Source organism: Alphaproteobacteria bacterium LSUCC0719, from assembly GCA_040839025.1.
In the GTDB taxonomy this organism is placed as follows: Bacteria; Pseudomonadota; Alphaproteobacteria; order Puniceispirillales; family Puniceispirillaceae; genus UBA8309.
In genome coordinates this window covers 863825-921495 of sequence record JBFPJN010000001.1, presented here as the reverse complement: position 1 = coordinate 921495, position 57671 = coordinate 863825, and the positions used below count along the sequence as shown (strand labels likewise).

Annotated in this window: 55 protein-coding genes and 1 tRNA gene (2 of these 56 running past the window's edge); 34 read left to right on the top strand and 22 right to left on the bottom strand. The window is 58.2% G+C overall.

Translation table 11 applies throughout. From position 1 onward, the window contains the following. Window positions 1-329: the 3' portion of a VOC family protein gene (locus AB3X55_04400; GenBank protein MEX0502814.1), read on the top strand. The gene continues 94 nt to the left of window position 1, outside the view; the window shows 329 of its 423 coding nt (coding positions 95-423); its start codon lies beyond the left edge, outside the window; it ends in the stop codon at window positions 327-329. 3 nt (window positions 330-332) lie between these two features. Next, window positions 333-959 carry a LysE/ArgO family amino acid transporter gene (locus AB3X55_04395; GenBank protein MEX0502813.1) on the top strand — a complete coding sequence of 209 codons (627 nt, stop codon included), beginning with the start codon at window positions 333-335 and terminating at the stop codon, window positions 957-959. 43 nt (window positions 960-1002) lie between these two features. On the opposite strand, the gene AB3X55_04390 is transcribed toward AB3X55_04395, so the two are convergent. From AB3X55_04390 to AB3X55_04380, 3 genes are all read right to left on the bottom strand, one after another. Next, window positions 1003-1218 (bottom strand): DUF3126 family protein, encoded by a 216-nt coding sequence (locus AB3X55_04390; GenBank protein ID MEX0502812.1) that lies wholly within the window; start codon window positions 1216-1218, stop codon window positions 1003-1005. Between the two features lie 82 nt (window positions 1219-1300). Then, entirely contained in the window at window positions 1301-1582 is a 282-nt protein-coding gene (locus AB3X55_04385; protein MEX0502811.1) for a hypothetical protein, read from the bottom strand. 211 nt (window positions 1583-1793) lie between these two features. After that, on the bottom strand, window positions 1794-2123 hold the full coding sequence (locus AB3X55_04380) for a DUF2794 domain-containing protein (protein ID MEX0502810.1): 330 nt from the start codon (window positions 2121-2123) through the stop codon (window positions 1794-1796). 228 nt (window positions 2124-2351) lie between these two features. Between AB3X55_04380 and AB3X55_04375 the strand changes: the two genes are divergently transcribed. From AB3X55_04375 to der, 3 genes are all read left to right on the top strand, one after another. Then, the gene (locus AB3X55_04375; GenBank protein MEX0502809.1) at window positions 2352-2978 is read left to right on the top strand and encodes a tetratricopeptide repeat protein; all 627 of its coding nucleotides are present in this window, start codon (window positions 2352-2354) and stop codon (window positions 2976-2978) included. 80 nt (window positions 2979-3058) lie between these two features. Next, complete coding sequence (locus AB3X55_04370; protein ID MEX0502808.1) at window positions 3059-4393, top strand: PQQ-binding-like beta-propeller repeat protein; 1335 nt, start codon at window positions 3059-3061, stop codon at window positions 4391-4393. A gap of 67 nt (window positions 4394-4460) precedes the next feature. Continuing rightward, entirely contained in the window at window positions 4461-5900 is a 1440-nt protein-coding gene (gene der / locus AB3X55_04365) for a ribosome biogenesis GTPase Der (GenBank protein MEX0502807.1), read from the top strand. A gap of 6 nt (window positions 5901-5906) precedes the next feature. Here the strand turns inward: der and AB3X55_04360 are convergent, their stop codons facing one another. Continuing rightward, on the bottom strand, window positions 5907-6881 hold the full coding sequence (locus AB3X55_04360; GenBank protein ID MEX0502806.1) for an N-formylglutamate amidohydrolase: 975 nt from the start codon (window positions 6879-6881) through the stop codon (window positions 5907-5909). 223 nt (window positions 6882-7104) lie between these two features. Between AB3X55_04360 and AB3X55_04355 the strand changes: the two genes are divergently transcribed. Then, window positions 7105-7179 (top strand) — tRNA-Val (locus AB3X55_04355). A gap of 401 nt (window positions 7180-7580) precedes the next feature. Here AB3X55_04355 and AB3X55_04350 read toward each other — a convergent pair. Continuing rightward, window positions 7581-11282, bottom strand: a complete 3702-nt coding sequence (locus AB3X55_04350) for a hydantoinase B/oxoprolinase family protein (GenBank protein ID MEX0502805.1) — start codon at window positions 11280-11282, stop codon at window positions 7581-7583. 292 nt (window positions 11283-11574) lie between these two features. Here AB3X55_04350 and AB3X55_04345 point away from each other — a divergent pair, with 292 nt between their 5' ends. From AB3X55_04345 to AB3X55_04255, 19 genes are all read left to right on the top strand, one after another. Beyond that, complete coding sequence (locus tag AB3X55_04345) at window positions 11575-12723, top strand: fatty acid desaturase (GenBank protein MEX0502804.1); 1149 nt, start codon at window positions 11575-11577, stop codon at window positions 12721-12723. Then, window positions 12720-13757: a LacI family DNA-binding transcriptional regulator gene (locus tag AB3X55_04340; GenBank protein MEX0502803.1), complete on the top strand. Its 1038-nt coding sequence runs from the start codon at window positions 12720-12722 to the stop codon at window positions 13755-13757. Before AB3X55_04345 ends, AB3X55_04340 begins: the two co-directional genes overlap by 4 nt. A gap of 123 nt (window positions 13758-13880) precedes the next feature. Next, the gene (locus AB3X55_04335) at window positions 13881-14678 is read left to right on the top strand and encodes a 2-keto-4-pentenoate hydratase (protein MEX0502802.1); all 798 of its coding nucleotides are present in this window, start codon (window positions 13881-13883) and stop codon (window positions 14676-14678) included. Between the two features lie 33 nt (window positions 14679-14711). Then, window positions 14712-15197, top strand: a complete 486-nt coding sequence (locus AB3X55_04330) for a type II 3-dehydroquinate dehydratase (GenBank protein ID MEX0502801.1) — start codon at window positions 14712-14714, stop codon at window positions 15195-15197. Then, window positions 15194-16156 carry a ketopantoate reductase family protein gene (locus AB3X55_04325; GenBank protein ID MEX0502800.1) on the top strand — a complete coding sequence of 321 codons (963 nt, stop codon included), beginning with the start codon at window positions 15194-15196 and terminating at the stop codon, window positions 16154-16156. Before AB3X55_04330 ends, AB3X55_04325 begins: the two co-directional genes overlap by 4 nt. A gap of 4 nt (window positions 16157-16160) precedes the next feature. Then, a complete protein-coding gene (locus AB3X55_04320; protein ID MEX0502799.1) occupies window positions 16161-16946 on the top strand; it encodes an SDR family oxidoreductase in 786 nt (261 codons plus the stop codon). Then, on the top strand, window positions 16946-18127 hold the full coding sequence (locus tag AB3X55_04315) for an acyl-CoA dehydrogenase family protein (GenBank protein MEX0502798.1): 1182 nt from the start codon (window positions 16946-16948) through the stop codon (window positions 18125-18127). Before AB3X55_04320 ends, AB3X55_04315 begins: the two co-directional genes overlap by 1 nt. Then, window positions 18124-19653: an acyl CoA:acetate/3-ketoacid CoA transferase gene (locus AB3X55_04310; protein MEX0502797.1), complete on the top strand. Its 1530-nt coding sequence runs from the start codon at window positions 18124-18126 to the stop codon at window positions 19651-19653. Before AB3X55_04315 ends, AB3X55_04310 begins: the two co-directional genes overlap by 4 nt. Window positions 19654-19670: 17 nt before the next feature. After that, on the top strand, window positions 19671-20711 hold the full coding sequence (locus AB3X55_04305) for a Gfo/Idh/MocA family protein (GenBank protein MEX0502796.1): 1041 nt from the start codon (window positions 19671-19673) through the stop codon (window positions 20709-20711). 22 nt (window positions 20712-20733) lie between these two features. Then, window positions 20734-21165 (top strand): MaoC family dehydratase, encoded by a 432-nt coding sequence (locus AB3X55_04300; protein ID MEX0502795.1) that lies wholly within the window; start codon window positions 20734-20736, stop codon window positions 21163-21165. Window positions 21166-21197: 32 nt separating this feature from the next. After that, on the top strand, window positions 21198-21935 hold the full coding sequence (locus tag AB3X55_04295; protein ID MEX0502794.1) for an SDR family oxidoreductase: 738 nt from the start codon (window positions 21198-21200) through the stop codon (window positions 21933-21935). Further along, window positions 21929-22762 (top strand): sugar phosphate isomerase/epimerase family protein, encoded by an 834-nt coding sequence (locus tag AB3X55_04290; protein MEX0502793.1) that lies wholly within the window; start codon window positions 21929-21931, stop codon window positions 22760-22762. Before AB3X55_04295 ends, AB3X55_04290 begins: the two co-directional genes overlap by 7 nt. A 181-nt stretch (window positions 22763-22943) precedes the next feature. Continuing rightward, window positions 22944-23681: an ABC transporter ATP-binding protein gene (locus AB3X55_04285; GenBank protein MEX0502792.1), complete on the top strand. Its 738-nt coding sequence runs from the start codon at window positions 22944-22946 to the stop codon at window positions 23679-23681. Window positions 23682-23707: 26 nt separating this feature from the next. After that, a complete protein-coding gene (locus AB3X55_04280) occupies window positions 23708-24619 on the top strand; it encodes a branched-chain amino acid ABC transporter permease (GenBank protein ID MEX0502791.1) in 912 nt (303 codons plus the stop codon). A 53-nt stretch (window positions 24620-24672) separates the two neighbouring features. Further along, window positions 24673-25878 carry an ABC transporter substrate-binding protein gene (locus AB3X55_04275; GenBank protein ID MEX0502790.1) on the top strand — a complete coding sequence of 402 codons (1206 nt, stop codon included), beginning with the start codon at window positions 24673-24675 and terminating at the stop codon, window positions 25876-25878. Window positions 25879-25979: 101 nt separating this feature from the next. Next, window positions 25980-27065, top strand: coding sequence for a branched-chain amino acid ABC transporter permease (locus AB3X55_04270; protein ID MEX0502789.1), 1086 nt, complete (start codon window positions 25980-25982; stop codon window positions 27063-27065). Further along, window positions 27043-27843 (top strand): ABC transporter ATP-binding protein, encoded by an 801-nt coding sequence (locus tag AB3X55_04265; protein MEX0502788.1) that lies wholly within the window; start codon window positions 27043-27045, stop codon window positions 27841-27843. The genes AB3X55_04270 and AB3X55_04265 overlap by 23 nt, the downstream gene beginning before the upstream one ends. Window positions 27844-27862: 19 nt before the next feature. Next, entirely contained in the window at window positions 27863-28654 is a 792-nt protein-coding gene (locus AB3X55_04260) for an enoyl-CoA hydratase-related protein (GenBank protein ID MEX0502787.1), read from the top strand. Window positions 28655-28659: 5 nt separating this feature from the next. Beyond that, window positions 28660-30549: a bifunctional sugar phosphate isomerase/epimerase/4-hydroxyphenylpyruvate dioxygenase family protein gene (locus AB3X55_04255; GenBank protein MEX0502786.1), complete on the top strand. Its 1890-nt coding sequence runs from the start codon at window positions 28660-28662 to the stop codon at window positions 30547-30549. Between the two features lie 23 nt (window positions 30550-30572). Here the strand turns inward: AB3X55_04255 and AB3X55_04250 are convergent, their stop codons facing one another. The 3 genes from AB3X55_04250 to AB3X55_04240 form a co-directional block, all read right to left on the bottom strand. After that, entirely contained in the window at window positions 30573-31436 is an 864-nt protein-coding gene (locus AB3X55_04250) for a sugar phosphate isomerase/epimerase family protein (GenBank protein MEX0502785.1), read from the bottom strand. Between the two features lie 11 nt (window positions 31437-31447). Beyond that, entirely contained in the window at window positions 31448-32335 is an 888-nt protein-coding gene (locus AB3X55_04245) for an NAD(P)-dependent oxidoreductase (GenBank protein ID MEX0502784.1), read from the bottom strand. Window positions 32336-32591: 256 nt separating this feature from the next. Next, complete coding sequence (locus tag AB3X55_04240) at window positions 32592-33401, bottom strand: shikimate dehydrogenase (protein MEX0502783.1); 810 nt, start codon at window positions 33399-33401, stop codon at window positions 32592-32594. A gap of 476 nt (window positions 33402-33877) precedes the next feature. Here AB3X55_04240 and AB3X55_04235 point away from each other — a divergent pair, with 476 nt between their 5' ends. From AB3X55_04235 to AB3X55_04215, 5 genes are all read left to right on the top strand, one after another. Beyond that, window positions 33878-34093, top strand: coding sequence for a flagellar basal body protein (locus AB3X55_04235; protein ID MEX0502782.1), 216 nt, complete (start codon window positions 33878-33880; stop codon window positions 34091-34093). A gap of 45 nt (window positions 34094-34138) precedes the next feature. Next, window positions 34139-37549 (top strand): flagellar basal body rod C-terminal domain-containing protein, encoded by a 3411-nt coding sequence (locus tag AB3X55_04230; protein MEX0502781.1) that lies wholly within the window; start codon window positions 34139-34141, stop codon window positions 37547-37549. Between the two features lie 195 nt (window positions 37550-37744). Next, complete coding sequence (locus AB3X55_04225) at window positions 37745-38998, top strand: aminotransferase class V-fold PLP-dependent enzyme (GenBank protein MEX0502780.1); 1254 nt, start codon at window positions 37745-37747, stop codon at window positions 38996-38998. Window positions 38999-39137: 139 nt separating this feature from the next. Next, window positions 39138-39821, top strand: a complete 684-nt coding sequence (locus AB3X55_04220) for an SUMF1/EgtB/PvdO family nonheme iron enzyme (protein MEX0502779.1) — start codon at window positions 39138-39140, stop codon at window positions 39819-39821. 3 nt (window positions 39822-39824) lie between these two features. Next, complete coding sequence (locus tag AB3X55_04215; protein ID MEX0502778.1) at window positions 39825-40643, top strand: DUF3108 domain-containing protein; 819 nt, start codon at window positions 39825-39827, stop codon at window positions 40641-40643. A gap of 94 nt (window positions 40644-40737) precedes the next feature. On the opposite strand, the gene glpD is transcribed toward AB3X55_04215, so the two are convergent. From glpD to AB3X55_04185, 6 genes are all read right to left on the bottom strand, one after another. After that, on the bottom strand, window positions 40738-42318 hold the full coding sequence (gene glpD / locus AB3X55_04210) for a glycerol-3-phosphate dehydrogenase (protein MEX0502777.1): 1581 nt from the start codon (window positions 42316-42318) through the stop codon (window positions 40738-40740). 124 nt (window positions 42319-42442) lie between these two features. Continuing rightward, window positions 42443-43210, bottom strand: coding sequence for an FKBP-type peptidyl-prolyl cis-trans isomerase (locus tag AB3X55_04205; protein ID MEX0502776.1), 768 nt, complete (start codon window positions 43208-43210; stop codon window positions 42443-42445). 193 nt (window positions 43211-43403) lie between these two features. Continuing rightward, window positions 43404-43601 (bottom strand): hypothetical protein, encoded by a 198-nt coding sequence (locus AB3X55_04200; GenBank protein ID MEX0502775.1) that lies wholly within the window; start codon window positions 43599-43601, stop codon window positions 43404-43406. Between the two features lie 131 nt (window positions 43602-43732). Beyond that, window positions 43733-44983 carry an APC family permease gene (locus AB3X55_04195; protein MEX0502774.1) on the bottom strand — a complete coding sequence of 417 codons (1251 nt, stop codon included), beginning with the start codon at window positions 44981-44983 and terminating at the stop codon, window positions 43733-43735. A 49-nt stretch (window positions 44984-45032) separates the two neighbouring features. Continuing rightward, window positions 45033-45362, bottom strand: a complete 330-nt coding sequence (locus AB3X55_04190; protein ID MEX0502773.1) for a cupin domain-containing protein — start codon at window positions 45360-45362, stop codon at window positions 45033-45035. Further along, window positions 45359-46099 (bottom strand): YqcI/YcgG family protein, encoded by a 741-nt coding sequence (locus AB3X55_04185; protein ID MEX0502772.1) that lies wholly within the window; start codon window positions 46097-46099, stop codon window positions 45359-45361. Before AB3X55_04185 ends, AB3X55_04190 begins: the two co-directional genes overlap by 4 nt. 119 nt (window positions 46100-46218) lie before the next feature. Between AB3X55_04185 and AB3X55_04180 the strand changes: the two genes are divergently transcribed. Continuing rightward, on the top strand, window positions 46219-46662 hold the full coding sequence (locus AB3X55_04180) for an Lrp/AsnC family transcriptional regulator (GenBank protein MEX0502771.1): 444 nt from the start codon (window positions 46219-46221) through the stop codon (window positions 46660-46662). A gap of 37 nt (window positions 46663-46699) precedes the next feature. Here the strand turns inward: AB3X55_04180 and AB3X55_04175 are convergent, their stop codons facing one another. From AB3X55_04175 to AB3X55_04155, 5 genes are all read right to left on the bottom strand, one after another. Further along, window positions 46700-47551: an NAD(P)-dependent oxidoreductase gene (locus AB3X55_04175; protein MEX0502770.1), complete on the bottom strand. Its 852-nt coding sequence runs from the start codon at window positions 47549-47551 to the stop codon at window positions 46700-46702. Between the two features lie 37 nt (window positions 47552-47588). Further along, window positions 47589-48623: a D-cysteine desulfhydrase gene (locus tag AB3X55_04170; protein MEX0502769.1), complete on the bottom strand. Its 1035-nt coding sequence runs from the start codon at window positions 48621-48623 to the stop codon at window positions 47589-47591. Window positions 48624-48627: 4 nt separating this feature from the next. Continuing rightward, window positions 48628-49614 carry an NAD-dependent epimerase/dehydratase family protein gene (locus AB3X55_04165; protein MEX0502768.1) on the bottom strand — a complete coding sequence of 329 codons (987 nt, stop codon included), beginning with the start codon at window positions 49612-49614 and terminating at the stop codon, window positions 48628-48630. Window positions 49615-49710: 96 nt separating this feature from the next. Continuing rightward, window positions 49711-50889, bottom strand: a complete 1179-nt coding sequence (metZ, locus tag AB3X55_04160) for an O-succinylhomoserine sulfhydrylase (protein ID MEX0502767.1) — start codon at window positions 50887-50889, stop codon at window positions 49711-49713. Beyond that, window positions 50882-51076, bottom strand: coding sequence for a DUF1737 domain-containing protein (locus tag AB3X55_04155; GenBank protein MEX0502766.1), 195 nt, complete (start codon window positions 51074-51076; stop codon window positions 50882-50884). Before AB3X55_04155 ends, metZ begins: the two co-directional genes overlap by 8 nt. A gap of 341 nt (window positions 51077-51417) precedes the next feature. Here AB3X55_04155 and AB3X55_04150 point away from each other — a divergent pair, with 341 nt between their 5' ends. From AB3X55_04150 to AB3X55_04140, 3 genes are all read left to right on the top strand, one after another. Next, window positions 51418-52410, top strand: coding sequence for an ABC transporter substrate-binding protein (locus AB3X55_04150; GenBank protein ID MEX0502765.1), 993 nt, complete (start codon window positions 51418-51420; stop codon window positions 52408-52410). Window positions 52411-52526: 116 nt separating this feature from the next. Next, window positions 52527-53324 (top strand): ABC transporter ATP-binding protein, encoded by a 798-nt coding sequence (locus tag AB3X55_04145; GenBank protein ID MEX0502764.1) that lies wholly within the window; start codon window positions 52527-52529, stop codon window positions 53322-53324. Next, entirely contained in the window at window positions 53317-55245 is a 1929-nt protein-coding gene (locus AB3X55_04140) for an ABC transporter permease (protein MEX0502763.1), read from the top strand. The genes AB3X55_04145 and AB3X55_04140 overlap by 8 nt, the downstream gene beginning before the upstream one ends. 45 nt (window positions 55246-55290) lie before the next feature. Here the strand turns inward: AB3X55_04140 and AB3X55_04135 are convergent, their stop codons facing one another. The 3 genes in view from AB3X55_04135 to AB3X55_04125 are tightly spaced (at most 15 nt apart) and all read right to left on the bottom strand, a layout consistent with a single transcriptional unit that may run on beyond the window. After that, window positions 55291-56061 (bottom strand): TSUP family transporter, encoded by a 771-nt coding sequence (locus AB3X55_04135; protein ID MEX0502762.1) that lies wholly within the window; start codon window positions 56059-56061, stop codon window positions 55291-55293. Between the two features lie 15 nt (window positions 56062-56076). Continuing rightward, window positions 56077-57597: an AMP-binding protein gene (locus tag AB3X55_04130; GenBank protein MEX0502761.1), complete on the bottom strand. Its 1521-nt coding sequence runs from the start codon at window positions 57595-57597 to the stop codon at window positions 56077-56079. Next, window positions 57594-57671: the 3' end of an aldehyde dehydrogenase family protein gene (locus tag AB3X55_04125; GenBank protein MEX0502760.1), read on the bottom strand. The gene runs 1326 nt beyond the window's last position; only the last 78 of its 1404 coding nucleotides appear in the window; the start codon falls outside the window, past its right edge; its stop codon occupies window positions 57594-57596. Before AB3X55_04125 ends, AB3X55_04130 begins: the two co-directional genes overlap by 4 nt.

Genomic DNA, 57671 nt, shown 5'->3' with positions numbered 1-57671 from the left:
CCTTTCACCCGGCTGATGGCAGCCCGGCGCGGCGGGCGCTGTGTTTTGGCCAGCAGAAGATCAACCTCCATGATGCGGCGTCACCCTATGTGCCACATGCCCGCCAGCCGGTGGCCGGTGCGGTCGATCTGTGTTTCCTCAGCGACATGCCGATCGCCGAATGGCAGCAACGCTTTGCCGCGCATGGGATTGCGCTTGAACATGGGCCTGTTGAAAAGACCGGTGCCACCGGGCCGCTATGGTCTGTCTATGTGCGTGATCCGGACGGAAACCTGATCGAGATCTCCAATCTCATGCCTGCGGGCGGCGGTTCCGGCCAGGTGGTGTAGCGCGTGCCTCTGTCGTCATTTGCCACCGGATTTGCCCTCGGCTTTTCCTTGATTCTGGCGATCGGCGCACAGAATGCCTTTGTGCTGCGTCAGGGGCTGATGCGGCGTCATGTACTGGCGGTTGTGTCGTTCTGTGCGCTGGCAGACATGCTGCTGATTGTTGTCGGTGTGGCGGGCATATCCCTGTTGATTGCGGATCTTGCATCACGCTATGCGCCGGCGCTGTTCGGTTTTGCCGCGCTCTGGCTTGCCGGGTACGGGGTGCTTCGTGTTCGCAGTGCATGTACCGCCAGCGGCATCGGCAGTGACAATGGGGGCGAGGCTGCCGGTTTGCTGCCAACGCTGGCGACTGTTGCCGTTCTGACCTTCGGCAATCCGCATGTCTATCTTGATACGGTGGTGTTGATCGGCACGGTGTCGCTGCAATTCGACGGCGCGGACAGGCTTGCCTATGGCGCGGGTGCCGCCACCTCCAGTCTGGTGTTCTTTTTCAGCCTTGGTTATGGCGCCTCATTGCTGGCACCGCAGATGAAACGGCCCAATGCCTGGCGCATTCTGGATATGGTGATCGCGCTGGTGATGTTCGCGCTGGCCATTGGCATGGCGCGCGCCGGTGGCTGGCTTGGCTAGGGGCGAGGGTGGTTGATGAATGATGGGGGGCAGGAGCCCCGCCTTACATGTCGTCCAGATCTTCACCCAGGATCGTAATCTGGACGTGGAAGCAGACCTCGCCATCCTCGTCATCCTGAAAGACCACGCCGATGAATTCGTCTTCCAGCATCAGGTCAGCCGAATCATCCTTGTTTTCGCGCCTGGCGAGTGACAGTCGTTTGTTGCCGAAACGCTGACGCAAATAGCTTTGCACCCGTGCGGTATCACTTGCGTTCATTGGCTGCCTCTCTTTTCTGTTGTCCAAACTCGGCCTGTTCTATCGTATGGATGCAGGGCTGTCCATGACCTGAGCATATTTCCTAGCCATAGCGGGCAATCTGGCCGCCGCCATGGCGCGGCCAGGCAGGGCGTGTGGCGACATCGCGCGCGTCGCATGATGTGCATCGCATGCGTCCGCCAAGCTCGGGAACAGGAAACATCGGGCCAAGTCTGGCAATCAGCGGCGCGGTATCGAGTTCGGCATTGTGACCACACCGATGGCACCAGCAGAAGACCCGTAATCCGTCAGTTGCCAGATCCCCCAATGTTGTCGGGTTCGCCGGCTCGTGGCGCGCGGTCAGCTGGCGTTTGAATGCTCCCATGGCCGTCCCCTTCGATGATTGTCATCAGGCCAGCTGTATGGCAATGGTCTGATGTTCATGATTTGTTCTAATTAAGTGATATCTGATTGAGTTGTCTACAACAAGAGGTGACTTACGGTTTGATGCCGCGTCACGAATGGCGGGTATCATGGTGTGGATGAATATTAGACAGCCAAGATGGCTGTGAAGAACCGGCTGGCGGATGAGGGGATCAGCCGCTGATCAGTCGTGGCAGCTTGTTGAAATGGCCAATCACATCGGTCACCGAGTTCGACCGACACAGAACACGGTTGCGATCACGCAGCAGGAACTGTGCCTTTTCCTTTGGATGGCGTTGTTTCTTTTCAATCACGAATAGCGGGGTTTCGTGCGTATGGCGGAAGATCGAGAACAGGGCCGACCCTTGTAAATGGTCCAGCGCATAGTCCCGCCATTCGCCTGCGGCAACGCGCGCGCTGTAGGCAGCCAGTATCTGGCCGAGTTCGGTTCTGGAGAAATAAAGCTGGCGTCGAAGTTTCTTTGGAACGGACACGCGTGACACGTCAGACTTTCACCCGCTTTTCTGTTGGATGTTCTGCGACTTGTCGTTATGTTGGGGCACGTTTACCCCGGCTGTCAACCGGTGCCCGCTTCCGGCATTGGCCTCGACGATATGGCTGGGGTTCAGGTCACCCTGTATGATACCGGGTCTAGAACGGGTCTTCAGGAGTCTGCAATCTCCAACTGGGGCTGTCCCGATCGGTTAGGACCGGTGGCAGTGTGTCTGTGAATGGCTGATATTTTTGATGAAATTGAAGAAGATCTGAAGCGCGACCGCACACAGGCGCTGTGGACCAGATATGGCAAATATGTCATTGCCGCGGCGGCCGCTGTTGTGCTTGGCGTTGGCGCATCGCAGGGCTTTTCCGCCTGGACAAGGTCACAGGCCGAAGCGGCAGCCAACCTGTATCAGCAATCGCTTGCCGCTGATGACGCGGTGGCAGCGCTGGAACAGAATATCGGACAGCTGACCGATGGTTATGCACTTCTTGGCAGATTCCAGATTGCCGCCGGCCTTGCCAAGGCGGGTGACGCCGATGCCGCCGAGGCGGGTTATCTCGCCATTGCCGAAGACGGGACGGTTGCGGGTCTGTATCAGGATGCGGCCTTGCTTCTGTCGGCGATGAATGCGCCGGATACCCGGCCCGCGGCCGAGCTTCAGGCGCGTATTGCGCCGCTGGCCGATGGCGCCGGCCCGTGGAAGCCGATGGCGCTGGAACTTGGCGCGGCGCTTGATCTCAAGGATGGCAATACGGATGCCGCCCTGACAAAGCTGGAAATGATTGTCGACCTTGCCGATGTGTCGGCCGAACTCCGGCAGCGGGCAGCGCGCCTCGTTGCCATCCTGAAATCCTGAAGGCGCCACAGCACGTGACTGACATGCCCATGACACCGCTCTCGCAACTCCGGCTGGTACCTGCATCATGGACCGGGCACATGGCTGATGCCGGCCGGCAGGCGCGCCGGATGCTGGGTCTGGTGGGGTGTGTGGCGGTTCTTGGTCTGGCAGCCTGCACGCCGCCTGAACCGATTCTCAAGGGCACACGCATTTCGGTATTGCCGGAAATCCGGCTTGAAGCTGTCGATCCGGCGGCACAGGCCGAAGGGGCGGGGCTGCCTGCCGTCGTCATTATCAATTCAGCCCCGATGCCGGGCCTGTCGGCTGGTCATGCTGGCGGCAATCCGCGTCTACAGGCGCCATTGACGGTAAGCTGGCGCGCCGATATCGGCGGCAAGGGAACCTCTCTGGCCGAGCTGACACAGCCGGTTGTCGGCGATGGCAGAGTCTTTACCGTTGCGCCAAACGGCGTTGTGTCGGCCTTTGACGTGCGCGAGGGTGGCCAGATCTGGTCGACCCGGATCGAGGATATCGAGGATGATCCGTTTCCGGGCATTGCCGGTGGGCTTGCCCTGTCGCGTGAGGGGCTTGTCGTTCATGCCGGTGGTCGCCGGCTGGCGCTTCTCAACCCGTCCGACGGATCGGTCCTGTGGGGAATTCAAACCGATGTCCAGCTGCGCGGCAGTCCAACAATCATCGGCTCGGATCGTGTTGCGGTAACCGATCTGGACGGGAATATGACGCTGCTTACCCTGGTTTCGGGGGAGCGTCTCTGGCAGCATTTTGGCATTGTCAGCAACACCGTGCTGTTCGGCGCGCCGTCGCCGGCCTTTGCCAATGATGAGATCGTCCTTGCCGGTGCCGCTGGCGAGGTATCCTATTTCGATGCGGCATCCGGTGAATTGCTGTGGACGGACTCGGTCGCCTCGTTGTTGCCGCGCACCGCCATTCAGGGGCTTGGTGATGTCCGGGCCACGCCGGTTCACGATGGCGGACTGATTTTCGTGGTCAGCCAGTCGGGCCGTTTTGTGGCGTTCAGTGCCCGCAACGGTCTGCCGGTATGGGAACGCGCCATTGGTGGGATCGAGATGCCATGGGTGGCTGGCGAGACGGTGTTCGTGCTGTCGATCGATGGGCGGCTCTATGCGCTGCGGCGCTCTGACGGCGCGGTCCGCTGGATCACCGAGCTTGACGGCGCGGTGCCGATTGATGTTGTGGTGCCGGAAGACCCGCCGCGCTATGTTGGCCCGGTCGTGGCCGGTGACACGGTGTATGTTGTGTCGCGCAATGGCCTTGTGCAGGCGTTTGACGCGGATACCGGTGCGGCCGGTGACGTCCTTTCCGCAGGACAGGATATTCTGACGCCGCCGCAGGTGGCCGGTGGCAGAATGTTCCTTTTGGGACAGAACGGCACCCTGATCGCCGTCGAATAGGTCCGCTGGCGCCGTCGGCGCTGACGGCCAGCTTGGGAATGACATCTTTCGCCATGAGCCTTTGTGTATGTCTGTAACGATCGCCATTGTGGGCCGGCCGAATGTTGGCAAATCGACTCTGTTCAACAGGCTTGTCGGGCGCCAGCACGCGATTGTCGATGACCAGCCAGGTGTGACCCGTGACCGGCGCGAGGGGGATGCCACGCTTGCCGGACTCGAATTCCGGGTGATCGACACGGCCGGGCTTGAGGAAGCGGCGACAGGCAGTCTGGAAGACCGTATGCGTCTGCAGACGGAACGCGCCATCGAGCTTGCCGATGTAACCATGATGGTTATTGATGCGCGCGCCGGGGTGACGCCGGCCGACAAGTTCTTTGCCGATCAGATCCGCCGTTCGGGCGCGCAGGTCATTCTTCTTGCCAATAAATGCGAAGGCCGCGCCGGCGTTGCCGGTCTTGCCGAAGCGTGGGAGCTGGGGCTTGGTGAGCCGGTGCCGATTTCCGCGGCGCATGGCGAGGGGCTTGTGGATCTGCATGATGCCATCATCGAAGGCGCGCGGGTGGCCGGCATCGACATGCTTGCCGCGGATGACGATGACGAATTTGTGGATGATGAGGGTTCGGATGAACCGCCGCTTGACGAGGATGGCAATCCGGTCGAGATCTGGCAGGATCCACAGGCCGACCAGCCGATGCGGATTGCCGTTGTCGGGCGGCCGAATATGGGCAAATCGACCCTGATCAACAGGTTGCTTGGTGAAGACAGGCTGTTGACCGGGCCTGAGGCCGGCATCACCCGCGATTCCATCGAGCTTCCCTTTACCTGGAAGGGCCGGTCCTATCGGCTGGTTGATACCGCCGGCATGCGCCGCCGCGCCCGGATCAGCAACAAGGTTGAACAGCTGATGGTGGAAGACGCGTTGCGGTCGATCCAGTTCGCGCATCTGTGTCTGCTGCTGATCGACGCCAACGAGGAGGTTCACAAGCAGGATCTGGCAATCGCCAGGCTGATCGCCGAAGAAGGGCGCGGTCTGGTGATCGGGGCCAATAAATGGGATGCCGTTCGTGACCGCCAGTCGGCCACCAAACGCATCGACGACCGGCTGGAAACATCGCTGGCGCAGCTGCGTGGGGTGCCTGTGATCAATATGTCGGGGCTTCACGGGCGCGGCTTTGACAGGATGATGGCCGCCGCCGATTCAATGTATGGGCTGTGGAACACGCGCATCGCAACCGGCAGGCTGAATCGCTGGCTTGAAGGCATGCTCGAGGCGCATCCGCCGCCGCTTGTCGATGGTCGTCGGCTTCGCATCCGCTATATGACCCAGATCAAGACACGGCCACCGACCTTTGCCCTGTTTGTCAGCCGGCCAGCATCGCTTCCCGAAAGCTATCTCCGGTATCTGACGACAGGATTGCGGACGGATTTCGGCTTGTGGGGCGTTCCTGTGCGGATGGTGATGCGCAAGGGCGACAACCCCTATGCCCACAAGGCACGGCGGCGCTAGGGCCGGTCAGGCTGCCGCCCGCCCGGTTTCGGCCAGAAAGCGGCCAAGTGCCCCGATATGCCTGCGAAGCGTCGCGGCCCGCACGGGGTCGAGCCGGTTCGCCCCATCCATGTAGAGCGCCCTGTTGAGTTCGATCTGAACCGCCTGTCGCGGGGTTCGTGCATCGCCATAGCTGCGTGTGATAAAGCCGCCGGCATAGGGGTGGTTCCAGCTGACCGACAATCCACATTCCTGAAGAAAACCTGTCAGTGCGGTGGCGGTGGCCCGATCCAGGGTGCTGCCATGGCCGTCGCCGCAGATGATGTCGGGAAGCCGGTTGTTCAGCCTGTCATAGGCCGGCATGGAATGCATGTCGACTAGCAGCGCCCGCCCGTGCCAGGCAACGGCGCTGTCAAGCAGGTGGGACAGCGTTTCATGATAGGGGCGATGCACGAATTGCAGCCGCAAAGCCGCCTCGGTGGGGGGCAGGCTTTTCGCATAGATCGGTGTGCGACCGGCAGTCAGCCGGGGAATCAGCCCATAACCGGCACGAACATGATGACAGGGTGGCGGCGCGTCCACATCACCGGCGAACATCGTCCTGTCGAGCGCCGTTTCCGCCCGGTTCACGTCGAGATAGGCTCTGGCCACGCGGTTGATCACCGTTGGGATCCCGTTGGCGATCAGTTCGGGAAGCAGACAGTCGACACCAAAATCCTCAAGACCCCGCAGCGCCTCGACAGGCTGTGCGGCGGCGTTGATCATGCTGGCCGGATAGGTGCGGCCGGCATGCGGGCAGGATACGACGATCGGCGACGGTGTGCCGGTGGCATAGATGTCGAAGGGGGCGTAATCGGGGTCGGCGATCATCGCTTCGGAAATGATCACGGGCGGCAGCGCGGCATCGGGTCGGGACGCGACATTTGGCGCTGCCGGTGTCGCCCGCCGGCCTGGCTCCGGTGCCTCGACGGGCACCTGATCGATCACAACACTCTCACTCATAACGGCAAGCCTAACATGCTTTCGGCGCACCTCCGAGTCGCTTTGACAGGGCAGGGCAAAAAGGGGCCCGGGCAGGGCAAAAAGGGCTTGCGGATTGTCCGGTCTTGGTGCATCACTACAGCCCTTGGCGACGGCAGAAGCCGCGTCGCCAACCCTCCGCCGCCACGGCACCGGGGCCCGCCTGCGGGATCCGCTGCCACCACCCGACGCGGCGTATGAAATGGGGCGTGTAGCTCAGCGGGAGAGCACTACGTTGACATCGTAGGGGTCACAGGTTCAATCCCTGTCACGCCCACCATTTCTTTATCATGGAAATCAATGGCTTGCGCCGGACGCGCTTGCGAATTCATTTGACGTATCCTGAACAAGCTTCAGCAGAACGATTTTGTTGAAGTCTATGACACGGGTCTCGGCTTGCGCGAAAAGGGCCTAGCTTACATCCGTCCTGATGAGCTTGTCTGGGGTAACACAGCGCCATAAAAGGCCCGGACGGACAGGGACACACCCCTAAGGGGGGGTCTGTCCGTGCTGTGTTTGAGGAGTGAAATTTGGAATAAATTCCTTGATCAAAAGCTCAAGCGGGTTTGCGAGAACTGTAATGGATGAAGCATCTCATCCGAACTCCTCTGGCAACCCGGATGTTCGTCCAACGGACGAGGCGCGGCTCGACAGGAAACAGACGGTCCGGATCAGTCAGGCTCATAGATTGTCTCCATCGGTTCCGAGCCCGCCACCGCCGGGCAATTCCAATACAAGGGAGAGGCCAGCCGGGACGATTTGCTTGCCTTTGCCCTTCAGTGCCGTTCCGTTCGACAGATAGGCCCGCCCCGCCCGCCCGGCAGCGCCACCATCGCGACCTCGGGCCGGATGTTCAATGCGGTCGAACAGGGCAAAAACAGCGAACGGTGCACCCTCGCTATGTTCGATTTCGATAATCTGTCCATCGCCTCCACGCCACTTGCCGGCACCCCCCGATCCGTCGCGATACATCTTGCGTCGGTAGATCACCGGCGCGATGGATTCGGTGACCTCGACCGATGTGGCGCGCACGCCGGATGGAAAAGCGGTGGCGGACAGGCCCGGCTTGCCTGGCCGTGCGCCGGTGCCGCCGGCATGGAAGATGGTCACCGCAAAGGGCGTCGCATCGCCATAGCTGGTTGGCCCCACAACGCCATGCCCACCGGACAGCATCGGGTTCCACAGGCTGGAACTGCCTTCGGCGGGAACCTGCCCCGGCAGGGCTTTCCCAAGACAGCCAAGAACAACATCGGGCAACATCTGACCTATGACATGACGTACATTGACTGCGCAGGGACGCGGCGCGTTCAGAATTGACCCGGACGGTGCCGTCACCTCGATAGCGGCCAGCGATCCTGCATTGTTGGGAACGCCGCCGCCGATGAGGCAGTGAAGGCCGAACGAGGTATAGGCACAGGTGTAGGTAAGTGGAACATTGATCCCGAATGTGGAGGTGCCCGATGTGCCCGCATAGTCAACGGTGATCCTGTCGGGATGAATTTCCATTCTGGCCTGAAGGGTGATTGGCCTGTCATAGCCGTCAACGGTCATGCTGTTTTCAAACACACCTGACGGTAGACGCCCGATGGCCGCCTCCATTGCCCGGCGTGAGGTGGAAATGATATGGTCGCCCAGCGCGTCAAGATCGCCAAGTCCGGCTTCGCGCATCAGGGCGCTTAATCGGCGCGCGCCGACATCGTTGCTTGAGGCGAGAGAATAGAGATCGCCGACAACCTGTTCAGGTTCGCGCACATTCGCGCGCACGATCTCGAACAGCTGCTCGTTGGCCTGGCCCCGCGAAAAGAGTGGCATGATGGGGACGCACAGCCCTTCTTCGAAAATCTGGCCGCTGTCGGGACTGAACCCGATGCCGCCGATATCAACAACATGAACCGTCGAGGCGAAGAGGCCAACCATATCATCCTCGAGAAACACAGGCGTCACGACGGTGAAGTCGAAGAGATGGCCGGTGCCAAGCCATGGGTCATTGGTCACATAGACATCACCCGGCTGCATACTGGTGGCAGGATATTTCTTAAGGAAGTGTCCAACCGACGCTGCCATCGCGTTGACATGTCCGGGCGTGCCGGTGACGGCCTGTGCCAGCATCCGCCCGTTCGGGTCGAAGACGCCTGCCGAAAGGTCGCCCGACTCACGCACCGACGTTGAAAAGGCCGTGCGCATGATCGCCAGTGCCTGTTCCTCGACAACCGAAATCAGCCGATCCCAGAGAACCTGATAGCGTATCCCCTCGGCAACACCAGTGCTGGCAGTCGTCACGGCGCTGGACCCGTCCCGCATGAGGATCAGATCACCGGTTTTATTCACCTCGGCAGTCCATCCGGCTGGAACGATCGTCGTTGTCTGGGGTTCCTCGATAATCGCCGTGCCGCGCAGCCTGCCGGTGATACGGTGCCGGTCAGTCACGCCTGCCGTGAGGGGCTCGGGTGAGCCTGGGTCGAACAGCTGGCGTTCAGTTGAACCGGTCCGGTCATGCGGGGCACCAGCCCGATGATCGCTCCGGGAATTACGATTGTTCTGGGGATCAGGTGTCGCGTTGATTGTGGTGTCGGTACTGGCGATCAGCGACCAGGTCAAAATCTCGATTTCCATACCTGGAACCAGAAGACCGAACATGGCTTTGTATGCCGCCTCGAATCTGGCCCGGATGGCGTCGCTGGACCGGTCATCGAGCGGGCCGTCCGGCAGTTCGATCTTGATCTCATGACCCTGGCCGACATAACGGGCGTAGCCATGGCGGGTGACGGTCAGATCGGCGTTCGGGGCGGCAAGACCTGCAATGGATGTCGCCTCGGCTTCCATCTCGCCAAGAAGGGAGGTCAGGCCTCTGCTGTCCAGATCGGCAAGTCTGGTATATCTGCTGCGCACAACTTCATACGCTGCCGGGGCCAGAAGAAAGCCCACGGCCGAGCCCACGCCGGCATCCGCCGGCACGATGATCCGGTCGATGCCAAGCTTTGTGGCCAGTCGCGCGGCGTGAAGCGGGGCCCCACCGCCAAAGGCGATCATGGTACGCCCTTCAAGGTCAAGTCCGCGTTCCGCCGCGTGGACACGCGCGGCGCTGGCCATGTTATCATCGACAATTTCGATCATGCCACGGGCCGCATCCATGGGGTTCAACCCCAGCCTGTCGCCGACATGGCTGGCAAGAGCGGCATGGGACGCGGCTGCGTCAAGGGTCATGGTCCCACCAGCGAACCCCACCGGGTCGAGCCTGCCAAGCGCCAGATTGGCATCGGTCACGGTTGCGTCGGTGCCCCCTTGGGCATAGCAGGCGGGTCCGGGGTTTGAGCCGGCGCTGCGCGGCCCGATCCGAATCCGGTCGAGCCTGTCAACCGAGGCGATCGACCCCCCGCCGGCACCGATTTCCACCATTTCGATGACCGGAATTTTCAGAGGGGTGCCGCTTCCCTTCATGAACCGGTGCGCGCGATCCACCTCGAACTCGCGGTTCAGTAGTGGTGCGCCATCGTCAATCAGGCATATTTTTGCCGTGGTCCCGCCCATATCAAAGGATATCAGACGGTCTTCACCAAGCTGCCGGGCCATATGGGCTGCCAGGATCGCGCCACCCGCCGGGCCTGATTCGACAAGTCTGATGGGAAACTGCGACGCTGTCTCGATCGTCACCAGGCTGCCACCGCTGGTCATCAGCAGAAAGGGACAACGCAATCCGCGCGTCACCAGCCTGGTTTCAAGATCGGCAAGATAGCCGGCGATCATTGGTCTGACATAGGCGTTGGCGACGGTAGTGGATTGCCGTTCATATTCCCGGATCTCGGGGCAGACGTCGGATGACAGGGAAATGGATAGCCCGGGCATGGCCTCGCAAAGAATGGCAGCCACACGCTGTTCATGCGCCGGGTTGGCGTAGGCGTGAAGCAACCCCACCGCCACGCTGTCGATGTGCGCGTCCCGCAGTTTGGGGATTACCGCGCGTACCGATGCCTCGTCGAGGGGAAGCAGCGGCTCGCCGCGATAGTTCATCCGCTCACTGACAGACAAACGCAGATCGCGTCCAATCAATGGAGGGCGACGGTCGGCCTGAATGTCATACTGGTCGAACCTGTTCTCGAAAGCCATTTCCAGTGCGTCACGATGGCCTTCGGTGGTGATCAGGGCTGTTCTGGCCCCCCTGCGTTCGATCAGTGCGTTGGTGGCCAGGGTGGTGCCATGCACGATCAGCTCTATGCTGCCGGCCTCCATCCCGGCCTGTTCGAGGATCCGGTCAAAACCCAGCATCAGCCCGTCTGCGGGACGATCGAGGGTGGTCAGCACCTTCACCGTGTGGCGGGTGCCATCGTCCTCAAGAACGAGGTCCGTAAAGGTGCCCCCGATATCGATGGCAAGTCGGATGGTCACTGGTCTGGCTCCAAACGCGTCAAATATTCTGTCATGTCGTCATCCTGAAACTGACCTTACCTGTCCAGCGCGGCAAGAAAAGCCTCAAGTTCCTCGGCGGGAATTCGGACTTGGAAATGCTACCGATCAAATAGGATACTTCAATAAATGTGATTGATGGGTTTTAATCATTTTTGCCCTTTGCTTGATGCGGCTGTTCCGGTTGGCTAATGCCATGGCTGCTCGTGACCCTCGCATTGAGGCTGGGTTGGCAGGGACTCTGATTGCCAGATATTACAGGAGCAATTTTTAGATGAACCCCCTTTCAGACACGATAAGGGATATGAAACTGGTACCGATGCGCGAAGTCAGCAAGACGCTGCAGATTCGCTGGTATCGTTGTCCCGTCGACAAGAAAATCCTTCGCAGCCTGATGACCCCCGACGATGGGCGCGGGTTGTTCATGGCGCTCGGTCATCTTGGCCTCTGGGCGGCAACTGGCGGCATCACCTTCTATCTGTTCTCGCAGCAGATGTGGCTAGGGTTTGTTGCCGCGCTGTTCGCTCACGGCACGGTCGGCTCCTTCTTCACCGCGCCACATCACGAGCTTTGCCATCGCACCGTGTTCAAGACCAAATGGATGAACGAAGCGTTTCTGCGGATTTTTGCGCTTCTTGGCTGGAACAATTTCGAGGTCTATCAGTTCAGCCACAATTATCATCATCGGTTCACCCTGCATCCCGAAGGCGACCGTGAAGAGGTCATGCCGGCGACGCCGTCCTTGCGGGCCCTGTATCTATTGCAACTCCTGACCGTGAACATCTTCGGTGGATACCAGTCGAAGGGCCTCGTGCCGACGTTGCATAATTTTATCGCGATCGCGGCAAACAGGTTTGATAACCCGTTCAATTCATGGGGCGAGGAATTGTATGACGGGTATGATGAGCATCGCCGCCGTGCCAGCATCTGGGCGCGGATCACGCTGCTGTTTCATGGCGTCGTCATCGCTGGCGCCTTCGCCATCGGCCAGCCGATCCTTGCCTTGTTGATCTCGGGCTCCCCGTTCATCGCCAATCTGTGGCGCTATCTTGTCGGGGTGCCTATGCATTGCGGGCTGAAGAGCAGCGAGACCGATTTCCGCAAATCGGTCCGCACCATCACCCTCGACCCGCTGTCCGAATTCCTCTACTGGCACATGAACTGGCATCTCGAGCACCATATGTTCGCCGGTGTTCCCTGTTACAATCTGAAGGCATTGCATGCGGCCACAGTCGATGACATGCCGGCGCCGCGGACGCTGTTTGGTGCCTGGAAGGAAATGCGGGAGACCTGGAAGCGTCAGAAAACGGATCCGGACTACGCCTATGATACGCCGGTGCCAACCGAGGGTCTGCCGAGACGTGGTCGCGATCAGATGGCGGCATCCATTGGTGAACTTGGTCCCGTAGATCTTCGGTCATGACGGCGCGTCGGCAAAAGGTGCGCCTTGAAGATATTGCAAAACATGCCGGCGTCGGTCTTGCTACCGTCGATCGTGTGCTGAATGAACGCGGCGGTGTCAGCGAGCGAACCGTGGCCCGTGTCCTCGACAGCGCGCGCGAGCTTGGCACCAAGCGCATTCTGCCAACCGGCAAACGTCGACAGCTTTCGATCGAGGCGGTTTTTGCGCGCAATGCAACAGCCTATTCCGAGCGGTTGAACCAGTCCCTCGCGGCGGTGAATAAACTGGTCGAGTATCCAGTCACCATCTATCGCACGCATTTCGATGCGAATGACCCGGACAGACTCGTCTCACATCTTCATGCCGCAGCGGACCGCCGTGACGGAATCATTCTTTTCGCAAGCGACCTGCCGGTCATAGCCAGCGCGGTCAGGGATCTGGTCGACAGGACATTCATCGTCACCATCAGTACCGACATCCCCGATAGCGGCAGGCACTGCTATGTCGGAATCGACAATGTCAATGCAGGGCGCTCGGCCGCGAAGCTCAGTGAAGCCATATGTCGTAAGGGCGGGCGCGTGCTTGTCGTCGAACCTGGAACGAACGCGCGTTCAAATCTGGACCGTATCACGGGGTTTTGCCAGTTCTTCACCGACCGGGGCATCGGGGACAAGCTGACGTTATTGCCGCCGCCGGCGACGATCTCGGAAGCCGCATCAAATCTGCTGGCATCACTCCATGAGCAGGATGATTTCCGTGTGCTCTACGGCCCGGCCAACAATGAATTGCTCGAGACCCTGATCGAGTCCGGTCGGCACGAAGAATCGGTCAGATCAATGACCAAGATCGTCCATGATCTCAGCCCCTATTCCATAGAGAACCTGCGATCAGGTCTCATTGACATGGTCATTGACTCGAACCCGATGCAACAGGCCTTTGGGGCCCTGGATTTCATCGCCAGACAACATGGATATGAAACCGTAACAACCATGGCGAATGTCGACTTCCAGTTCTATACCTCCGAAAATCTGCCGCGAACCGACATCATTTCGTGACCTGCCATCAGGTGTCATCTTCTGAGGGTTTTTCATCATTTTTACCCTTTGCGATTGTCCACCTTTCCTGTTGGCTTAGATCAGGTAACCGACAGCCATATCGGTTGTCAGGGGAGGAAGGCGATGGATGAATCGCGCAAGGCCGTATTGGAAGATTTGGCGGGGATGCTGTCAGCGTCGTGGCGCGATCCCGCTAACAAGGTGGCGGTTGACCCGCGTTTTTATCCTCGCAACAGGACCGAAGCGTATTTCGTTCAGGATCGCATGCATGACGAACTTGGTCAGGGTTTGGCTGGCTGGAAGGTTGGCGCGACCAGCGCCAGGATGCGCGAGCTTGACGGCCATGACGATGTGATCCCGGGACGGATCTTTGCCTCGCGTAGCTATGTCGGACCACATCACAACCTGCCAATTGACCAGTTTCCAGATGCACGCATCGAGACCGAATTCGCCTTCCGGCTGACCGCAACGCCGCATCTTCGCGAGGCACCCTGGACGGCCACCGAGATGGAAGCCATGATGGTGCTGCACCCAGCGCTGGAGATCATCGGCAACCGCTATCGTCTGGACGACGCCAGCAAGGCTGAAAATTCACTGATGACGATAGCGGACAATGGCGGCGGCATTGGCTTTGTCTTTGGCGATCCTGTGGATGACTGGCAGGCGATCGACTTTCAACAGCATTTGATTGCGCTCACGGTTGCCGGGGGTGCCCCTGCCGACAATTTCCTTGGCGAGATGCGCTGCCTGCCGGCCGAGGCGGCGGCTGATCTCGTCAATCATCTGGCGGTGCGTGGCCACGAAATGCGGGCCGGGGATTTTATCTCCACGGGCGCGGCCTCGGTGCCACAACCCTTTTCAGCTGGCGATCATGTGCGCGCGGATTTCGGTGCGCTTGGCGTCATTGAAGTTGCGTTCTGACACGGCGGCATGGCAACGCGGGAGACGAGAGGTATGGTTGACGTGCTGGTCATCTTTGGGCCCAACCTGAACATGCTTGGCACACGCGAGCCGGAAATCTATGGCGCGGACAGCATGGCCGATATCATGGCAGCCCTTGCCGATCAGGCCGTGGACCTTGGTCGGAGGATTGAGATGATGCAATCGAATGACGAGGGCGTCCTGGTGACTGCGATCCAGAAGGCGCGCGGTGACGCGGCGGCGATCCTTTTCAACCTGGCGGCCTATACCCATACCTCGGTGGCGCTTCGTGACGCCCTGGCGATGTTTGAAGGTCCTAAGGTCGAGGTGCATCTGTCCAATAATGACCGGCGCGAGGCGTTTCGCCAGGTAAGCCTGACGGCGGGGGTCAGTGACGGCAGCATTGTCGGGTTCGGTGCCGACTCCTTCCGTCTTGGGTTGGACGCCGTGCATCGGCTCCTGCTGCGAAGAGACAGTGCCGGGGCGATCCGGCAGATCCGGGGAGGAGATATCGGATGACCAAGGATATTCGTCATGTGGCCGTTGTCGGCGCCGGTGGCATGGGCGCCCTGTTTGGTGCCATCCTTTCCGAAGGTGGTCTGGAGGTAACGCTTGTCGATACCGACCGCGAGCATATGGCCGCCATTCGTGAGAAAGGACTGTATATTTCCGGCCTTGGCGGTGACAGGCACCTGATGCTTGCGACAGCGCATGACGCCACACAGGTCGAACAGGCCGATATCGTGCTGGTGCAGTGCAAGGGAACAGCGACCCGCGAGGTGGCACTCGCGATGACGCATCTTGCCGATGCCGGCGCCGTGTTCATCAGTTTCCAGAACGGTCTTGGAAACGAGGATATCCTCGCCGAAATCCTTGGGCCGGAGAATGTTTTTGGCGGGTTGACCTCGATGGCCGGTGCCCGCACCGGTCCCGGGCAGATACATGACTTCGACCGGGTGCCGTCCTATATCGGTGAATGGAGTGGTGGGATGTCGCCGCGGGCCGAGGCCATCGCCGCCACCTTCACTGCAGCCGGGCTGGAGACATATGCAAGCGCCGATATCAGGACCGAGATCTGGAAAAAACTTCTCGGTAACATGACCATGAGTGCTGTTTCCGGCGTGACCAATCTGACCAGTGCCGAAATCCTGCGGCTGGATCCGCTGCGAAAGGTGTGCTTCACCGCGCTCGACGAGGCGATCTCGATTGCGCATTCGCAGAATATCGACCTTGATCGGGACGCTGTGGTAAAGGGTCTCGAACTGATGACCGCACCGGGGGGCACCGGTGACAACAAATCCTCGCTTTGTCTCGATGTTCTGGCACGCCGACCGAGCGAGATCGAGTTCATCTATGGCACACCGTTGCAGCTTGCCGACGCCGCCGGTCTTGCCGTCCCGACATTGCGTAGCCTTTATGGGCTGGTGAAGGGTATCGAAACACATTATGTCGGTGTGCCCGACCACAAGGGAGCGTGACGACATGGGTTCACTGACAGGTAAGACAGCCTTTGTGTCCGGCGGAACGCGGGGTATCGGGCTTGCCATCGCCGCGCGTTTGGCGCGTGAGGGTGCGGATATAATGGTCGCCGGTAGCAGCGAGGCGAATTGCGTGGCGGCGACCAAGGTCATCGCCGCGCAGTCGGACGGCCGGGTCGAGGCGCATGCCGCCGACTTGCGAACGCTTGAAGGGTGTCAGGCGGTGTTTGACGCGCACAGCCGGGCCTTTGGTGCCTGTGATATCCTTGTTCATAGTGCCGGCGCGACCAGGGGCGGTGTGTTCCCGGACCAGGATGATGCCGATTTCATTGACGGTTTTGCACTGAAATTCCATGCCGGGGTAAGGCTTTCGCGCCTATTCTGGCCGTTGCTCGCCGCCGCGCATGGGAATGTGGTGATGATCGTTGGCGGGGCGTCGCGCACCCCCGACGCCAAATTCATGGTCGGTGGCGCGGTCAATGCGGCGTTGGCGAATTTCAGCAAGGCGCTTGCCGGGCAGGGTCTTCAGGATGATGTGAATGTGAACTGGATAAATCCAGGCCAGACCGAGACCGAACGCCTGCAGCAGCTTCTCGCAACACGGGCGCGGGACGAGAATTGTAGCATTGACGATGTCCGGGCCGAACGTATGCGGGCTGAAGGCATTCGCCGGCTTGGCCAGCCCGATGACACGGCAGCGCTTGTTGCATTCCTGTGTGGTGACGAGGCGCGCCATATCCATGGCGCCGGTATTGCTGTCGATGGCGGCGCTACAAAGGGGTTTTTCTGATGGATTTTTCACCCTCCGAGGAACAGCGCCTGCTTGTCGCCACCATCCGTTCCTTTGTCGATGACGAGCTGCGCCCGCTGGAGGCGCAAATCGAGCAGACAGGTTACCTTGCCGATGACCTGGCTGCCGAGATCCGGGCGAAGTCACAGGCGCTCGGGCTTTATGCAGTGAATATCCCGACCGAATATGGTGGTGGCGGTCTGTCGGTTCTCGACTGGATGATCGCCGAGGAGCAGTTCGGTCGCACCAGCGATATCCTGATTCGCCGCGCTTTCGGCAATGTTTATGAAATCCTTCTGGAAGGCACCGACGCGCAGATCGAGACATATCTGCTGCCGGCAGTTCGTGGCGAGCGAACCTTTTCTGTGGCCTTCACCGAGCCCGAGGCCGGGTCCGATGCCGCCGCCATCACAACAAGAGCGGTACGAAAGGGCGATGTCTGGGTGCTGAACGGAGCCAAGCATTTCATTTCGGACGGCCTTTATTCCGACTTCTTTATCGTCACCGCGGTAACGGACCCGAATGCCGGTGCGCGTGGTATTTCCACCTTCATTCTTGACAAGGGGTGTCCCGGATTCACCATCGGACGTGATCAGCCGATGATGGGGTTGCGGGGCACGTCGCATGTTGAAATGCGATTCGAGAATGTAGAGCTTGATGAAGGCTGTCTCCTTGGCCAGGAGGGGCAGGGTCTGAAGCTGGCGTTGGCCACCCTGGGTCGAGTGCGGCTGGCACAGGTGGCAGCGCGGGCCGTCGGCAAGGCCAGCATGATCCTTGATGGCTGCCTCGACTATGCCAGGAACAGGCGGCAATTCGGATCAGCCATTGGCGAATTCCAGATGATCCAGCAGATGCTTGCCGACTCGGCGATGGAGATCAACGCCTGCCGGCTGGCCCTGTGGCAGACGGCAAGCCGCATCGATGCCGGGGACGAGGCGCGCGGCGCGATCTCGATGCTGAAGGTTCAGGCATCCGAGATGCTTGGCCGGGTCGTCGACCGGGCGGTGCAGATCTATGGTGGCGCCGGCTATTGCCGTGACCTGCCAATCGAACGCTATTACCGGGATGCCCGCATTGCGAGGATCTATGACGGCACCTCGGAGATACACCGCATGGTGATGGCGCGGCAGATGATGAAGGGGGATGTCGGCCTGTTCGACATTTATGAGCAGGCAAGATGACGAAGGTTCAGTTTCTAACCGCGGACGAAGCCGCCGCGATGATCGAGGATGGTGCCGTAATCGGACTGACCGGTGGTGGTGGTGGTCTGGTTGAGGCAAGCGCGCTTCACGCGGCTGTGGAGCGCCGGTTCCTTGCGACGGGACATCCCCGAAATCTGACCTGCATACATGCGCTGGGTATTGGCGACAGGCAGGAACGCGGCATGAACCGGTTTGCGCATGTTGGCATGACCACACGTGTCATTGGGGGCCACTGGGTCTGGTCGCCGCGCATGCAGCAGATGGCGCGGGACAATGAAATTGAGGCCTATGTGCTGCCCGGCGGCGTGATCATGCAATTGATGCGCGAGGTCGCCGCGGGTCGCCCCGGTCTGATCACCCATGTCGGACTTGGCACCTTTGTTGATCCGCGGCTGGATGGCGGACGCATGAATGAGGCCGCAAAGCAGAATCTGACCGAGATCATCACCATCGACGGTCGGGACTATCTGCGCTATCTGCCGATTCCGGTGACGGTGGCGCTTCTTCGCGGCAGTTATGCCGATGAGGATGGTAACATCTCGCTGGAGGAAGAGCCGGCCAATCTCGATATCTACGCGATAGCTGCGGCGGCGCATAACAGTGGTGGCAAGGTTATTTTCCAGGTCCGCGGGACGGTGCCGCGCCACAGTATGAAGGCCCGTGAGGTGCGCATTCCGGCGGCGCTGGTCGATGCCATTGTCGTCGATGAGACACAGCGGCAGGGCTATGACGTTGTCTATGACGCGGCATTGTCCGGGCAGGATCGCCGGGACGATCTGGCGTCGCCGCAGCCGGCATTCTCGACACGCCTTGTCATTGCGCGCCGCGCACAGCGCGAACTCCATGACAATGCGGTGATCAATTTCGGCTTTGGCATTCCTGATCAGATCGCCAAGCTGATCGACCTTGATGGTCATGCAGGGCGCTATTTCCAGACTATCGAGCATGGCACTTATGGCGGCAGGCTCATGGATGGTGATCTGTTCGGCTATGCGATGAACCCGAGCTGCATGATTGATGGCCCCTCGCAATTTGATTTCTATTCGGGTGGTGGGTTGGATATCGCCTTTCTCGGCTTTGGTGAGATAGATGCCACCGGTAATGTCAATGTGTCCAAGCTTGGTGGCAATACGGTCGGCCCTGGTGGGTTTATCGACATCGCCCAGAACGCGCGCAAGGTGGTGTTCTGCGGCACCTTCGATACTGGCGGTACCCGTTTCGAGACGGGTGACGGCACCCTGCGGGTCACGTCGCATGGACGGATTCCCAAGCTGGTTGAAAAAGTCGACCAGATCACCTTTTCTGGCCCGCAGGCCAGCGTGCAGGGCCAGCATGTCATCTATGTCACCGAGCGCGCGGTTTTCGAGTTGCGCGAGGACGGTGTGCATCTTGTCGAGATCGCCCCGGGCATTGACCTGCAGGCGGATGTGCTTGACCGAATGGGATTCACGCCGCACATGGAGTCGCCTCTGTCGGAGATGAACAGTGGCCTGTTTAGGGAATGAAGGACAGCAGAAGGCCGATGGATGTTTTCAGGATTGGATTGATTGGGGCCGGGTCGATTGGCACCCGACACATCAAGGCCATTGATGAGGTGGCGCACATCGAGTTGGTGGCCGTTGCCGACCCGTCACCAGCCGCGGCGGCGCTTGGCGACGCGCGCGGTCTCGGGGTTTTCGCCGATGCCGATACCATGTTGTCGAAGATGGATGTCGAGGCGGTCATCATTGCCACCCCGACGGAGCGTCACCACGCCGATGTGATGACGGCCCTCAAACATCGGAAGACGATACTGGTTGAAAAGCCGATTGCCGCTACCATGGAAGAGGCCGACGAGATGACGCGCTATGCCGCGGCGCAGGGATGTCAGGTGCTGGTTGGTCATCAGAGACGATATTATCCCTGTGCGAAGATGGCGCGAGACATCATCCAGAGTGGCCGCATCGGCAGACTGATGGCGGTAAGCGGCCAGTGGACAACGCGCAAGGACGACGACTATTACGCTCCGGCGTGGCGCCGTGATCTCAAGGCTGGCCCGATCCTGACCAACCTGATTCATGAAATCGACATCCTGCGCTTTATCTGCGGCGACATTACCTCGGTGTCCGCTGAGATGACGCACCATGACCAGAATTTCGAGAAAGAGGATGCGGTCGCGATCAGCCTGAAATTTGCCAATCAGGCGGTTGGAAGTTTCCTGCTTTCGGATCGCACCCCGTCACCCTGGACTTGGGAAATGGCGCTTGGAGAGAGTGTGAAATTCCCAAAGACGGGCATGAATGCCATCCGTTTTCTTGGTACCGAGGGCGCGCTGGAATTCCCGAATCTTGTGCTGTGGCGGCATGCCGAGCGCAATGGCAACTGGCACCATGAGATTGGGCCCGAGGTGATCGATGCACCGTTCATCGATGCCTATGTCGCGCAGTGCGAACATCTGTGCGCGGTGACGCGCGGCCTTGAGACACCGGTTATCGACGCCTTGAATGGTAGCCGATCGCTTGATGCGACCCTTGCGGCGGCGCGGGCGGCGAGTGTTGGAACGCGCATCAACCTGTCAACGTGACTGCAACCACAGGAGGAATAGGATGGCGGATTTCTATCTCGACATTGGCGACAACACCAGCTTCACCAAGACAGTCTCGGAGAGCGATGTCTATCAGTTTGCCGGTATCACCGGCGATTTCTCCCCAAACCACGTCAATCGGGTCTATATGGAGAAATCAAGCTATGGCCGGTTGATGGCGCATGGCGCGCTTCTTGTTGGGTTCATGTCCACGGTCTCGACCCAGATGATCGCGCATAGCCGCGAGGCGTCGGAAACCCCGGTCTCGGTCGGCTATGACAAGATCAGATTTCTGAAGCCGGTCTTTCTCGGCGACACGATCACCGTCGCCTATACCGTCACCGAGATCGATACCGAGCGTCGGCGGTCGACAGCCGGGATCGAGGTCACCAATCAGGATGGTGAGCTTGTCGCCGTCGCCAGTCACATTCTCCAATGGGTACCGAACAGCTGATGGTGGATGGAAATGAAAGCAGGAGCAGCAATATGAACAAACCCATGGACATCGCCGGTCAAAGCTTCATTGTCACCGGTGCCGCCAAGGGCATCGGCCTTGCCATCAGCACGCTGTTCCACAGCCTTGGGGCACAGGTGTCGGGCTGGGATCTCGATGACAGTGGCATGAAGGACAATCCGGTCTTCGCTGACAGTCGGATTGTCGATGTCACTGACCCATCACAGACGGAGGCGGGGTTTGCCGCCAGCCTCGCGGCGCTTGGTGATATCGATGGCATTGTCGCGAATGCCGGGGTGAACGGGCCGACGAAGCCGTTGTGGGACTATTCGCTGGCAGAATGGCAGACGGTGATGTCGGTCGATCTGACCGGTGTGTTCCTGACCGTGCAGGCTTCACTTGACCATCTGAGAACGCGCCAGCGGGGCCGGATCATTATCATCTCCTCGATCGCCGGCAAGGAGGGGAATCCCGGTGCCGTGCCCTATGGCGCGGCAAAGGCCGGCGTAATCGGGCTTGCCAAGGGGCTTGCCCGTGAATTGTTGCCTTCGGAGATTACCGTGAACTGCATCGCGCCCTCGATGGCGATGACCAGCCTGCTGGACGGGATGAGCGCGGAATATATTGCCGACAAGAAGAGTCGGATCCCGATGGGCCGTCTTTGCACGCCCGAGGAGATCGCCAGTGTGGCGGCATTTATCGCTTCCCCGGCCTGTAGCTTCACCACCGGTCAGGTCTTCGATGTCACCGGTGGGCGGGCTACATGGTAGCCTCGCCTCGCCATCTGCAACTGGATGACCTGTGTGTGCATCAGGTTTCACTTTCAGGACAATGTGATTTTGCCGACTCGTTGGCGGTGCTGCGTAATGCCGGTATTGCCCGGACCGCGCTCTGGGCACCGATGATCGAGGCATGCGGTGTCGCCGAGGCCAGACGGATATGGGATGACAGCGGCATGATCGCCGAATCGCTGTGTGTTGGCTGTCTTTTCGAGGGTGAGGCGGCGCTTCGTCAGCGGCTTGAACTTGCCGACATGTTCGGTGCCAGAACCATGGTGATGATTACCGGCGGGTTTGAGGATCTGGCCTCCGCCGGTCATGGCGGCGACATTGAGCATGCCCGTGGCCTGCTTGTTGACCAACTTTGCGTAGCGGCGCAAATTGCCGCCGGCCACCGGGTCAGGCTGGCCTTTGAACCCCTTCACCCGATGGTATGTGGCTTTCGTTCGGTGGTCTCCAGCCTTGGCGAAGCGCTCGATATTCTCGATCAGCTTGATGAGGGCCACGACATCGGTCTTGCTATCGACGCCTACGCCCTCTGGTGGGAACACGATCTGCAGGCAAAGTTGATGCGTGCCGGTGATCGTATTCTGAACTATCACGTCTCGGACTGGCTTTCCGATACGCGGGACCTCCGGCTTGATCGCGGGATGCCGGGTGACGGGCAGATCGACCTTCGTGACTGGCGCCGGATGATCGAGGCAGCCGGCTATCTCGGCCCGGTCGAAGTCGAGATCTTTTCGCGTGACCGATGGTGGAAGACGCCACCGGAAACGATGGTCGCGGTGGTTCTGGAACGAATGAACGCCGCCTTCTGAACACGGCGGCAGTGCATGGATATTCGTTTTTCAGGCCAAAATGATGGAAAACCATCAAATTTGTGGTTCCTTATCCGGGATCGGACCATACTATCGTTGCTAATGTGTCTTAACGCCTTGCTCTGCGTGGAGTGAAGCCCGTAAGGTAAGGCTTGGATTCGTTGCTGGCCCGGGGGGAGCTGTGCTTGAAGTTAAAGGTGTCCATGCAGGCTATGGCAATCTGAAGATCCTGCGCGGCATAAACATGAATGTGCCGACGGGCGGTATCGTTACCCTTCTTGGAGGCAACGGCACCGGTAAGTCCACGTTGCTCAAAGCCATTTCAGGATTGATTCCCCTGATGGAAGGCGATGTTGTCTTTGACGGTGTGAATATCTCGAAAATGAAGCCTCACGAGCGCATGCGCCTCGGCCTTGTTCAGGTGACACAGGCCAAGGAAGCCTATCCGGCAATGACGGTAGAGGAAAATCTCGTGCTTGGTGCCTATACTCGCAAAGACCGCGAAGGTACCAAGGCCGACCTTGAAAAGGTGTATGATTTCTTTCCGGTGCTTCGGGAGCGGCGCAAACAATTGTCCGGCACGCTGTCCGGCGGCGAGGTACAGATGCTGGTCATTGGCCGTGGCCTGATGGCGTCGCCGAAAATGCTGATGCTTGACGAGCCAAGCGCCGCGCTGGCTCCGAAAGTGGTTCTGGAAATTTTTGCCAATATCAACCGGATCGCAAAATCCGGCGTGACGATCCTGGTCGTCGAGCAGAATGTGCGGATGGCACTGATCCTGGCCCAGTACGGCTATATCATCCGGGACGGTGTGATCATGATGCAGGGTGAGGCCGACAAACTGATCAGCGATCCGGCGGTCAAGGAATCGTTCCTTGGCGGTTCGGTTGCCGACACCACAAAGGCGCTCAGAAATTAGGCGGCAGTTCACGGGGGATAGAAATAATGGGATTTGATTACAACTCGTTGCTGGCCTTCATTGTTTTTGGCGTCACCATCGGTGTGGTCTATGGCATCGTGGCGCTGGGCATCTCGCTGATCTATTCCGGCCTTGATATCGTGCATTTCGCACATGGTGAGATGTATATGTTCGGTGCCTTTTTCGGTCTTGTGCTGGCGCATAATGTCGGTGTGCCCTACCCGGTCGCGCTGATCGGTGCGATGATCCTGACGGCGCTTCTTGGAATGGCGGTCGAACGGGTCTTCTATCGAAGGCTGACGCGCGCTGGCGGCGGATATACCGTTGCCGGCATGGGAATGATTATCTGCGGTTTCGGCATGTCCGTTGCGCTGGTCAACACGGCCTATTTCTTCTTTGGCGCCGAGGCCGAGCCTTTCCGTGCCAATCTGGACTATATCCCGCGACTGAGTTTCCCTGGTGATGTGCAGGTGCCTGAAAGCTATGTGCTGACAGCGATTATTTCGGTGTTACTCATGGTGGGTCTGCATTATTTCCTGCGGCATACCAAGACTGGCCTTGCGGTTCGCGCCGTCGCCCATAACAAGGACATCGCCTATCTGATGGGTGTCAACGTGCCGCTGATGATCTCGCTGATTTTCGGCCTCGCCTGCGGTCTTGCCGCCGCCGCCGGCGTATTGATTGGTCCGATGCAGTCGGTGCAGGTGGAAATGGGCTATCTGATGTTGATGAAGGCGTTTGCTGCAGCGGTCGTTGGTGGCTTCGGCTCGCTTCCCGGCGCCATTGTCGGTGGAATCATGGTCGGCATCTTCGAAAATCTGGGTGCCGCGTACATTTCACCCAGCCATAAGGACATTTACGCATTTTTGCTGTTGATCCTGGTCCTGATGTTCAAGCCATCAGGCCTGTTCGGGGTTGAGGCAAAGGTGAAGGCATAGTGAGCAGGCTCACTATGAATAAGGGCAAAGCCTGAAACTAAGTGGAGGAAAACATGCGAGTACTGAACAAAATGTTTGCCGGTGTCATGGCCGCAGGTGTCGGTCTTGCCGCCACGGCTGCGTTCGCCGGCGATATTCGTGTCGGAATCACGATGCGAATGGTCAGCGAGAACGGCCAGGCCTATGGTCAGATGGTGATGGACGAGATCAACGCGATCAATGATGCCGGCGGCATCAATGGCAACATGATCGAAGCCACGCTGATGAATGATGAATGCAAGTCCGACAAGGGCGTTGCAAACGCGAATAAGCTGATCTTCCAGGAGAAGATCCATCTGCTGATTGGCTCGACATGTTCTTCTGTGTCGCTGCCGATCGTTGACGTGACGGCGAAGGCCGGCGTGCCGCAGATGATCCCGCATTCCACCAACGGCAAGATCACCCAGAAGGGCAGTGAATGGGTCTTCCGTATTCCGGTATCTGGCCGCTATTACGGTGGTGTTGCCGCAAAATATGTTGGCGAGAATATCGGCAAAAAGATTGCCTACATCTGTGCCGCCGATGCGGCCTCTGTCAATGACTGTGCTTCCATGCAGGGCCAGATGAGGAAGCAGTTTGGTGCCGAGCCGGCCTATGTTGCCGATGTGCAGGAAAAGGAAGTCGATTTCCGTTCTCACATGCAGAAGATCAAGAACCTGAATGTAGATGGCATCATGGTGGCTGCTCTGGCAGAGACCATGGCCCGTGCGTTGGTACAGTCCTATGAGGCTGGCATCGGCGAGGATGTCCGTCGCATCGGCTCATCTTCGGCTTCCAACGCGCCGGTACCGAAAATTGCCGGCGATGCGGTCAAGGGTGTGTTCTTCACAGCTGCCTATTCGGCTGCTGACCAGCGTCCGATTGCCAAGCTGTTCAATTCTATGACCCGTGCGCGCTACAACATTCATGCGCCTGACCATGATTTCTCGCAGGCTTATGACCTTGTTCGGATCATGGAAATTGCGTTGAAAAATGCTGATCTCGACCTTTCCGACAGCGCGCTTGCTTCCGACCGCACCGCCATTCGCGATGCGATTGCCAACGTCAAGGGGTACCAAGGGCTGGCATCGGGGCCGATCAGCTTCTGCGCGGCGCCGACCCCGCAGTGCCGTGACGGCAACCGTACTGCGGTTCTTATCGGTTACACCAAGGGTGGTGAAAACTTCGAAACCGAGGTGCTTGCCCGTGTGACCATGGATGAGAATTTCGGTCTCGAATAGGCGTAACAAAACAGATGGTCGGGGGCTTGCCCCGACCATCATTCTCTTGATTTCATATTCCGATTTTTTGTCTTCAGACGGATCCGGGGGAATGGCTCGATATGGTATTTCTATCACGTATTGCTGACCTGATAGATGCGCTGGCACAACGCCACAGGCTTTTGCCATGGCTCGCAGCCTATGCGCTGCTGCTGCCTCTGCCGTTCATCTTGTCGACTTTCTTCAATGACTATCTGATTGATCTGGCAAACCGCGCCTGTCTGTTTATCATGCTGGCCGTTGGGCTGAATATTGTGAAAGGGTTTTGTGGCCAGGTCACGGTCGGCCACATAGGTCTTTACGCCATCGGGGCGGTGACCTCGGCAGTGCTGTCACTTGAACCTGGCGGGTTTGGTGGTGCACTCGGATTTGGTCTGCCGGTCTGGGTGTCGATCCCGATCGCGGTTCTGGTGACCGCCTTTGCCGGCCTCATTGTCGGGCTGCCCTCGGTTCGACTGGAAGGTGCATATCTCGCACTTGCGACGCTTGGGCTTGGTGAATCCGTCCGCATTTTCATTGCTGTGACACCGGCACTTGGGTCCAGCACCGGCCTGATGATGATCCCGGCGCCGAGCATTGGTGGGTATGTTTTCGACAGCTTTACCAGCTATTACTATCTCGTAATGACTGCCGCCGTCGTGGGGATCTATTTTTCCTTTGCGATCCTCCGCTCGGCCACCGGACGCGCCTTCCAGGCGATCCGCGAGGACACCATTGCCGCCTCGGTGAACGGTATCAATGTGGTGAAATACAAGCTGCTGGCCTTTGTCCTCAGCGCTATCTATGCAGGCCTGGCAGGTGCGTTGTTCGCACATATGCCGCCGGGGTATCTCCATCACAACAACTTTACCGTCATCGAAATGGTAACCCTGCTTCTGATGGTGGTTCTTGGTGGTATCGGCAATGTCTGGGGCGGGGTTATCGGTGCCATTGTTGTGACTATCGCCTATGATCAGACCAAGGATCTGGTGGTTTATTTCATGGACCGCCCGATTGTGATCCAGCCGCTTGTCTTTGGTCTGTCAATGGTTCTTCTGGTGCTGTTCATGCCTCGTGGAATTGGTGGCTGGTTCGAGGGTGTGCAGCGGAATCGCAGATTTATCAAGAGAAGCGAGGAGAAGTTGGGTGGCGCTGCTAGAAACTCGTAACCTGAGCAAGAGCTTTGGCGGTCTGCAGGCGATTGACAAGGTCAGCCTGAAAGTTGAGCCGAACACGATCCACGGGCTGATTGGGCCAAACGGATCCGGCAAATCGACCTTCTTCAATCTTCTTACCGGGGTGTATCAGCCTGACGAGGGAAGCCATATCAGCTTCGACGGGGTAGACATCACGAACAGCCCGGCACATACGATCGCCGGGCTGGGGTTGGCCAGAACCTTCCAGTTGCTGCGTCTCTATGGCGAGCTGAGCGTTCTCGACAATGTCATGGTTGGCTACCACCCGCATACGAAATACGGGCCACTCGCCCCGCTCCTTAACGGTGCCGAGGTGCGACGTCAGGACAAGGCTGTCAGGGAAGAGATGCAGGAGTTGCTGGAATTTATCGGCCTTGCGGACCATGCCGAGATTCCGGCCGCAGAACTGTCTGGTGGACAGCGCCGTCTTCTGGCGCTTGGGCGGGCCATCGCGATGCGTCCGAAAATGCTGCTTCTCGACGAACCGGGGGCGGGGCTTTCGCCGGTCAATGTCGACAATCTGATGACCACCATAATGACCCTCAAGGAACGGTACAATCTCACAATCATCGTGGTGGAGCACATCCTGAAGGTTGTGATGTCGACCTGCGATGCCATCAGCGTGCTTGATCATGGGCAGAAGATTTCCGAGGGCACGCCCGAACATGTCAAGAACGATCCGGCGGTTGTCGAGGCTTATCTCGGTCGCGAAATGGCGGACGAAGATATCCGGGCGGCGATGGACGCGTGACGTCGGGGTGTGTAGATAGATGCAGGGCAATGCCGCCGGGATCAGATGGGAAACACAAGACCGAACACTGATCCTGACCATTGATCGGCAGCATCGCCGCAACGCACTGGACCCTGACGCCCACCATCAGCTTGCCAGCCTTTTCGACACATTTGCCGCGAGTGACACGCTTCTCGTCGCCATTATAACAGGCGCGGGCGACAAGGCATTCTGTTCCGGCTCGGACCTGTCTGTGGATGCCGGCCTTGACCGCGCCAATCTCCCGTCAACAGGCTTCGCCGGTCTCGCAGAACGCTTTGATCTAATTAAACCGGTTATCGCAGCGGTGAACGGAGACGCCATCGGTGGTGGGATGGAAATCGTCCTGGCCTGTGATTTGTGCGTGGCCGTGCCCAGCGCAAGGTTCTCGTTGCCGGAGCCACGCGTTGGACTGGCGGCAAGTGGAGGGCTGCATCGTCTGGCAAGGCAGGTGCCGCTTAAACAGGCGATGGAACTTGCTTTGACAGGGCGCATGTTTGCCGCTGATGAACTTGTCGGAATGGGTGTTGTAAATCAGCTTTCACCATCTCCGGCTGGTGGCACCGGTGTTCTGGCAATGGCTTTGGAAACCGCCGCGATGATCTGCGAGAACGCGCCACTGGCGGTGCGTGCAACGAAGCAGATGATGATGCAAGGACTTGACCTGCCGGATCTCGAGACCGCCTTCGCGACGCGGTATCCGGCTTTCGAAGCCATGCTGGCCAGCGAAGATGCCAGGGAAGGCAGGCTGGCCTTTCTGCAAAAGCGACAGCCGAAATGGCGAGGAAGGTAGCTGGTATGAACGACGCTCCGGGCAAACTCAGAACCTGCATTGCCACGGTATCGATCGCCGGTGACTTCCGCGAGAAACTTGCAGCGATCTCACGCGCCGGCTTTACCGGCATCGAAATCTTCGAGCAGGATTTTCTGGCCTATGACGGCGCTGCTGTGGATGTTGGGTGGTTGGTCGAGGATTATGGGCTGGAAATCATGCTGTTCCAGCCCTTCCGTGATTTTGAAGGGTTGCCGGAACCCTATCGGTCACGAGCTTTCGACCGGGCAGAACGAAAATTCGACCTGATGAACAGCATGGGCGCCGATCTTGTTCTGATTTGCTCGAACCTGTCTGCCCACGCGCTTGGTGGCATTGACCGGGCTGCTGATGATCTTGCCGAGCTTGGCGAGCGGGCAAAGGCGAGGGGGCTGCGAATTGGGTTTGAGGCGCTGGCCTGGGGACGGCATATCAATGATCATCGTGACGCGTGGGAAGTGGTGCGCCGTGCCGGCCATAGTCATGTCGGACTGATCCTTGACAGTTTCCATACACTCAGCCGCAAGATCGACCCTGATACGATCCGTGCCATACCGGGTGACAAGATATTCTTTGTCCAGCTTGCAGACGCACCTTTGATCGACATGGACCTTTTCTACTGGTCGCGGCATTTCCGCAATATGCCGGGTGAGGGTGATCTTCGGGTCGTCGATTTTATGCGTGCCGTAAGTTCAACAGGATATGCCGGGCCACTGTCTCTGGAGGTGTTCAACGATCAGTTCAGGGGAGGCAGCCCGGCAATGATCGCCCGCGATGGGCATCGCTCACTGCTGGCACTGATGGATGATGTCCGGCGGAATGAACCTGACATGCGTCTGCCGGTGCCTCGAATGCCTGCCCGCGGCACCTGCCTGGGGATCGAGTTTGTCGAATTCACGACAAGTGAACATGAAGCCTCTGATCTGGCCGCGTTTCTGTCCATGATGGGATTCGTCCATGTGGGCAACCATGTTTCGAAACAGGTCGCACACTGGCGCCAGAATGGGATCAATATCCTGATCAATACCGAGGACTCGGGACCGGCCCAATCTGCCTATCAGGTGCATGGAACATCGGTCTGCGACATTGCCATCAAGGTTGATGCTGCTGCTGCGGTCATTGATCGCGCGCGAAGTCTCGGTGCGAATATCGTGGAAACAACCGAGGGTGAAGACGAACTGAAAATTCCGGCAATCCGGGGCGTCGGGGGCGGCCTGTTGCGGTTTGTGGATGATGCCAGCGGTCTTGCAAACTGGTGGGAGGTTGATTTCAGGACCGTTGATGCGCCGCAGCCTGCTACAGGGGTCGGCCTTCAAAAGATTGACCATCTGGCCCAGACGATGAAGTACGAGGAAATGCTGACTTGGACGCTTTTCTACACCTCGATCCTCGAGGTGGAAAAGGTGTCCATGGTGGATGTGGTGGACCCGGGAGGGCTGGTGAGAAGCCGGGCCATCCAGAATGTCTCCGGCGAGATGCGGGTCACGTTGAACGGTGCTGAGAACCAGAATACGCTTGCCGGTCAATTCATCGATCGCACCTTTGGGGCGGCTGTGCAGCACCTTGCTTTCAGCTGCGATGATATCTTTGCCACTGCTGAAGCGCTTGCCTTGCGCGGGTTCGATGCACTTGCGATGTCGCCAAACTATTACGAGGATCTTGGCGCCAGGTTTGGTTTGGATGATGCGTTTGTCGAACGGCTCCGCGCATCGAAAATTCTCTATGACGAGGATGCAGACGGCCGCTATTTCCAACTTTATAGCCGTCAGCGCGCCAGTGAGGTGTTCTTCGAGATTGTTCAGCGGGACGGGGGCTATGACGGGTATGGCGCCGCCAATGCCCCCTTCAGGGTCAGTGCGCAGAGGCGCAATCTTTGATCTTGGGCTTGAAACAGACCTGATCAGCCATACAGCGTCTTGAACTTTCCAATATTCATTCGGAAGCCAGCTTCAAAATCGCCATTGCCGGGATGGTAGACGGATTCAAAACTGATCACCCCGTCATAGCCGTCCGCGCGAAGCGCATCGGCCATGGGGGCAAATTGATCAGCAAGCTGGCCTTCGCCCATGGGCCGCACCTCAAGCGTGGCACGCGGCGTGTCCACTTTGACATCCTTGATATGGATGTGGCCAAGATAGCCATCCTTTACCTCGTCATACCCGTCGGGAAAGGCGGTCTCATGGCACCAGCAATTGTTCGCCGGATCCCACAGCACCTTCAGCACATCCTTGCCGTCCAGATCATCAATCAGCTTGCGGCCGGTATAGTTGGAATTGACCATCGTGCCGTTGCCAGTCTCCACAACAAGCGTGACGCCGGCATCGCGCGCCACATCGAGCGCCGGCGCGATCAGCGGCAGCATGGCATCCCACGCGCCTTTGGCGACATTCCACTTTTCCGCTCCGTTGAAGCCGAACAGGATCTGTTCCTTCTTTGGGGTCATGATCCGGACCAGCGGCGAGCCGACGATATGCGCCATCTCGATAACCCGCTTCAGCGCGTCCATGTGCTTCGTATGGAGATCATCGCCGGGTTTGTTGGCGATGGTGGTGCCAGCAAAGATATGGCGGCTGAGACAGGAGACCGGCTTGCCGCGGTCTCGAAGCAATGCGTCGATCTCTCGGATTTCTCCAGCATCATGGTCGCCGACCTCTTTCTCGCCGACAAATTGCAGTTCGGCATATTCCAGCCCGAATTCATCCATCACATCCACGGTATGCGCCAGATCGCGGCTGATACCGTCACAAATCACACCAAGTTTCATCATACACTCCCTTAGCGATGCAGCTCGGCACCGACAATCTCTTCCATAATTCGTGTGCAGATCCAGTTGTCGCCCTGTGGATATTTGGTCTTTCCCTGATGGAATATCTGCATCGCCGTCGACGCGGTGAACATCGGTACTCCCATTTCTTCAGCCATGCCTAGCAAAATCGTCAGATCCTTGTGCATGGTACCGATACCGGACCCGGTTCCTTCAAAGCGGCGGTCGATGATGTTCTCAAGCGCGGTCTTGGTAATGCCGCAGCCAGCGCCAGAAGTGGAGACGACATTGTAGAGCGCCTGGCCGGACACGCCTGCCTTGGCGGCGAGCGTGGCTGCCTCGAAGGTGGCGCTGAAGATTGACCCAATGATGGATTGGAGGCAGGCCTTCATGACCTGTCCCTCACCGGGGGCTGTGCCAACATGGTGAATGGTGCCTGACACCGCCTCCATCACGGGCCTGGCTGCCGCCATCAGGTCATCCGGAGCTGCGGCCATCATCGTCAGTGTACCGCCCTGTGCGCCCGGGAACCCGCCCGAGACAGGGCTGTCGATCAGGCGAAGGCCGGTGCCGTGCAGCGCGCCGCCGATCTCGCGGGCCTCAGCCGGCTTGATGGTCGCAGTCAGGATAATGATCCCGCCTTCGGCCATGGTCGAGGACAGTCCGTTTTCGCCAAGGATCACGGCTTTGGCCTGATCGCCATTCATCACCATGACATAGACAACATCGGCGTGCCGCCCGACATCACCCGGTCCGGCACAGGCAACGCCGCTCATCTTGGTGAAATCTGCCATGCGCGCCTTGTCCAGGTCGAACCCGCAAGTCTCGAATCCGTTCGCGATCAGGTTTTTCGCCAGACCAGACCCCATGTCACCAAGACCGATTACTCCTGCTTTCATATCTTTCCTCCCATGCCGCATCACAGCGCGTTGGTGCTGTCCTGCGGGCTAGACATGGCCACGCCAGCGCAGCCATTTACCATGATCGAGGGATTTCACACGCCGGGGTCCGGCGTCGGGCGGGTCCAGTAGACACCCCCTGCCCGCTGCCAAGGGCCGATACGTCCGACCACGCAGCATTAAATTATTAGTGACGTAATGGTCTGGCGGATGCAAGGCCCTTGCGCAGGCACAGTTGCAGCGCCAAATCAAAGCATCAACTGTCTTCAGGCAGTGACCCGCCAAGCACCTGTATCAGGATATCGCTCTGCGCCTCGAACATCTGATCACCGGTCATGATATCGCAGCCAAGCTCTAACGCGCATTTCAGCAAAGGTGTCATCACAGGCTTGGTCACAACTTCCGCTACAAACTGCCCGGTGGACAGGGTGTCTGGGTTCACCGGGAAATCGTCTTGTCCAGACATCCCAAGTGGTGTCGCGTTCGATACCAGATCAAACCCGCCGGCATCGGTCGAACCAACATGGACACGACCGGGGAACTTCTGGTCAAGCCTCGCAATCAAGTGATCACGTCTGACAGCTTCGATGTCATGAATGGCCAGCGACAGGCAGCCCATATTGAGAAATTCATAGGCCATGGCAGACCCCGCGCCTCCCGCACCGATGAGAAGCACATGTTTGTTCCTTATGGTTCCGCCGGCAGCGATGATCCCGTGGCAGTGACCGAGACCGTCTGTATTGTCGCCCACCCAGCCGGTTTCTGACCTGAACATGACATTTGCCGATCCGGCGTAACGGGCGCGCTCTGTCAGTCTGTCGCAGAATTTGGCCAGTGCACGCTTGTGCGGCACGGTGGCAATCAGGCCGGGAACATTGCGCGTTATCGAGACCGCCGCCAGAAATGTCTGCAGGTGATCGGGCGAGACATCTGCCGGTATGACCAGCGAATTCACCCCCCTTTCAGAGAATAAGCGGCTCAGGCCGGCTGGCGATTTCACCTGGGCAATGGGGTGCCCCACAATTGGAATGATGTTAGTGTCACCGGAAAGTAACGGGTGGTGCATGTCCAGTTCAAACCTCCGTTCAGGCGGCCCAGGTCGAGACTGTTCCGAAGCAAGTAAAGACGCCGGTTGCCAATATGCGCATAAAGATAGTTTCGTACACCCTCACCATATTCATATCCATGAACCGGCGGTAGGGTCTTCAGTAACTGCTGCCCCCGGCAACCAACAGCTATTTTGCAAGCGTTTGTCGAGGCCTGTCTCGCAAAGCGTAAGAATTTACAGTAAAATAATATCCCATAATCAGAGTGTTATTGATACTGGCAAAGGTCAATGTGGCCACCGGTGTCCAGTGGCGGTTTGCGCCCGGTTCAAGGGCTTATCAGAGTGGCTGCAAACCATCTGCGGTACAACTGATCGCTGATGAAGAATTGAGTTATGCTTGGCTATCCGACTGCCTGGTCATAGGAAGTCTTGCTCCGAACACTCAATCGCAAGGGTGAGCTTCATTGTTTTGAAGACAGTTCGCCCGCACACGCATGGGTTTTGTGCCTAGCGTGTGGCATGTCTTTTGCAAAACTAAGCCGTCAGAGAAAAACTTTTGTGGACTTACAATGTTTTATACCGCCATGACTGGCCTAAAGGTATCCCAGAAGGACCTGGCCAACACATCTCATAACATCGCAAATACCGGAACAGTCGGCTTCAAGAAATCGTCATTGTCATTCTCTGACATCCATGCAGCTTCCGTCTAGGAGGTTGCGTCTGTAGGCAAGGGAGCTTTGCAAACAGCAAGGCGGTTGAACACGTCGCAGGGCGAGCTGCTCAGCACAGGCAACGTTCTCGACCTTGCCTTGACGGAAGATGGGTTCTTTATGGTTTCAGGGCTGAAGGAGACAACAGCGGCCGACGGCCAGAACCGCTTTCTCTTGACACGGAATGGTAGTTTTCAACTCGATAAAGATGATTTCATCGTCAATGAAAATGGCGAATATCTCCTCGATGTAAATCAACAGCCGATACAAATCGACCGTGTTGCATTGGAAACACTCTATTCGAACAGCTACGCCTTTGATCGTGGAACGCTCGTTGCAGACCTTGGGACATTTGAGCAGGTCAATCGACCCCTCGAATTGGCTCAAGATCAACCATTCAATCTCGACTTTGCCGGATCCAAAATAAGACTTGGTGGCACTTTCCTGCCCAAAGGCACGCGCTTTGATCTGTCTTCCGATGAATATATCTCAAATGTCGCTGACCAGATCAGCATCAAAAACAACAGGATATATCGCGGTACGGGGCTGGAAGCCGAATTGATTGGCGATGTCGAATTTACCGGCGCGAGCCTGAAACCGGAGGTCTCTTTCAAATCCGGAAACATTTTTGCACAAACGGTCGAAAATGCCCTGTTCAGTTCGCCTTTTGGCACCACTTGGCAGAGCGATGGCGCACAGACGGTTTTCGGCTCGACAGAGATTCCGTTCTACAGCGGTGACCCCCAGCCCACGTCAATAAAAGTTGGCCTTCAGGGTGACGCGGATATCCCCACCTCGATATCCAACGCGGGTCAACCTGCCACGCTGTCAGCAGGGGATGGTGAATTCATTTTGTCAGAGGGTGAGAATGGCGACTTTGTCCTGACCACAAATGTGACTGTTGACCAGGCACACAGCCTTGTTCGAGGCCCGGCTGCAACAAGCAACAGTATAGCGTTCGAGCAAGGTCAGACGATAAAGTTTGACTGGCGCGGAACGTCCAACGACAAGCTGGATGTTTTCGGTTACCTGATCAATACAAGTACCAAACAGACAGTTGATCTGGTGAATGCGACTTCCGGCAACACGTCCGGATGGCAGCATGTCAACGTCACCATTCCAGAAACCGGTGACTACCAGATCGTTATGGTCGGGGGCGGCTATGTCAGCGAGGATGCGCAGATCATCCAGACAGCAGATGCCGGTCAACCCATTTCAATGGCCCGTGAAGACTGGAATGTTATCGACGAGCGGGTTGTTCTGGGCCAGAGCGATATTTTTGGCAAATGGAAGCAGATTGCCGAAACTGTGGCGAAAGAATATTGGGGCGAGCCGACCTCGTATAGTCCGACACAAGACAGCGCAACCGCGCTTTACTGGCAAGCCAGCGTTGAAAAAACCGTTGATGTCGGGCCGGATGGTCAATATACGGATGTCAATGGCGCAACCGGGAACGTTCAGCAATATGTAGATGGTTATAATGCCAGAATGAGCGCGATGGCGGCAGACCAACAGGCAACATATGAGGATTTGTCTGCCGAGGAAATCTTTGCCGAGATCTGGGGGGTCCCATCCGAAAAAGTTGGCACCACGATGGTCTGGCGGGGAACGGATGAAAAGCGCCTTGATCTGACCGAGGGTACATGGACGGATGCCGGTTCCGGTGCTTTCGGGAAAGTCATCGATATTATCCGGGCAAATGAGCCAAATGAAACAGTCAGTGCTGTCCTTGAGACAAGGTTTGGTATTCCGCGAAACGAGCAGGCCGAGTACTTCGCGACAAATTTTTCAGATTGGCGGTATCCTGAGGGTAACAGCGCGAAAAACCTTGCAGACCAAGGAGAAGGTTCCGGCAGCTTCAGCGTGGAGCCATTACCCGAAGGTGGCCTTCGATTGACAGCTGACATTTCAGCAATGGACAAGGATGCCGTCATTCGCGGCCCGGCCATTTCTAATGCACAGCCCTTGCTCTTGTCCCAAGGCCAGACCGTGACGTTTGATTGGTCGGGTTCCTCCACCGGCGAGCTGGATGTCATCGGCTATCTACTCAATCTCGACAGCAACCAGACAACGACTTTGCTGAATGTGACGACACATGATGCGCCGTCGTCGCAGACCTATGCGGCTAATGTACCCGCCGATGGTAATTATAAACTTATTTTTGTTGGGGGCGCCTACGCCTCTGCCAATAATCAGGTACAGGTTACAGACAGGACCGAGACGGTGTCGCTTGACCCTGCCCAATGGAATGTCGTTTCCGATCGTGTTGTAGTGGGTAACAGCAAGATTGCAGGCCAGACCGTTCCGTGGAACGCTGCTGAATCCTCAAACTCCGCAGAGGCACTGTCACTGGATGATCAGGCAGAGGCCCAAACCAGCTTCGGTGTTGATTCACAAAACAATACATTGGTTCTGAGTGGTAATGTCCTGTCCGCAACCGAAGGCGGGGTGCTGGGGCAAAATTCGGTTTTCCGTGGCCCGGCTATAACCTCCAACAGGGTTATTTCCCTTGGAAATGGTGATGGTGTTTCACTGTCCATATCCGGCAACAGTGATGCCACGATTGCATATCTTCAAGACAGGAATTCCGGCGCTCAAATGCCTCTCAAAAGGGTGTCCGAGGCAGGTCTATCCCAAGACGAATCGCTGTATGAGGCAACTGTAGACAAAATTGGAGATTACCAGCTTGTTGTCATCGGTGCGGTAACCGGTGGAGATGTCTCTTCTGCCAGCAACGCAATTTCCATTACAGATGTAAGCGTCAATCGCACTCATCCCGAATTCAAAGCTGAGGCAACATTCGATATCACCAACGTAAAAATCCGCAATGGTGATGGAAAATATGCACTGAGCAGCAGCGTGGCATTCAGAAATTTTTCTGTCCAGGATGTGATCGAACAGCGCAGTATGGATGATGTTTCCACCGAGCAGGTCGCAGAGGTTTTGTCGAGATTTACTCTGAGTGAAAATACTGACGTCGCCGACAAATTGAATGGCAGTCTGATTTCGATATTTCTTCCAGGAGATGTCAATACTGGTCGGAATTTGTCTGACCAGGCAGGCGGCCTGTCCACGCTTTCACTCATCGATACGAATTCGACGACCAACCAGCATCTTCTTTCAAATCTGAAGGTAAAGGATAGCGGTGATGTTCTGGCGACCTATGCCAATGGCTCCGAAGCAGTCAATGGACAGATTGGTATAGCAAAAGTGGCGGTATCTGCCGGGTTGACCAACAGGGGCGGTTCGCGTTTTGAAACAAACGAGAATAGTCCGCTGCTGTATTTTCGGGCTGTCGTAAATAATGGAATAAAGTCAGGAAACCTGGAAACAGCCAATGCCGATATCACTGACGAGCTGACCCAACTCATGCTGATACAGCAAAGATATCAGGCGAATGCAAAGGTATTCGAGGCCAATAGCGAAAACGTCAGAAAAGTAACTGATATCCGTTAATGTAAAAGGGATCAGTTGCCAGATTTTCAGGTGTGATAGGGCTCTGACACCTCACACCCGGCATCCGGCCCCGACAGCATCCAAAAGCATCTCGACGCCATCCCTGCATCGCTTTACAACCTTTGGGGGTGGGGCCGGGCATCTGGCCTGCCGTCCAGTCATCTGTACACAGCAAACCCAAAGGCGGTTGCAGGCATGAGCCAGATTACCGAAGATCTTCTTGCTGACATTCGAAGCCGGTTCGCCCAGGTTGATACCTGTCCGCAGCAGGGGCCGCGTGTCTTTTTTGAAAATGCCGGCGGCGCGCTGACCCTGAACAGCGTTGTCGATACCTCGACGGCCTATGCCGCCATTCCGGACAATCAGGGGCGGGACAATGCAGGCTCGCACGAACTCGTGCGGGTGATCAACCGGGCCAAGGACGATATGCGTGTGTTCATGAACGCGCCCGGTGGCCAGTTCTTTGTCGGGGAAAGCGGGACCGAGCTGCTGTTTCGTCTGATCATGAATGCCTGTCTGGGAACAGCGGCCGACGGTATTGTGCTTGGCTCGACCGTTGAACATCCGGCAACACGCAGCGCCTGTCACCGCTGGTCGGGAATTTCCGGCAAGACGCACCGGCTTGTCAGCCACGATGACGCGCGCGGTCTGGTCACGGCGGCTGATTACGCCGCCCGGGTGACGCCGGATACGCGCGTTGCCACCATCCTGCACACCTCGCCGGTCACCGGCATGGGCATGGATGTTCCCGCCATATCGAAGGTTGTCCGCGATGTGGCACCGGAATGTATCATCATTGTCGACGGTATTCAGCATGCCGCCCACGGCCAGATCGATATCGCCAGCTATGATGTCGACGGCTATGTCATCTCGCCCTACAAGATGTTTTCGCGCCACGGCTATGGTCTTGCCTGGATTTCCGACAGGATGACAGCGATCGAGCATGACTCGCTGGTCGGCGGGCCAGAGGACAATTGGGAACTTGGCACCCGTGACACCGGGGCCTATGCCACGCTTTCGGACGTTGCCGACTATCTGGAATGGCTTGGCGGGCAGGTTACGGACAGCCCCGACAGACGCGAGCGGTTCCGGGCCGCCGGCGCGGCCATTCACGCCCATGAAACATCGCTGACCGAGGCGATGATCCACGGCACCGGCAATCTGCCGGGTCTTGCCAGCATGCCGCGGGTACGGATCATCGGCGGCATCGACAACCCGGCCCGCGAAGGTCTGGTCTCGCTCTGCGTCGAGGGTGTGGCCGCAGCCGATGTGGTGACGATGCTGAACAGCCAGGGGATCCGTACCCATCTGCGGAAGGCCGATCACTATTCGGGCAATATTCTCGATCCGCTTGGTCTCGATGGTTGTGTGCGGGTCTCGATGTGCCACTACAACAGCATCCACGAGGTCGCGCAGTTCCTCGCCGTTATGAAATCCATTGCCGACTGACCGGGCGGGCGGGGAGGGGCTGACGATGCCGGGAATTCTGACGATGACAGAGATCGGGAACCGACCTTGGAACGGCAGATCCCGGTGCCATGCGGCCCCGTGCCGCCTGCTTGCAATCCTCATCATCTTGATGACCTTCATGCAACCGGTTCTGGGGGGCGACGAGGTGATGATCGACCGAACCGAAGTCACCATCGGTGCTTTTGCGCAATATGCCGCCGCCACGGGAACCGTTACCAGTGCCGAGAAGTCGGGCGGTATGGTGTTCGAGGCAGGCTGGGTCACCAGACCAGGCTGGAACTGGCGCACCCCCTATGGTGTGGACGGCGCGTCGGATGAACCGGCGGTCCACATCACCTATGACGAGGCGGCGGCGTATTGCCGATGGCGCGGTGCGCGTCTTCCGACCAGGGATGAATGGATCAGCAACGCCTATACCGAGCGCCGCTCCGCGCCGCCTTCACCCTTTGTGACCGGACACACCTATCCCTATCCGACGGGTGACAGCCCCGTGGGGGCAAATTGCCTGCGGGACTGCGGCAATGCCGCCGGCAATCCTGTTGGCAAGACCGACTATTCGCGGTTCCTGATGCGTGGATATGGCCATGCCCCCGCCGGCAGTACAAAAGCCGGGGTGAACGGTCTGCATGATATGGGTGCCAATGTCTGGGAGTGGGCGACATCTGGCGATGGCCCGCAGCAGGCGACAATGGGTGGCTCGTGGTGGTATGGTGCGGCACAGATGGCGGCTGACTATGGCGCCACCAAGCCGCGGGACATGGCGGTTGTCTATATCGGGTTTCGGTGCATTTCGGATGGGTGACGAATGAGCTGGATCAGGTCTGTTTCACGCATGCTTTCGGCTGCGATCATTGCCTGTCTTGTACCGGCCATTGTGGCTGCGCAGGCACCGACATCCGCGCTCCAGCTGACCTATGAGGTCGAGTGGGGCGATGTCGATGTGGCGAGTGCCACCGCAGACTGGACCTTTGGTGAAGATAGTTTCGAACTTGTGGCCACCTCCCGGACCGTCGGACTGACCGATGCCTTCAGGAAATACCGGGGCCGTACAGAGCTGACAGGCAGGATCGAGAAGGGACAATATCAGCCGGTCAGGCTTTCCATCTCCGGTGTTTCCAAACGTCGCTCGCGGGCGGCGGTGACGTCATGGACGCCGCAGAACGGCACCGTTGCCACCAGCAGAGAGCCGGAGCCGAACCTGGAAAAGGTCTTCCCCCTGAAGGATGAGCATATCGAAGGTGCCCTCGACCCGTTCAGCGCGATGCTGAACATGCTGGACAGCATCGCGAGGACCGGATCATGCCGTGGCTCTGGTCGAATCTATGATGGTCTGCGGACATCCAGCTTCATGCTGCATGACCTTGGCACAAGGATTTTGGAAAAAGACCGGCCCTTCGCCTATGAAGGCAACACATTGGTATGCGGGTTTGTCGGCACCCCGACCGGCGGTCACGAGCGCAAGTCCCGCTGGCGCAAAAAACAGCCCAAGCCCGAGGATGTCATGATTTTTGTCGCCGAAGTGCGACCGGGCCTGTTCCTGCCGGTAAGATTGCAGGCCAGATCCTTCCTCGGCACGGTGACGGCCAGACTGGTGGTGCCCAGCCTGACCTATCGGACGCCCTGACATGGCCGAAATCGGGACGTGTCGTCATCGACGAATGGTGGCCATGTGACCGGTATGGAACGTCTTCGCCTTGCTGGGTGCGGCAGGGCATTTCTCAGTTGCCGGTGTTGACCCGGCTGTGGATGTAGGTGTCGATGGTGGCGGCGTCGGCTTTGCTGACGACAAGGCCCAGCTTGCTGCGCCGCCACAGGAAATCAGCGCCACTCATCACCCACTCGTTATCGCATACCCAGTTCAGTTCTGCGGCGGTGATGGTGGCACCAAAATACGTGCCGGCCTGATCGCGAACAGTCGCCGCGCCGAAAATCTCGAAGGCGTCGGTGCCATAGGCACGAACCAGGCGGCGTGCCCAGGCATTGTCGAGGAAGGGATGCTGCAGACGCAGATCCGCTATCAGCCTGTCCACTTCGCCGACAGCGAAATCTCCGCCGGGAAGTGGTGCGCCGGCTGTCCACGGGCCGTGATTGTTGTTCAGGCGCGGGGCGATTTCCGCCATCGCGGCCTCGGCAAGCTTGCGGTAGGTGGTGATCTTGCCACCAAAGACATTCAGCAGCGGCACCTCGTCGGCATCGTCCAGTTTCAGCACATAGTCGCGTGTTGCGGCTGTCGCGGAACTGACACCGTCATCATAGAGTGGCCGCACGCCGGAAAACCGCCAGACAATATCGTCCCGGGTTACAGGCGTCCTGAAATATTGCGAGGCGAAAGCCAGCAGATAATCACTTTCCTCATCGGTGCAGACCGGCGGTGTGTCGGTGTCCGGATGATCCTTGTCGGTCGTGCCGATCAGGGTGAAATCCGTTTCATAGGGAATGGCAAAGATGATCCGGCCATCGGTGCCCTGCAGGAAATAGCTGCGGTCATGGGTGAACAGCCGCTTTGTGACGATGTGGCTGCCCCGGACAAGCCTGACGCGGTCGCTGGAATTCTGTCCGACAACACCCTTGATGACGGCTTCGGCCCACGGCCCGGATGCGTTGACAAGCATGCGGGCGCGTACCTGCCATTCTGTCGTCCGGTTGCGAAGCGTGATCACCCAGCTGCCGGCGTCACGCCGTGCCCCGACAACATGTGTTCGTGGCATGATGGCAGCGCCATGCCGCGTCGCGTCACGCGCATTCAGCACAACAAGGCGCGAATCCTCGATCCAGCAATCGGAATATTCAAATGCCCTGATGAATTCCGGCTTGAGCGCGGCGCCGGCGCTGTCGGCGCGAAGATCCAGCGTCGTTGTGCCGGGAAGCAATTCGCGCCCGCCAAGCGTGTCATAAAGAAACAGTCCGAGCCTGATCAGCCAGGCCGGCCGGCGTCCTTTCAGCCACGGCATGATGGTTGACACGATCCGGGATACCGGTGTTCCGCCTTCGAACCGCATTCCGGGCTTGTAGGGAAGCACAAAGCGCATCGGCCACGAGATATGAGGCATCGCGCGAAGCAGAACCTCGCGTTCCTTCAATGATTCCCGGACCAGCCGGAATTCAAGATATTCCAGATAGCGCAAACCGCCATGAAACAGCTTGGTCGATGCCGACGAGGTTGCCGAGCCCAGATCATTCATCTCGGCAAGCCCGACTTTCAGTCCACGCCCCGCCGCGTCACGGGCAATGCCACAGCCATTCACCCCGCCACCGATGATGAACAGATCGAAATTCCGGTTGATGTCCCTGTCAGTCATCTTACGTCAGTCATGTGGGTCAGTGATCTTACGGCAGTCATCATACGTCAGTCATCTGCATCGCAACCTGAGTGGCGTGATTGCTCATCATGGCCTGGCCCTGCCTGGTCATGTCGATTGGTCGTTACGGCCTGTAGTCCACCGTTGGATTGCCACCGTCAAGCCAGCCGATGATGCCACCCGACAGATGCGTCACATCGGTGAATCCAAGCTGTTCGATCAGCGCATTTCCGAGGCTGGTTGTTCTGCTGCCGGACCGGCAATACAGCATGATCGGGGTGTCCGGAGACGGGGCAACCGACCTGAAATTGTCAAGAAAATCAGGATCAACGCGGCCGCTTGCCTGAAAGGCTGTGATCGTCTCTGCGCCTTCGATGATGCCGGTCTCGCGCCATTCATCCTCGCGCCTGATATCGATGATCACAACGCCGTCTTGCCGGGCCTTCAGCAGGGCGTCCGGTGTTGCCTGGCCAAGCGTAACCGCGGTGGTGACATCAAGCAGCTCGATCTCAAAGATCAGCGTGGCGTTCGGGGGGATGACGCCGCCGGCCCCAGCCTCGCCATATCCCAGTTCGGGGGGAATTGTCAGGCGGCGTGTTTCGCCGATCTTCATGCCGGTGACGCCCTGTTCCCAGCCACTGATCACTTGGCCGGCACCGATGGTGAAGTCAAAGGGCTGGCCCCGCTTGCGCGACGTGTCGAACACGTCGCCATTTTCCAGCCGACCTTCGTAATGGACGCTGACGCGGGTGCCGGCCTCGGCCACCTCGCCGTCGCCTTCGGTAAGGGTTTCAATTTGCAGCTCAGCCGCCATGGCAATATTCCCCGTAATCAGACACGCTAGAAGAAGCAGACGAAGAAGCCAGTTGTTCATTCCCAGTACCCTGTCCATTGCGCATCTCTTGGATGTGTGATGGTGTGATGCCGTCCTGTCACGCTGACCTGCGTCACCTGTGTTGGGGTGATATACTACCGGCTGGCGGATATTAACACCCCCTGTAAGCGCTATTGACCGCGCGCGCTATCGGATCGCCGCCATCGGGTCGCCATGACCATCGGAATTGGCATGACAATTGGCGGCAAAGTCATTCGTCGGTGTTGTCAGGCTTTTCGTCACCCCAGATCCAGTTGATGATGAAATGCAGCATGACAGCTGGCCCAAGATACAGCGCCGCCAGCGTGATCTGCGTGGTCAGCGTGCTGGACCCGGCCTGGGCCTTGGCGCACAGAAACACAGCGGCAGCATAGGTCAGAATGATGGCAAGACGGCGACGGCTTTTCATGGAAAATTCCTTAACGAACCTGGCTGCCCGTCAAGCGGCAGCGAAAATCTGTTCCATGACATGAATTAAGCCCGTTCGGTGCCTGCCTGTCCAGATGTCCTGCAACAGGGTATTCCTCGCGGTGGGCCGCCTCAGACGATCGAGCCGCGCTTTTGCCTGATCGAATGGCCGATAATCCCAAGCAGGGCCAGCGATGCCGGATACAGAAGCGAGGCAAGACCCTCGGCGATCAGCAATCCGGCAACCACAAGAACGGCAAGAACGGCCACAGCCTGATCTCCCCCGTGACGGGCATGGCGGAAGAGAGCCACTCCGGCAAGACCATACAGGATGAAGAAATTCTGCCCGGCGATGGCGAGCATTCTCTCTATATTCAGAAGATTCAGGATATCCGCCAGCAACACAAGAAGTATTGTCAGGGCGGTCAGGGCGACGGATGACACAGGTGTTCCGCTGGCATTCAGTTTCAGATGGATAAACAGATGCCCTTCGCGACCCAGCGCGAAAACCATGCGTGATACGGCCCATATCGCGCCCATCAGATTGGCTGTGATCACGAGGGTGGCTATGCCGGCCACGACAACGCCGCCGACCGCGCCGAAGCGTGCGCCAAGAATCTCGACAAACACCGCCTCGTGAGAGCTGGCGTCGGGTGCCGTCTGGGCGAGGAAGGCCATTGCCAGATACAGCATCGTGGCGATGGCGAAGGACAACAGCATGGCGCGCGGAAAATCCCGCTTTGGATTGCGAAACTCTTCCGAGAGACTGGTGGCGACCTCCCAGCCGGTAAAGGCGAAGAAGATCATCATGAAGGGGGCCAGTATGATGGACGGGCTGATATCGCTCAGCGGTGCGATATGCGTTGTCGCGATGGTCCAGTCGATGCCGCCCATGCCGATGCCGATGATCACCAGCAGCACAAAGAGGATGGTCGAGGCAATGACGGTTGACAACCTTGCCGCCATGTCCGGCGAGGTGGTCAGGCACAGCGCGGCAAGGATAACGATCCCGCTGGCAAACGCCACCGGCGCACCGCCGGTGATGGCAGCAATGTAATGTCCCGCCGTCAGCGCGATGGCAGGCAGGCCAAACGCCACCGCACCGAGGAAGATCAGCGAGGCTGCGAGATAGCCGGCGTCACCAAAGGCAAGTTTGACGAAATGGGCGATGCCCCCGGCATCGGGATGCCGTCCGCCAAGAATAACGAAAACCAGCAGCAACGGCAGGGCGGCGATGGCGCAGACAAGCCATGCCCACAGCGCCTGGTTCCCGGCCACAGCGACGGTCAACCCCGGCAGGGCCAGCAGACCGGCACCGACGACGATATTCAGCATCAGTCCAGTGCCACGAAGCACGCCAAGGCTCTTGGTAAGGGTGGTCATGGCTACTCCCGTTCAAGTCTCTTGCGAAAGCAAAAGGCGATTGCAACAGTCATATTTTAACCGTCCTGAAGCTTATTAGATAAGTCGCGCCTTCTGCGCCTGCGGTCGAACCGTGAAAAGTTCCCAATGGCAAATTGATGATGTCACCCGCGATACAATTTGTTTCTCCCTTCTCCCAAACAAAGTGCATGTCACCCTCAATAAGAACAATAGTCTCATCGGTGTCATGCTTGTGCCAGGGGTGTTCTTTATGAGGCTCATCGTGTTGAATTTCGATAGCACCCTGTCTTGGAAGGCAGCTGTTAACAAGTTGTTCCAATCCCATAGAGGATGCGATCTGGTGCCTCACTTCTACCTGCTTGTTCAGCTCTTGTTTCATGCAACCTCACTCCCTTCGTTCGGTTTATCCGCCAATGAGTGAAACGGGCAGGAAGTCGGCCTTTCGTCATCCAAGAGGAAATATTGCCTGAATTCCCGAACGTCATGTTTTCCATAGGTGCCCAAATGCGGACTCGGCGGCAGTAAGTCGAATTTCTTAAGGTGTTCCCTGACCTTGCCAAATGATTTTTCGGCAATTTTGGGATTTCCTAGAATTTGGTCGAATACCCATCTTGGCTGGAAAGTAGTCATGAAGGAAATTGAGCGCCTACTGAGGCGCAAAACATGCGCGGGTGTGTTGCAAACAACGAAAATCGGCTCGCCGGCAAAGCAAAACTCCCACATGGGCTGGTTCACCTCATTCGGTATATGCTTTGGCCACGGATGTGTGTCCAGTTCAGACAGGCTTGCGATAAGATCCCAGAATTTTCTCTCGTAGCGTTCAATTGATTCCACTGGACGAGGTCTCGAGAACACCACCAACGAAGTGTTTGGACCGAAGTTGCGCGAGTTCTTCACAAAATGATCAAGGGCGGGAGCGATTTGAGCTGCATCCATTTCATCGCTGAATGCAAACCGTAGCTGGTTCAGACGTAATCCGTTGACGCCAAAAACACAGGGAAATGGCCTGATCGAATTATCAAGCGTTGACTCAAATTCATTAAATGCAACAAGCTGCCAGTCAGTTGCTTGGAATGTTTTTCCGATTTGGTTTCTATCAAAATACAATTTGGGCATTTTCAAATCCTCGGCATCTGATTTTGCCTAAGAAGTTTGAGAGTTCGCTTTTGTTCCGCCAAGGTTGCCAAAGTGCAAATTTGGCTATTTTCGTGAAGTGGCACGAAAGGAACGGAAACTTGGATGTCATTAATCAGTCGATTTTGGCTGTGCTGAAGCAAAATGGCCGCATCGGATGGGGTGCGCTCGCGGCACAACTTGGCATCTCGCGGCAAGCGCTGCGAAAGAGGATCGAACGACTCGAACTCAAGGGCCATATTGTCGCCTACACAATCATCACCTCACATGACGATAAAGGCAGTGACATCGACACCTTGAACTACATTCGTGCGTTTCTCAAAATCAGGTTCAGCAAAGGTAATGACTGTTTCAAGCTGTCACAGCTTTTGGGTTCTTACACAAACATTGTTGGTTCATGGGCGGTGACAGGCGACTGGGACATGATGATACTGGTAACAGCACAGAGGCTTGAACAGGTATCTGACATGAGGGAAATCATCGTCGCTACCGGAGGCATTGACGAGATTGAAACCGATGCTGTGCTGAATGACTTAAGGGAATGACCCTTGAGTGACAGAGCGCCTTGCGCAAATTTCCCAATTACGATTCTGACAGATCACCCGTCACAGTGCGGTAGATCTCGGTATGATCGGCCGTATCGCCAAGTGCATCCAGTCCGGCGCGGAGCTGGGCCAGCACCGCCGCGGTTACCGGGCCATCATGGCCGGCATCGGCCAGCAGCGAGGCGGCGATCGACACATCCTTTTCCATCAGCGCCAGCGCGAACCCGGAATTGAATTCACGGTTCAGGACGAATTTGTCGATTTTCACCTCGGTGGTGTTGTTCCGGCCCGTCGAGCCGTTGATCACTTCGAGAAACCGGTCCGCCGCGATGCCGCTGTCGATGGCGGTTGCCAGCGCCTGAAAGCTGGCGATCAACCCGGCGGCAGATACGTAATTGTTCAGTGCCTTCATGGCATGGCCGCATCCTGCCGGGCCGAGATGGACGGCCTGTCCCATGCAGGACAGAATGGGAAGCGCCGCGGTAAAGGCGCTGGCGCTGCCACCGGCCATGATTGTCAATGCGGCTGTGCGGGCCCGCGCCACGCCGCCTGACACCGGCGCATCGACAAATTCAAGCCCGGCATCGGACAGGCGCTGTGCCAGCGCGCGGCTGTCATCCGGGTGCGACGACGACATGTCGATAAACAGCGCCTGACATCCGGCATCCACCAGTTGATCCACGACCCCGGTCACGATCACGCCGTCGGGCAGCATGGTGATGATGACATCACTTCTGGCAAGATCCGCCAGTCCGGCCGTGAAGCCGAGCGCCGCCGGCAGACCGCCCGGGCGCACCAGGTCGTGCCCTGTGACCCGCCAGTCATCACGAAGAAGGTGAGGGGCCATTACAAGTCCCATCTGGCCAAGCCCCACAAATCCGATCTTCATGCGGTGTTCCTTCTGTCGGCAGCGATCCGGGCGGCGTTCACCCGGCGGCAGGGGCGTCGCCGGTCCATTTTGTCGTCATGTCAAAGGCAGCATCATAGCCGAACAATGCCGCCGCCCCGCCGGTATGGATGAACATGACCCGCTGGCCGGCGGTGAAACTGCCCTTGCGGATCAGGTCGATCATGCCGGCGGCGGCCTTTGCCGAATAAACAGGATCCAGCAGGATGCCCTCGCATTCGGCAAACAGCGAAATGGCCTCGAGACAGCCGGATGTCGGGATGCCATATCCCTCGCCGACATAATCACAGTTCGCGACAACATCTCCGCGCGACACCACACCCGGGCAGCCAAGCTTTTCGGCTGTTGCCGCGGCGAGGGCGAAGACATTGTCCTCCTGTTTGCCCTGTGGTGCCCGCACGCCAATGCCAAGCAGCGGAATATTGGCATTCATGGCGGCAAGTCCGGCGACAAGGCCGGCTTGGGTGCCGGCGCTTCCCGTGCCGTGAAGGATATGGTCGAAAACAAGCCCGGCATCATTGATCTGGACCAGCATTTCCATCGCCGCGTTGACATAGCCGAGCGCGCCTGTCGGGTTCGATCCACCGCCCGGGATGGTGTAGACCTTGGCCCCGTCCTGTCGCCGCGTCGCGGCGACGGCTTCCAGCGCGGCATTCATGTCACCGCCGGCGGGATGAAGTTCGGTTGTCGCACCGTGAAGATGGTCAAGAAGCACATTGCCATTGTGATTGTAGTTCTGCGCCTTTGATCCAGTCCTGTCCTCAAGCAGGAGGTGACAGCCAAGCCCCAGCCGCGCCGCGGCGGCCGCAGTCTGCCGGGCATGGTTCGATTGCGTTGCGCCCTGCGTCATCACCATATCGGCACCCTCGGCCAGGGCTTCGGCCATCAGGAATTCCAGTTTGCGGGTCTTGTTGCCGCCGGTGGAAAGTCCGGTACAGTCATCCCGCTTGATCCAGATTTCCGGTCCCCCAAGCACGGCTGAAAGTCGTGGTAGATGTTCGATAGGGGTCGGCAGATGCGCCAGCGATACACGGGGAAAACGGGCAAGATTCATGATATCAGCTCCTCGTCAGCGATGCAGCGAAGTCGCGAACCGCCTCATTGAATGGTTTGTCGGCGGCAAAGCCAAGTCGTGCGGCGCGGTCACTGCGTGCCGCGGTGGGCCATCCGGACACGATATGCTCGATCACCTCGTCACGGTCAAAACTCAGCCGTGCCACGGCCTCTTCGCCGCCAACCTCGCGAAGGGCATCGACCATCTCGCCAACGGTTACCGAAATTCCGGGAAGGTTGAGACCAAGCGGCGCGCCCCAGTTCGCATCGTCGATCGACATGGCGTGGATCAGCCCGGCAACGGCACCGGCTGGTGAATTCAGAACCACACGCAATCCGGTATCGACAGGCACATTGGCGGCTTTGCCCTGCAACGGTTCGCGGATCATGCCGGACAGAAAACTGCTTGCCGCCCCGTTTGGCTTGCCGGGGCGAACACTGACCGTCATCAGCCGCACCGAACGTGATGAAATCATCCCGCGCCGTGCCAGATCGGCATAGAATTCCTCGAGCATCAGCTTTTGCGAACCATAGCTGTTCTGTGGTGTTGGGCGGGTGGTGTCGGTAATCAGATCGGCCAGCGGCACGTCCGGTGTGCCGCCATAAATGGCAAGCGAGCTTGAAAATACCAGCATCGGTGTGCCCGGCGCGTCGGCAAGACAGCGTCCAAGGGCAATGCCGTTGAATAAATTGGCATTCAGTCCCAGATCGAGATCAGCCTCGCATTCACCGCTGACCGCACTGGCAAGATGCACAACAACATCCGCGCCGGAGAAAATCCGGGGCGTTTCGGCAACCAGCGCGCCGAGATCGCCCTCGATCCATTCACCGTCACTGTCTTCACTGTCTTGCGGGATGTGCCGGTCAACAAGGGTGCGCCGGCTGATCGTTCGCGACACCCCGCCAATTGTCACCGGCGTGCCGACAGTCAGCCTTGCGGCAAGCAATCGCCCGATAAATCCATTCGCCCCGGTGATTACGATTGCCGTCACGCCTGTCTCCGTCCTGGCTGCCTGTCCTGTTCGGTCATTATTCAGCGTGGCCAGCCGTGCTGCAAGCCTGAACCGCCACAGGATTGGGGAAGGTGATCAGATGGCGTCCAGTGCCTGACCCAGATCCGCCTTGAGGTCTTCAAGGTCTTCCAGGCCGATCGATACTCTGATGCTGCCATCGTCGATCCCCATCTCGGCCCGGTCGGCGGCGCTGACGCTGCTGTGGGTGGTCGAGGCCGGATGACAGGCAAGGGTCTTGGAATCGCCGAGATTGTTTGAAATATCGATCAGTCGCAGGCTGTTCAGCAGCTTGAACGCCGCCTCTCTTCCGCCATCCAGAGTGAAGGCGAGAAGCGAGCCGCCATTCGACATCTGGCGCTGTGCCAGCGCATGCTGGGGGTGGCTTGCCAGACCGGGATATCGCAGACCTGCAATATGCGTCCTTGATTCCAGCCAGGTTGCAAGGGCAAGTGCCGTCGCCGCCTGCCTTTCGACCCGCAATGCCAGGGTTTCCAGCGATTTCAGCAGGATCCAGGCATTGAAGGGGCTGATCGTGGGGCCGGTCTGGCGATAGAATTTCAGCATCTGGTCCTTGATGAACTCTTCGCTGGCAAGCACCGCGCCACCAAGAACCCGCCCCTGACCATCGATATGTTTCGTCGCAGAATATATGACAATGTCCGCGCCAAGCTTCAGCGGGTGCTGGGCGATCGGGGTTGCAAACACATTGTCGATAATGACTGTTGCGCCAGCTTCATGCGCCATCTGCGAGACAGCCTCGATATCGACAAGGTCCAGCATCGGATTGGAGGGTGATTCGAAAAACACCACCTTGGCCGGGGTCGACAGCGCGGCGCGCCATTGGTCAAGGTCGGTGCCGTCGACAAATTCGGTCACGACGCCCCAGCGCGGCAGAATGTCATGAAGAATGGCATAGCAGGCACCGAACAGCGCACGGCTGGCAACAACCCGGTCACCGGTGTCCAACTGGCATGCCAGCGCCGCAAAGACGCCGGCCATGCCGGTGCCGGTGGCAAGACAGGCCTCGGCGCCTTCAAGCATCGCAAGCCTGTCCTGAAGCATGGTCACGGTCGGGTTGCCGTATCGCGAATAGACATAGCGGTCAGCCTCGCCGGCAAAGGCAGCGGCGGCTTCCTCGGCATTGTCATAGACATAGCCGGAATTCAGAAACAGGGCTTCGCTTGTTTCCTGAAATTCTGTGCGGGCAAGCCCGCCACGCACAAGATTTGTGTCGCGGCGGTATTTGTCAGTCATCCTCGCGATCTCCATCGCCAAGCTTGGCATCTGGCATGATCACGGCCTGGCCGCAGATACGTTCGCCATTGCTGACGACCATTACAGGGTTGCCATACAGCACATACCCCTCGGCAAGCGCATCGCTGACACGCTGACAGAAGGCCGGGTCGTCAGGTCCGGTCAAAAAGCGGTAGGTCTTGTTCATTGGCGTCATGTTCCCGGTCTTGAAATCTGCACAGCCGGTCGGGCCTGATGCCCGTGCCGGAGCCCGTAATTACACCAGCCGCGCCAAAAAGAAAATAACGCTTTGGTTAGTTTGGCTTAACGGTTTGGTAACTGATGCTGGATTACCATACCAGCGGTTTCAGGGTTCCGTCATCTTTCCGATCTGTCGTTCGGCATGTGGTGCCGGGCGGCGGCATGTTTCAGAAACCGTCGCACAAATGACGCAACAATAGCGTGGTCATGGCGTGATGGGGGCTCGTCAAATTGCGCATCTCAATGGAAGGAATTCTCAAGAAGAAGAATTCTGAAGGGAGCTATTGAATGAACAAACTTACCCGTAAACCCAAGGCCATTGCTACATGGCTAACGGCATCGCTTGCTCTGGCAGCCATGGTTGCACCCGCAAAAGCCGCGGATTCGGTAAATGTCGCCTTTTTCCTTGAATGGGCGACACCAAACCAGATCGCCAAGGTCGACAAAGTCTATGACGAGGCGATGGGCGTCGACGTGAACTGGACCAATTTCTTGACCGGTGTGCAGATGACCGAGGCGATGCTGGCCGGTGACATCGACATCGCCTTTTCGCAGGGGCTTGCCCCGTTCGTGACGGCAATCCAGCAGGGTGCGCCGCTGAAAATGGTGGCAATCGCCGTTGTCTATGAGGCCAATGACTGTTTCGTCCGTAATGATCTCGGCATCACCTCGGCGAACGCCTCCGAGCTGGAGGGCAAGACCGTTGCCGTGCCACTCAACACCATGGCTGATTTCGCTTTCAAGAAATATATGTCGGCGCTTGATGTCGATATGAGTACGTTGACGATCGTCGATCAGGTGCCGGCTGATGGCGCGGTCTCGCTGGCTGATGGTTCTGTTGAAATGGCCTGTATCTTCGGGGGCGCGTCAGCCAGTGCAGCTGGCGAGGTCGGCACGCCGATCATGACCGCACAGCAGAAGCAGGATGCCGGTATCTTTTCCTTTGATGTTGTCTCGGTGACAGAAAAGTTTGCAGCCGAGAATCCCGGCCTGCTCCGCACATTTCTTGAGGTGACTGACGAGGCCAATGCCGCCTGGACAGGCTCCGATGCGCAGGTGCGCAAGGTTGCCGCCGATGCCGGCATGGATTTCAATACAACAAAGGATATGATGGCGGACTTTGAGTTCCCAAGTGCGGCTGAACAGCTTGCCACCTATTTCAACAAGGATGGGCTGGCTGCCTCCGGTGCTGAATCGATTGGCCTTGTCTTCAAGAAGCCAGGTGCCTGGAATGTCGATGAGAAGATCAAGCGTGTCATTACAGGTGAGTTTCTGGAGTAGGCGGACACATTCCGCCTGACGCTGGACCGTTTGATGTACGGCAGGACACAATGCGCAGACAGGGTCCGCATGGCGGGCCCTGTCTTACCCTTTCATCGCACAAAAAGGCGGGTGCCATGGCCGATCTGATCTGTCGTGACCTTTGCATGACGTTTCACGATGAAACGGCCGGCACAAAGGTCGAGGCTCTGAAAAATATCAATTTCCAGCTTAAACAGGGCGAAATCCTTACCGTTCTCGGGCCATCCGGCTGTGGCAAGACAACGCTTCTGAACATGATCGCCGGGTTCCTGATGCCAACAGGCGGCGAGCTGACGCTTGGCGGGGTCGATATCGAGGGCCCCGGAGCCGAACGCGGCATGGTGTTTCAGCAGGGCGCGCTGTTTGAATGGCTGACGGTGGCGCGCAATGTCGATTTCGGTCTTCGCATGCGCGGCGAGGACGGCACCATCTCGGCCGACAAGGTGCATGGCTGGCTTGACACGGTGGGCCTGCAGGGGTTTGGCGACACACCGACCTATCAGCTGTCCGGCGGTATGCAGCAGCGTGTGGCGCTGGCGCGTTGTCTGGTCAATGACCCGTCGCTGATCCTGATGGATGAACCGCTTGGCGCGCTTGATGCGTTGACCCGTGAGAAGATGCAGTCGCTGATTCTCGAACTGTGGAAGAAAACGGGCAAAACCATCATCGTCATCACCCATTCGGTCGAGGAGGCGCTTCTTCTCGGTGAAAGACTGTTCGTGATGGCGCCGCGGCCGGGCCGCATCCACCGTGAATACAATCTTCCCTTTGCCGAGATCGGCCTGACCCGCTCGCTTCGCAAGATCAAGCAGGAAGACGAATTTGCCAGAATTCGCGAGGAGATTCTGACCATGATCTGGGACATGGAAGAGGAGATCATGGGCAATGTTTGAATGGCTGTCCGACAACCGCGCGGGTTTCGCGCTTGTCATCCTCATCGGGCTCGTCATCGCCTTTGGCTGGTCGATCAGGATTGGTATTGAACAGACGCGCCTTCGCGCCAGGGACGAGGTGTTCGGCGACCCGGAGCGCACGCGTGGCGGCTGGTACTGGGCATTGTGCGGCGTATCCGCGCTGATGCTGGTGTGGTTCTATTATTCTTGGGGGATGGCCCGTGCCGTCTTCCCAAAGGCCGCCAACGAGCTGTGCCAGGTGGCGAAAATCGATGAATCACTGGCCCCGATCACCGCGGCGCTGTCGATCCGGTCGCGCTACCTGAAATCAACGACGCTTGTCGTGCGCAACAACGAACAGCTGGCGGCGCTGGAAGCCGCCATGCCGGTTGATATTCTGGGACGAACAGAGATCGCCCGGATGCAAACAATTATCGGGCAGACCCGGCAGCTGATGGTGATCATGTCCAGCCCGGATGCCCTTGGCGGCAGCGCGATTGCCGAACTTGCGGATGTGGAGGGGCGGCTTCTCGGCCTGTCCGACATACTGAATGCCGGTTCGGCGGATCTGGTGCCGAGCGCCGAGGCGCTGGCGCAGCCGAAATGGGGAACCTCCGAGGTGGAGATCCCGATCCTGCCGATGACGCCGCGCGGCGTGATGTTTGACCGGATCAACACCGAACTGGTGCCGATTGCCGATCAGTTCCTGCAGATCCGCAACCTGTCGCCGGAAGTGGAGTCACTGATTGCCTCTACGGCTGAATTGCTCGCCACAGTCAAGGCCGCGCCGTCGCAGCAGCGCCTTGACGAGGTTGCTGAAAAACAGCGACGCGACTATATCAAGGCGCTGGAACGGATCTTCAGGCGGATCGATGATGCGACAATCTTCCCGGCCGCCTCGATGGCCGGAATCGAACAGGCGGTTGAAACACTTTACGGTGCTGTCAGCCGCGCGAAGGGAAGCCTCGGCTGGATTGATGCGGTGTTCATCCCCGGCCCGGGCATTGTCAAGTCGCGGACCCAGTGTACCGAACAGGGTTCGGGTCGCTGGCTGCCGAAGCCGAGTGACGTCGTGGCGACCTTCTCGACTCTTGCCAACCCCGATATTGCCGGCGGCGGCGGCTACAAGGGGACGACGCTGCTGTGGTGGAAATGGCTTCCTGTGGCAAAGGTGGTCGGGTTCTTGATTCCCGATGTTCTGATCGACATTCTGCCGGGTCGGTATGGCATGCATGGCGAGGATGGCAGTTTTCAGCCAACCTACAAGGACCGGCTTCTTGCCGTCGCGCAGGGAGATGTCTATCTCGGCGCGGTACCGATGCTTGACGGGCATATCTGGGATTCGATGTTCCGGGTGCTTGTGGCGCTGTCGCTTGGAATCCTGCTTGGTGTGCCGCTCGGGATCTATATGGGTGTCTCGAGGTTCTTCAAATCCTTCTTCGATCCGATGATTGAGCTGTACCGACCGGTGCCACCGCTTGCCTGGGCACCGCTTATCCTGACCATTTTCGGCATTCAGGATGATGGCAAGATCTTCCTTCTTTTCATGGTGGCCTTTGCCATAATGGTGATTTCGGCACGGACCGGCGCGTCGGGGACGCAGCTGTCAAAGATACGGGCGTCGCATTCGCTTGGTGCCACAAATGGGCAGATCCTGCGCCATGTCATTCTTCCCAACGCATTGCCGGAAATCCTGACCGGTGTACGGATTGCCATTGGTGTCTGCTGGGGCACGCTTGTTGCGGCGGAAATGCTGGCCGGCACGACAGGTATAGGTTTTATCGAGAATGTCGCGCGCACAGTTTCCGATTATGAGCTGATCTGGGTGACAATCCTGATTATGGGGTTGCTTGGGCTGCTGTTCGACCTGGCCATGCGATGGGTGATCGGACGCCTGATACCGTGGCGTGGAAAGGGCTAGGGCCAGGCCGCAAAAAGGGTCAGGCCGTGAAAAGGGCTTGTCCGGCTAGAGAAGGCCGGTGGCGATCAGCCTTACGCCCATGATCAGAAAGGCAAACAGAACAATCTGACGGAACCTGTCCTGCGAGACGCGCTCGCGCATGATTTCGCCAATCCGAAATCCTATCAGCGTCATCATCAGGCCAAACATCGATTTTATGATTACCGGCCCGGTGATCAGGCCGGAAATCACCAGCCCTGCACCAAGGGGCAGACAGCCTGCCAGGAACAGGAATCCGGTGGTGCCGATAAAAATGTCCTTTGGTGTGTTTCGCGCCATCAGATACATCGCCACCGGGGGCGACCAGATCGAGGACAGGCCGCCAAGGATGCCTGATACGATGCCAACGCCGATCTGCCAGATCTGTCCCGGCCCAACCGGAAGCGACAGCCCGAACAGCAGGTTCAGGGAAAAAATCACCATCGCCATGCCGATGGCAACGGTCAGCAGCGCGGTCGGGTAGTCGTTGATGAACAGCGACGTCAGGAAAATGCTGACAAACAGGGCAACCGCAAACCATTTGTAGGTGGCAACGATGTGTTGCTTGTTCCCCGCGCGGCCAAACTGAAACAGGTTGGTGACCAGAATGGGAAGCCACAGCAGCGAGATGGCCTCGGTTGGTGAGATGATCAGCGTCAACAGTCCCATGGCCGCCGCAGGAAGCCCGATCCCCAGGAACCCCTTGACGATGCCGGCAAAGACGAAAATACCGCATATGCCAGCGATCAACAGCGGATCAAGACTTGGCAGGAGGACCTGCAATGTCAGCGCATTCACCCTGTCACCATTAAATCAACGATCATCATAAACCAGACCATACAGCTTCAGGCGCTGAACCTTTCCAGAGGGCCCCTTTGGCAGATCGTCAAGCACGTGGATGCGCTCCGGTGCCTTGAATTTGCCAAGTCGCGCAATGCAATGCGCTAACAGGGTCGCCTCATCAACCATGTTGTTCGGCTTGTAGCGGATACAGGCCTCGACACGCTGACCATACTGGTCACAGGGGACCGCGAATGCGGCAGCTTCGAGAATGGTATCATGCTCAAGCAGAACTTCATCAACTTCACGCGGGGCGATGTTCTCCCCGCCCTTGATGATCAGTTCCTTGATCCTGCCGGTGACAAAGACAAAGCCGTCCTCGTCCATATGGCCAAGATCGCCGGTGCGAAGCCATCCCTCGGCGGTGATCGTCTTTGCCGTTTCTTCCGGCTGGTCGAGATAGCCCTGCATCACGTTGGCCCCGCGAACCAGAATCTCTCCGGTGACGCCGCGCGGTACTTCCTGCTGGTTGTCGTCGCCAATGATGATTTCATTGCCAACCGCAATGCCTGGCGACCCGATCTTGCGCGTGGCTGGCGGCATCGGGTTCGACAGGATCTGCGCGCCGGTCTCGGTCAGTCCCATTGTTTCAATGATCGGAATGCCGAACCGCTCTTCAAAGCGCCGGTGGATTTCAGGTGACAGCGGTGCCGATGCCGACCGCGAGAACCGCAACCTGTCGCGGTCGATCTGCGGGGCTGTGTCGTCATTCAGAAGATAAGCAAACAGTGTTGGAACGGCGCTGAACCAGCTGACATGGCTATCATACACCTGCTGCCAGAAGGCCCGCACCGAAAAGCGATAGGGCATGACAAGGCCGCTTGCCGACATCAGGGTTCCCATAACCGTCACGCACAGCCCGTTGATATGATAGATCGGCAGCACACACATCCCCGTGTCATCGGCGGTCACGCCATGACCATCGACGACATTCATGCCGGCGGCCATCAGATTGGCGTGGCTCAGGATCACGCCTTTCGGATTGCCGGTGGTCCCGGAGGTGTACATCAGCAGCCCGGCCGTGGCGGCGTCGGGTGTGTGGCGAGGGGCCGCCGCCGGTGTCTGGCCGGCGGGCCATTCCGGACCGTTATCGGGATCAAGTCTGATAATGGTGATGGCGCGATCAATCCCTACAAGCGCCTCGTCGATCAGTTGCCGGTTGTCATCGGTGCAGAGTATCACCTCGACCCCGGAATGGGTGATGACATAGGACATTACCCGCGCGCCGGCGACAAGATTGAGCGGCGTGGCAAGATAGCCGCCGGTCGTGATGCCGGTGAAGCAGAGTGTTGACCAGATTGAATTCTGAGCGGCGACCGCGACGGGGGCGCCTTTGGCAAGCCCCAGCGCATCCAGTTGGCAGGCGATGGCACGCGACCGCCTGGCGGCTTCGGTCCATGTGACGGTATCGCCTGTATCAGGTGAGGTCAGCCAGACTGCGTCGCCTTTGGCAGCCGCATTGGCGTCAAGTCGCGACGCGATGCTCGATGTCATTTGCCGTGGTCTTTCCAGTAGTCGCCGAAGATTTCATCAAGCGACGGCTTGCGTTCGGCGATGGTGCGAACGAT

What these genes read in the sequence shown, in the direction of transcription:
- AB3X55_04390 (MEX0502812.1), bottom strand. Translation starts at nt 1,218, where the DNA reads ATGAACGCAAGTGATACCGCACGGGTGCAAAGCTATTTGCGTCAGCGT.
- AB3X55_04385 (MEX0502811.1), bottom strand. Translation starts at nt 1,582, where the DNA reads ATGGGAGCATTCAAACGCCAGCTGACCGCGCGCCACGAGCCGGCGAAC.
- AB3X55_04375 (MEX0502809.1), top strand. Translation starts at nt 2,352, where the DNA reads ATGGCTGATATTTTTGATGAAATTGAAGAAGATCTGAAGCGCGACCGC.
- AB3X55_04370 (MEX0502808.1), top strand. Translation starts at nt 3,059, where the DNA reads ATGGCTGATGCCGGCCGGCAGGCGCGCCGGATGCTGGGTCTGGTGGGG.
- der (MEX0502807.1), top strand. Translation starts at nt 4,461, where the DNA reads ATGTCTGTAACGATCGCCATTGTGGGCCGGCCGAATGTTGGCAAATCG.
- AB3X55_04360 (MEX0502806.1), bottom strand. Translation starts at nt 6,881, where the DNA reads ATGAGTGAGAGTGTTGTGATCGATCAGGTGCCCGTCGAGGCACCGGAG.
- AB3X55_04345 (MEX0502804.1), top strand. Translation starts at nt 11,575, where the DNA reads ATGAACCCCCTTTCAGACACGATAAGGGATATGAAACTGGTACCGATG.
- AB3X55_04340 (MEX0502803.1), top strand. Translation starts at nt 12,720, where the DNA reads ATGACGGCGCGTCGGCAAAAGGTGCGCCTTGAAGATATTGCAAAACAT.
- AB3X55_04335 (MEX0502802.1), top strand. Translation starts at nt 13,881, where the DNA reads ATGGATGAATCGCGCAAGGCCGTATTGGAAGATTTGGCGGGGATGCTG.
- AB3X55_04330 (MEX0502801.1), top strand. Translation starts at nt 14,712, where the DNA reads ATGGTTGACGTGCTGGTCATCTTTGGGCCCAACCTGAACATGCTTGGC.
- AB3X55_04325 (MEX0502800.1), top strand. Translation starts at nt 15,194, where the DNA reads ATGACCAAGGATATTCGTCATGTGGCCGTTGTCGGCGCCGGTGGCATG.
- AB3X55_04320 (MEX0502799.1), top strand. Translation starts at nt 16,161, where the DNA reads ATGGGTTCACTGACAGGTAAGACAGCCTTTGTGTCCGGCGGAACGCGG.
- AB3X55_04315 (MEX0502798.1), top strand. Translation starts at nt 16,946, where the DNA reads ATGGATTTTTCACCCTCCGAGGAACAGCGCCTGCTTGTCGCCACCATC.
- AB3X55_04310 (MEX0502797.1), top strand. Translation starts at nt 18,124, where the DNA reads ATGACGAAGGTTCAGTTTCTAACCGCGGACGAAGCCGCCGCGATGATC.
- AB3X55_04305 (MEX0502796.1), top strand. Translation starts at nt 19,671, where the DNA reads ATGGATGTTTTCAGGATTGGATTGATTGGGGCCGGGTCGATTGGCACC.
- AB3X55_04300 (MEX0502795.1), top strand. Translation starts at nt 20,734, where the DNA reads ATGGCGGATTTCTATCTCGACATTGGCGACAACACCAGCTTCACCAAG.
- AB3X55_04295 (MEX0502794.1), top strand. Translation starts at nt 21,198, where the DNA reads ATGAACAAACCCATGGACATCGCCGGTCAAAGCTTCATTGTCACCGGT.
- AB3X55_04290 (MEX0502793.1), top strand. Translation starts at nt 21,929, where the DNA reads ATGGTAGCCTCGCCTCGCCATCTGCAACTGGATGACCTGTGTGTGCAT.
- AB3X55_04280 (MEX0502791.1), top strand. Translation starts at nt 23,708, where the DNA reads ATGGGATTTGATTACAACTCGTTGCTGGCCTTCATTGTTTTTGGCGTC.
- AB3X55_04275 (MEX0502790.1), top strand. Translation starts at nt 24,673, where the DNA reads ATGCGAGTACTGAACAAAATGTTTGCCGGTGTCATGGCCGCAGGTGTC.
- AB3X55_04270 (MEX0502789.1), top strand. Translation starts at nt 25,980, where the DNA reads ATGGTATTTCTATCACGTATTGCTGACCTGATAGATGCGCTGGCACAA.
- AB3X55_04260 (MEX0502787.1), top strand. Translation starts at nt 27,863, where the DNA reads ATGCAGGGCAATGCCGCCGGGATCAGATGGGAAACACAAGACCGAACA.
- AB3X55_04255 (MEX0502786.1), top strand. Translation starts at nt 28,660, where the DNA reads ATGAACGACGCTCCGGGCAAACTCAGAACCTGCATTGCCACGGTATCG.
- AB3X55_04250 (MEX0502785.1), bottom strand. Translation starts at nt 31,436, where the DNA reads ATGAAACTTGGTGTGATTTGTGACGGTATCAGCCGCGATCTGGCGCAT.
- AB3X55_04245 (MEX0502784.1), bottom strand. Translation starts at nt 32,335, where the DNA reads ATGAAAGCAGGAGTAATCGGTCTTGGTGACATGGGGTCTGGTCTGGCG.
- AB3X55_04240 (MEX0502783.1), bottom strand. Translation starts at nt 33,401, where the DNA reads ATGCACCACCCGTTACTTTCCGGTGACACTAACATCATTCCAATTGTG.
- AB3X55_04235 (MEX0502782.1), top strand. Translation starts at nt 33,878, where the DNA reads ATGGGTTTTGTGCCTAGCGTGTGGCATGTCTTTTGCAAAACTAAGCCG.
- AB3X55_04225 (MEX0502780.1), top strand. Translation starts at nt 37,745, where the DNA reads ATGAGCCAGATTACCGAAGATCTTCTTGCTGACATTCGAAGCCGGTTC.
- AB3X55_04220 (MEX0502779.1), top strand. Translation starts at nt 39,138, where the DNA reads ATGCAACCGGTTCTGGGGGGCGACGAGGTGATGATCGACCGAACCGAA.
- AB3X55_04215 (MEX0502778.1), top strand. Translation starts at nt 39,825, where the DNA reads ATGAGCTGGATCAGGTCTGTTTCACGCATGCTTTCGGCTGCGATCATT.
- glpD (MEX0502777.1), bottom strand. Translation starts at nt 42,318, where the DNA reads ATGACTGACAGGGACATCAACCGGAATTTCGATCTGTTCATCATCGGT.
- AB3X55_04205 (MEX0502776.1), bottom strand. Translation starts at nt 43,210, where the DNA reads ATGGACAGGGTACTGGGAATGAACAACTGGCTTCTTCGTCTGCTTCTT.
- AB3X55_04200 (MEX0502775.1), bottom strand. Translation starts at nt 43,601, where the DNA reads ATGAAAAGCCGTCGCCGTCTTGCCATCATTCTGACCTATGCTGCCGCT.
- AB3X55_04195 (MEX0502774.1), bottom strand. Translation starts at nt 44,983, where the DNA reads ATGACCACCCTTACCAAGAGCCTTGGCGTGCTTCGTGGCACTGGACTG.
- AB3X55_04190 (MEX0502773.1), bottom strand. Translation starts at nt 45,362, where the DNA reads ATGAAACAAGAGCTGAACAAGCAGGTAGAAGTGAGGCACCAGATCGCA.
- AB3X55_04185 (MEX0502772.1), bottom strand. Translation starts at nt 46,099, where the DNA reads ATGCCCAAATTGTATTTTGATAGAAACCAAATCGGAAAAACATTCCAA.
- AB3X55_04175 (MEX0502770.1), bottom strand. Translation starts at nt 47,551, where the DNA reads ATGAAGATCGGATTTGTGGGGCTTGGCCAGATGGGACTTGTAATGGCC.
- AB3X55_04170 (MEX0502769.1), bottom strand. Translation starts at nt 48,623, where the DNA reads ATGAATCTTGCCCGTTTTCCCCGTGTATCGCTGGCGCATCTGCCGACC.
- metZ (MEX0502767.1), bottom strand. Translation starts at nt 50,889, where the DNA reads ATGACTGACAAATACCGCCGCGACACAAATCTTGTGCGTGGCGGGCTT.
- AB3X55_04155 (MEX0502766.1), bottom strand. Translation starts at nt 51,076, where the DNA reads ATGAACAAGACCTACCGCTTTTTGACCGGACCTGACGACCCGGCCTTC.
- AB3X55_04150 (MEX0502765.1), top strand. Translation starts at nt 51,418, where the DNA reads ATGAACAAACTTACCCGTAAACCCAAGGCCATTGCTACATGGCTAACG.
- AB3X55_04145 (MEX0502764.1), top strand. Translation starts at nt 52,527, where the DNA reads ATGGCCGATCTGATCTGTCGTGACCTTTGCATGACGTTTCACGATGAA.
- AB3X55_04140 (MEX0502763.1), top strand. Translation starts at nt 53,317, where the DNA reads ATGTTTGAATGGCTGTCCGACAACCGCGCGGGTTTCGCGCTTGTCATC.
- AB3X55_04130 (MEX0502761.1), bottom strand. Translation starts at nt 57,597, where the DNA reads ATGACATCGAGCATCGCGTCGCGACTTGACGCCAATGCGGCTGCCAAA.